General features: G+C 62.0%; 47 protein-coding genes and 2 pseudogenes (2 of these 49 running past the window's edge). 16 read left to right on the top strand and 33 right to left on the bottom strand.

Going from position 1 to position 57,671, the window contains the following annotated elements; genetic code table 11:
• Nucleotides 1-607 carry the 5' end (the start) of an MFS transporter gene (locus tag HHL14_RS11710; RefSeq protein ID WP_169497767.1) on the bottom strand. The gene continues 680 nt to the left of window position 1, outside the view, so the window shows 607 of its 1,287 coding nt (coding positions 1-607); the start codon lies at nucleotides 605-607; its stop codon lies beyond the left edge, outside the window.
• Nucleotides 608-633: 26 nt separating this feature from the next.
• Nucleotides 634-1,167: a 2,4'-dihydroxyacetophenone dioxygenase family protein gene (locus HHL14_RS11705; protein ID WP_169497766.1), complete on the bottom strand. Its 534-nt coding sequence runs from the start codon at nucleotides 1,165-1,167 to the stop codon at nucleotides 634-636.
• Nucleotides 1,168-1,298: 131 nt separating this feature from the next.
• On the opposite strand from HHL14_RS11705, the gene HHL14_RS11700 reads away from it, so the two are divergent.
• The gene (locus tag HHL14_RS11700; RefSeq protein ID WP_169497765.1) at nucleotides 1,299-2,309 is read left to right on the top strand and encodes a helix-turn-helix domain-containing protein; all 1,011 of its coding nucleotides are present in this window, start codon (nucleotides 1,299-1,301) and stop codon (nucleotides 2,307-2,309) included.
• Nucleotides 2,310-2,366: 57 nt separating this feature from the next.
• Here HHL14_RS11700 and HHL14_RS11695 read toward each other — a convergent pair whose 3' ends face one another.
• From HHL14_RS11695 to HHL14_RS11680, 4 genes are all read right to left on the bottom strand, one after another.
• A complete protein-coding gene (locus HHL14_RS11695) occupies nucleotides 2,367-3,968 on the bottom strand; it encodes a peptide chain release factor 3 (protein ID WP_169497764.1) in 1,602 nt (533 codons plus the stop codon).
• 904 nt (nucleotides 3,969-4,872) lie between these two features.
• Complete coding sequence (locus HHL14_RS11690; protein WP_169497763.1) at nucleotides 4,873-5,172, bottom strand: H-NS histone family protein; 300 nt, start codon at nucleotides 5,170-5,172, stop codon at nucleotides 4,873-4,875.
• A 118-nt stretch (nucleotides 5,173-5,290) separates the two neighbouring features.
• Nucleotides 5,291-6,490, bottom strand: a complete 1,200-nt coding sequence (locus HHL14_RS11685; RefSeq protein ID WP_169497762.1) for a serine hydrolase domain-containing protein — start codon at nucleotides 6,488-6,490, stop codon at nucleotides 5,291-5,293.
• 121 nt (nucleotides 6,491-6,611) lie between these two features.
• Nucleotides 6,612-6,815, bottom strand: coding sequence for a hypothetical protein (locus HHL14_RS11680; RefSeq protein ID WP_169497761.1), 204 nt, complete (start codon nucleotides 6,813-6,815; stop codon nucleotides 6,612-6,614).
• 27 nt (nucleotides 6,816-6,842) lie between these two features.
• On the opposite strand from HHL14_RS11680, the gene HHL14_RS33575 reads away from it, so the two are divergent.
• Nucleotides 6,843-6,977 (top strand): hypothetical protein, encoded by a 135-nt coding sequence (locus tag HHL14_RS33575; protein ID WP_268966608.1) that lies wholly within the window; start codon nucleotides 6,843-6,845, stop codon nucleotides 6,975-6,977.
• 450 nt (nucleotides 6,978-7,427) lie between these two features.
• Here the strand turns inward: HHL14_RS33575 and HHL14_RS11675 are convergent, their stop codons facing one another.
• Both HHL14_RS11675 and HHL14_RS11670 read right to left on the bottom strand, forming a co-directional pair.
• Complete coding sequence (locus HHL14_RS11675; protein WP_169497760.1) at nucleotides 7,428-7,694, bottom strand: hypothetical protein; 267 nt, start codon at nucleotides 7,692-7,694, stop codon at nucleotides 7,428-7,430.
• 110 nt (nucleotides 7,695-7,804) lie between these two features.
• Nucleotides 7,805-9,292, bottom strand: coding sequence for a sigma-54 interaction domain-containing protein (locus HHL14_RS11670; RefSeq protein ID WP_169497759.1), 1,488 nt, complete (start codon nucleotides 9,290-9,292; stop codon nucleotides 7,805-7,807).
• 336 nt (nucleotides 9,293-9,628) lie between these two features.
• On the opposite strand from HHL14_RS11670, the gene HHL14_RS11665 reads away from it, so the two are divergent.
• Nucleotides 9,629-11,029: a GntP family permease gene (locus HHL14_RS11665; RefSeq protein ID WP_169497758.1), complete on the top strand. Its 1,401-nt coding sequence runs from the start codon at nucleotides 9,629-9,631 to the stop codon at nucleotides 11,027-11,029.
• Nucleotides 11,030-11,202: 173 nt separating this feature from the next.
• Entirely contained in the window at nucleotides 11,203-12,147 is a 945-nt protein-coding gene (locus HHL14_RS11660) for a hypothetical protein (RefSeq protein ID WP_230412999.1), read from the top strand.
• 247 nt (nucleotides 12,148-12,394) lie between these two features.
• On the opposite strand, the gene HHL14_RS11655 is transcribed toward HHL14_RS11660, so the two are convergent.
• The 3 genes from HHL14_RS11655 to HHL14_RS11645 are packed head-to-tail and all read right to left on the bottom strand — an operon-like array spanning nucleotide 12,395 to nucleotide 16,223.
• A complete protein-coding gene (locus HHL14_RS11655) occupies nucleotides 12,395-13,105 on the bottom strand; it encodes a TIGR02594 family protein (RefSeq protein ID WP_169497757.1) in 711 nt (236 codons plus the stop codon).
• A 10-nt stretch (nucleotides 13,106-13,115) separates the two neighbouring features.
• Nucleotides 13,116-14,591, bottom strand: coding sequence for a S1 family peptidase (locus HHL14_RS11650; RefSeq protein WP_169497756.1), 1,476 nt, complete (start codon nucleotides 14,589-14,591; stop codon nucleotides 13,116-13,118).
• A gap of 39 nt (nucleotides 14,592-14,630) precedes the next feature.
• Complete coding sequence (locus HHL14_RS11645; protein WP_169497755.1) at nucleotides 14,631-16,223, bottom strand: hypothetical protein; 1,593 nt, start codon at nucleotides 16,221-16,223, stop codon at nucleotides 14,631-14,633.
• An 884-nt stretch (nucleotides 16,224-17,107) separates the two neighbouring features.
• Here HHL14_RS11645 and HHL14_RS11640 point away from each other — a divergent pair.
• The 5 genes from HHL14_RS11640 to HHL14_RS11620 all read left to right on the top strand — a co-directional run bounded on the left by HHL14_RS11640 (nucleotide 17,108) and on the right by HHL14_RS11620 (nucleotide 22,580).
• A complete protein-coding gene (locus tag HHL14_RS11640; protein WP_169497754.1) occupies nucleotides 17,108-17,671 on the top strand; it encodes a hypothetical protein in 564 nt (187 codons plus the stop codon).
• A 402-nt stretch (nucleotides 17,672-18,073) separates the two neighbouring features.
• Nucleotides 18,074-18,679, top strand: a complete 606-nt coding sequence (locus tag HHL14_RS11635; protein WP_169497753.1) for a DinB family protein — start codon at nucleotides 18,074-18,076, stop codon at nucleotides 18,677-18,679.
• A 254-nt stretch (nucleotides 18,680-18,933) separates the two neighbouring features.
• Nucleotides 18,934-19,185 carry a hypothetical protein gene (locus tag HHL14_RS11630; RefSeq protein WP_008921056.1) on the top strand — a complete coding sequence of 84 codons (252 nt, stop codon included), beginning with the start codon at nucleotides 18,934-18,936 and terminating at the stop codon, nucleotides 19,183-19,185.
• 490 nt (nucleotides 19,186-19,675) lie between these two features.
• Complete coding sequence (locus HHL14_RS11625) at nucleotides 19,676-20,668, top strand: DedA family protein/thiosulfate sulfurtransferase GlpE (RefSeq protein ID WP_169497752.1); 993 nt, start codon at nucleotides 19,676-19,678, stop codon at nucleotides 20,666-20,668.
• Nucleotides 20,669-20,849: 181 nt separating this feature from the next.
• Nucleotides 20,850-22,580: an FAD-dependent oxidoreductase gene (locus tag HHL14_RS11620; RefSeq protein ID WP_169497751.1), complete on the top strand. Its 1,731-nt coding sequence runs from the start codon at nucleotides 20,850-20,852 to the stop codon at nucleotides 22,578-22,580.
• Between the two features lie 52 nt (nucleotides 22,581-22,632).
• On the opposite strand, the gene HHL14_RS11615 is transcribed toward HHL14_RS11620, so the two are convergent.
• From HHL14_RS11615 to HHL14_RS11585, 7 genes are all read right to left on the bottom strand, one after another.
• Entirely contained in the window at nucleotides 22,633-23,232 is a 600-nt protein-coding gene (locus tag HHL14_RS11615; RefSeq protein WP_169497750.1) for a LysE family translocator, read from the bottom strand.
• Nucleotides 23,233-23,321: 89 nt separating this feature from the next.
• On the bottom strand, nucleotides 23,322-23,579 hold the full coding sequence (locus HHL14_RS11610; RefSeq protein ID WP_169497749.1) for a hypothetical protein: 258 nt from the start codon (nucleotides 23,577-23,579) through the stop codon (nucleotides 23,322-23,324).
• Nucleotides 23,580-23,685: 106 nt separating this feature from the next.
• Entirely contained in the window at nucleotides 23,686-25,881 is a 2,196-nt protein-coding gene (locus HHL14_RS11605; RefSeq protein WP_169497929.1) for an NHL repeat-containing protein, read from the bottom strand.
• A 439-nt stretch (nucleotides 25,882-26,320) separates the two neighbouring features.
• Complete coding sequence (locus HHL14_RS11600; RefSeq protein WP_169497748.1) at nucleotides 26,321-29,401, bottom strand: FAD-binding and (Fe-S)-binding domain-containing protein; 3,081 nt, start codon at nucleotides 29,399-29,401, stop codon at nucleotides 26,321-26,323.
• Between the two features lie 46 nt (nucleotides 29,402-29,447).
• Entirely contained in the window at nucleotides 29,448-30,209 is a 762-nt protein-coding gene (locus HHL14_RS11595) for a 2-keto-4-pentenoate hydratase (protein WP_169497747.1), read from the bottom strand.
• Nucleotides 30,210-30,211: 2 nt separating this feature from the next.
• On the bottom strand, nucleotides 30,212-31,498 hold the full coding sequence (locus HHL14_RS11590; RefSeq protein ID WP_169497746.1) for an MFS transporter: 1,287 nt from the start codon (nucleotides 31,496-31,498) through the stop codon (nucleotides 30,212-30,214).
• 233 nt (nucleotides 31,499-31,731) lie between these two features.
• Nucleotides 31,732-32,952, bottom strand: a complete 1,221-nt coding sequence (locus HHL14_RS11585; protein WP_169497745.1) for a pyridoxal-phosphate-dependent aminotransferase family protein — start codon at nucleotides 32,950-32,952, stop codon at nucleotides 31,732-31,734.
• A gap of 171 nt (nucleotides 32,953-33,123) precedes the next feature.
• Between HHL14_RS11585 and HHL14_RS11580 the strand changes: the two genes are divergently transcribed.
• A complete protein-coding gene (locus HHL14_RS11580) occupies nucleotides 33,124-33,855 on the top strand; it encodes a GntR family transcriptional regulator (RefSeq protein WP_169497744.1) in 732 nt (243 codons plus the stop codon).
• Nucleotides 33,856-34,099: 244 nt separating this feature from the next.
• On the opposite strand, the gene HHL14_RS11575 is transcribed toward HHL14_RS11580, so the two are convergent.
• The 7 genes and pseudogenes from HHL14_RS11575 to HHL14_RS11545 form a co-directional block, all read right to left on the bottom strand.
• Nucleotides 34,100-36,916 carry a hypothetical protein gene (locus HHL14_RS11575; RefSeq protein ID WP_169497743.1) on the bottom strand — a complete coding sequence of 939 codons (2,817 nt, stop codon included), beginning with the start codon at nucleotides 36,914-36,916 and terminating at the stop codon, nucleotides 34,100-34,102.
• A gap of 2 nt (nucleotides 36,917-36,918) precedes the next feature.
• Nucleotides 36,919-37,482: a hypothetical protein gene (locus HHL14_RS11570; protein ID WP_169497742.1), complete on the bottom strand. Its 564-nt coding sequence runs from the start codon at nucleotides 37,480-37,482 to the stop codon at nucleotides 36,919-36,921.
• Nucleotides 37,483-37,660: 178 nt separating this feature from the next.
• Nucleotides 37,661-38,224 carry a hypothetical protein gene (locus HHL14_RS11565; RefSeq protein WP_169497741.1) on the bottom strand — a complete coding sequence of 188 codons (564 nt, stop codon included), beginning with the start codon at nucleotides 38,222-38,224 and terminating at the stop codon, nucleotides 37,661-37,663.
• 10 nt (nucleotides 38,225-38,234) lie between these two features.
• Complete coding sequence (locus HHL14_RS11560) at nucleotides 38,235-39,611, bottom strand: HlyD family type I secretion periplasmic adaptor subunit (RefSeq protein WP_169497928.1); 1,377 nt, start codon at nucleotides 39,609-39,611, stop codon at nucleotides 38,235-38,237.
• A complete protein-coding gene (locus HHL14_RS33570) occupies nucleotides 39,608-40,180 on the bottom strand; it encodes an ATP-binding cassette domain-containing protein (RefSeq protein ID WP_268966611.1) in 573 nt (190 codons plus the stop codon). The genes HHL14_RS11560 and HHL14_RS33570 overlap by 4 nt, the downstream gene beginning before the upstream one ends.
• Nucleotides 40,161-41,330 (bottom strand): annotated as a pseudogene (locus tag HHL14_RS11550) (ABC transporter transmembrane domain-containing protein); the annotation flags it as partial. The pseudogene HHL14_RS11550 and the gene HHL14_RS33570, both read right to left, overlap by 20 nt.
• A complete protein-coding gene (locus tag HHL14_RS11545; RefSeq protein ID WP_169497739.1) occupies nucleotides 41,327-42,640 on the bottom strand; it encodes a TolC family outer membrane protein in 1,314 nt (437 codons plus the stop codon). The pseudogene HHL14_RS11550 and the gene HHL14_RS11545, both read right to left, overlap by 4 nt.
• A 775-nt stretch (nucleotides 42,641-43,415) precedes the next feature.
• On the opposite strand from HHL14_RS11545, the gene HHL14_RS11540 reads away from it, so the two are divergent.
• On the top strand, nucleotides 43,416-44,255 hold the full coding sequence (locus tag HHL14_RS11540; protein ID WP_169497738.1) for a hypothetical protein: 840 nt from the start codon (nucleotides 43,416-43,418) through the stop codon (nucleotides 44,253-44,255).
• Nucleotides 44,256-44,661: 406 nt separating this feature from the next.
• On the opposite strand, the gene HHL14_RS11535 is transcribed toward HHL14_RS11540, so the two are convergent.
• The 4 genes and pseudogenes from HHL14_RS11535 to HHL14_RS11520 form a co-directional block, all read right to left on the bottom strand.
• Nucleotides 44,662-45,993, bottom strand: coding sequence for an MFS transporter (locus HHL14_RS11535; RefSeq protein ID WP_169497737.1), 1,332 nt, complete (start codon nucleotides 45,991-45,993; stop codon nucleotides 44,662-44,664).
• A gap of 71 nt (nucleotides 45,994-46,064) precedes the next feature.
• The gene (locus HHL14_RS11530; RefSeq protein WP_169497736.1) at nucleotides 46,065-47,021 is read right to left on the bottom strand and encodes a hydroxymethylglutaryl-CoA lyase; all 957 of its coding nucleotides are present in this window, start codon (nucleotides 47,019-47,021) and stop codon (nucleotides 46,065-46,067) included.
• On the bottom strand, nucleotides 47,018-48,211 hold the full coding sequence (locus HHL14_RS11525; protein WP_169497735.1) for a CaiB/BaiF CoA transferase family protein: 1,194 nt from the start codon (nucleotides 48,209-48,211) through the stop codon (nucleotides 47,018-47,020). The genes HHL14_RS11530 and HHL14_RS11525 overlap by 4 nt, the downstream gene beginning before the upstream one ends.
• A 294-nt stretch (nucleotides 48,212-48,505) precedes the next feature.
• Nucleotides 48,506-49,441, bottom strand: a pseudogene (locus HHL14_RS11520) (LysR family transcriptional regulator); the annotation flags it as partial.
• Nucleotides 49,442-49,656: 215 nt separating this feature from the next.
• Here HHL14_RS11520 and HHL14_RS11515 point away from each other — a divergent pair.
• A complete protein-coding gene (locus tag HHL14_RS11515) occupies nucleotides 49,657-50,415 on the top strand; it encodes an SDR family oxidoreductase (protein WP_169497734.1) in 759 nt (252 codons plus the stop codon).
• A gap of 624 nt (nucleotides 50,416-51,039) precedes the next feature.
• On the opposite strand, the gene HHL14_RS11510 is transcribed toward HHL14_RS11515, so the two are convergent.
• Complete coding sequence (locus tag HHL14_RS11510) at nucleotides 51,040-51,537, bottom strand: MarR family winged helix-turn-helix transcriptional regulator (protein WP_169497733.1); 498 nt, start codon at nucleotides 51,535-51,537, stop codon at nucleotides 51,040-51,042.
• A gap of 429 nt (nucleotides 51,538-51,966) precedes the next feature.
• On the opposite strand from HHL14_RS11510, the gene HHL14_RS11505 reads away from it, so the two are divergent.
• The 3 genes from HHL14_RS11505 (at nucleotide 51,967) to HHL14_RS11495 (ending at nucleotide 54,993) form a co-directional block, all read left to right on the top strand.
• Nucleotides 51,967-52,350, top strand: a complete 384-nt coding sequence (locus tag HHL14_RS11505; protein WP_169497732.1) for a BON domain-containing protein — start codon at nucleotides 51,967-51,969, stop codon at nucleotides 52,348-52,350.
• Between the two features lie 775 nt (nucleotides 52,351-53,125).
• Nucleotides 53,126-53,263, top strand: a complete 138-nt coding sequence (locus HHL14_RS11500; protein WP_169497731.1) for a hypothetical protein — start codon at nucleotides 53,126-53,128, stop codon at nucleotides 53,261-53,263.
• 83 nt (nucleotides 53,264-53,346) lie between these two features.
• Complete coding sequence (locus HHL14_RS11495) at nucleotides 53,347-54,993, top strand: NRAMP family divalent metal transporter (protein ID WP_169497730.1); 1,647 nt, start codon at nucleotides 53,347-53,349, stop codon at nucleotides 54,991-54,993.
• A gap of 92 nt (nucleotides 54,994-55,085) precedes the next feature.
• Here the strand turns inward: HHL14_RS11495 and hpaC are convergent, their stop codons facing one another.
• Complete coding sequence (gene hpaC / locus HHL14_RS11490; RefSeq protein WP_169497729.1) at nucleotides 55,086-55,622, bottom strand: 4-hydroxyphenylacetate 3-monooxygenase, reductase component; 537 nt, start codon at nucleotides 55,620-55,622, stop codon at nucleotides 55,086-55,088.
• Between the two features lie 160 nt (nucleotides 55,623-55,782).
• Here hpaC and HHL14_RS11485 point away from each other — a divergent pair, with 160 nt between their 5' ends.
• Nucleotides 55,783-56,439 (top strand): response regulator transcription factor, encoded by a 657-nt coding sequence (locus HHL14_RS11485; protein ID WP_169497728.1) that lies wholly within the window; start codon nucleotides 55,783-55,785, stop codon nucleotides 56,437-56,439.
• A 53-nt stretch (nucleotides 56,440-56,492) separates the two neighbouring features.
• Here the strand turns inward: HHL14_RS11485 and HHL14_RS11480 are convergent, their stop codons facing one another.
• Together HHL14_RS11480 and HHL14_RS11475 are read right to left on the bottom strand one after the other, a co-directional pair.
• Entirely contained in the window at nucleotides 56,493-57,236 is a 744-nt protein-coding gene (locus HHL14_RS11480; protein ID WP_169497727.1) for an SDR family NAD(P)-dependent oxidoreductase, read from the bottom strand.
• Nucleotides 57,237-57,258: 22 nt separating this feature from the next.
• Nucleotides 57,259-57,671, bottom strand: partial view of an amidase gene (locus tag HHL14_RS11475; protein WP_169497726.1) — the 3' portion only. 730 nt of this gene lie beyond the right edge of the window; only the last 413 of its 1,143 coding nucleotides appear in the window; its start codon lies beyond the right edge, outside the window; its stop codon occupies nucleotides 57,259-57,261.

Here is a 57,671-nt window from a genome sequence, read left to right as displayed (position 1 = left end):
GCGTTCCACCGGGCGGCTTCTCGCGAACCCAACGCCAGATGCCCCACGCGATCAGAAAACCCGGAATACAGGACACGTAGAACGCTTCGCGCCAGCCGTACGTCGTCGCGATATGGATCACGACCGGCGGCCCGATCATCGCGCCGAGCAGGCCGGCGGCCGATCCCTGCAGAAGCCCCATGTTGAGTCCGCGCCGGCTCGGGGTCGAACTTTCGGCCATCAGCGATTGCGAGAGCGGCAGCACGGGACCTTCGGCGATGCCCATCAGCGCGCGGAACGCCAGCAGCCCAGCAAAGCCGGTGACCATGCCCGAGACCGCCGAGAACACGGAAAATCCCAACACGGCCGCGATCAGCAACGGCTTGCGCGTCCCACGCGCATCGGACCACGCGCCGGTCGCCGCGCCCGACAACGCCCACGTCAGCGCAAGCGCCGAAGACACCATGCCCAGTTGCGCATTCGTTAAATGCAACTCCGCCGACATGAATGGAAAAAGAAACGACAACGCAAGCCGGTCGAAAAAGACAAAGCCGAACGTCAGAAACAGAATCGCGAGGAGCTTGTTCTCGTACGACCACCAGCGTCCCGATGAAGATGTACTTTTCATGTTGGACCTCGACAGGGACGCGCTCGTTAGCGAAACAGTTTTTCGATCGCTTGCGCGCCGAGGCCGACCTTCTCGTAGTGCGCCTTGCACATCGCGATGTACGAATGCACGTCGAAGTAGCCATCCGGCTCGCCTTTTTCGTCGAGCCAGACTAACGGGCCAGTCACGATAAAGAACACGCGCATCGGCTCCGGGTGGTCGAATGCCACGAGCGTGTGGCCTTCGCCGGGCGTCTCGTAGACAAAGTCGCCCTTGGTGGCGGTCCACTCATGTTCCAGATAGCCCCATTTGCCCGAGATCGTGTACGCAAAGACCTCATGTGGGTGGTAATGCCTATTGACCAGGCCTGCACGCCTGGCCATTAATATGTCGCACCATTTATTCTGCGTCGGCGAGATCCACAGCGGACGCGACGAAACCGTCTCGGTAAATGGCACATAAAGTCGCTCATCGTCGCTCGGCGCGTTCTGGATATACGCCTCGGGCAATGCATCCGGTTTAAACGGGTTGGCGATGGGTGCGATGCTTTGCCAGAACTCGGAATTGGCCTTGTCTACCATGGTGTCTCCTCGTTGTTGAATGATCTGGAGGTGACTCTAGCCAGATTCAGCACACGAGGTTTGACCGGGCGGGACGGAAAGATTGACCAGACAGGACATCGGACTCAAACGCGCGCGTGTGAGGGGACAACTTGAGCACATCGACCATTTTTTCGCGCACTCAGGGATCGACAGCCAACGTTCCTGTCGCACAGCGCCTCGAGTACTGGGACGCGTATAACGCGACCGCACTGGTCGGGCTGCGTTGCTCATCGCTCTCGCAACGCGGTCTGCAAGCCACCACGACCAATATCGTGCTGAAGGATCTGTGCCTCGCCGACATCATGGGCAACGATCACATCATCGAGCGCAGTCCCGCGCTCGTTCGGCAATATCCGAAAGACTCCGTGTTCGCGTGCCAGATCGTGCACGGCTCGGCGTACTTCATTCAGAACGAACGCTGCACCCTGATCGACACCGGCGAGACGATCGTCTACGACACGCGCTATCCGTATCTGTTTGGCTTTCTCAGCGAGATGCGTCAGTTTCTGATCGATATACCGGTCAGCGCGTTCGCCGAACGCTTCGGTATCGATCTGTCAGGAGCGCCGCTCAAGCTCACGCGTCACGTCGGCACCGGCGCGATGCTCGGAGCGACACTGCGCTCCACGCTTGACGTTTTTTTTAAAGATCCGGTCAAGGCCGACCTGGGTGCGCTCGTCGATCACGCCGGCGCGTTGCTCGAGGCTATGATCGATTGCGAGATTCATGGCGAGCGCCATTCGCGTTCATCGATGTCATATCTGCTCACGGCACGCCAATATATCGCGCAGCGGCTAGGTGATCCGGAGTTGACGCCGCAGTCCGTGGCAGACGCTGCCGGCATTTCGCTGCGGCATCTGAACAGGATGTTCGCGGCCGAAGATCAATCTATCTCGGCCTATATCTGGTCGAAACGCGCGTCGCACGCTCACGCGGATCTCATGGACCCGATGCTCGCGAAGACTACCGTCAGCGAAATCGGCTTTCGCTGGGGTTTCTCGAGTCAGGCTCACTTCAGTCGTGCGATTCGGGATCGCTTCGGCGCGTCGCCCAACGCGTTGCGTGAAATAGCTGCGGGCTCCTGCAAAGCCCAGTTGCAAACAGGAACGGCGAATTGCTGACGACTGTTGTGACGCCGCCAATGACGTCACAACAGCGCGGTCGAGTCCGTCCCCGCGTTACATCGTCTTCCTGAACGGCGCCCCCGAGTGCTCGCGCAACTCGTTGAACACGATCTTCGGCCACGCCTTCTGCGCGACTTCGATTTCGGACACGTGCGAGGCCAGATAGGTCGGCGCATCGGACGCATCGAGCGCGATCCGTGCCGAGTACGAATCGGTGAAACGGCGCAGCTCGGCCGGGTCGTCGCAGGTCACCCAGCGCGACAGGCGATAACGCGCCGGCGCCATCCGCACGTCGACCTTGTACTCGGTCGACAGACGGTGCGACACCACTTCGAATTGCAGTTGCCCGACCGCGCCGAGAATCATCAGGCCGCCCGCTTCCGGACGGAACACCTGAATCGCGCCCTCTTCGCCCAGCTGCTTCAGCGCTTCGCCGAGCTGCTTCGCGCGCATCGGATCGACCACTTCGACGGTCTGGAAAATTTCCGGCGCGAAGAACGGCAGGCCGACGAATTGCAGCTGCTCGCCTTCGGTCAGCGTATCGCCGAGGCTCAGCGTGCCATGATTCGGAATCCCGATGATGTCGCCCGGATACGCCTCGCTCACCGTCTCGCGGCGCTGCGACAGGAACGTCACCACGTTGTTCGCGCGGAACGACTTGTTCGAGCGCGTGACTTTCACCGCCATGCCGCGCTCGAAACGTCCCGAGCACACGCGAATGAACGCGACGCGGTCGCGGTGCGCAAGGTCCATGTTCGCCTGCACCTTGAACACGACGCCGGTGAACTTCGACTCTTCCGGCAGCACCGGACGCTGCACCGTCATGCGCATCGATGGCGGCGGCGCGAGGTCGACCAGCGCGTCGAGAATTTCCTTCACGCCGAAGTTGTTGATCGCCGAGCCGAACAGCACCGGCGACTGCTGACCGGCGAGGAACTGCTCGCGGTCGAATGCGGGCGTCGCGCCGCTGATCAGATCGATCTCTTCCTTCGCGCGCACCCAGGCGTGGCCGAAGCGGCTCTCGCCGTCTTCGTTGCTCAGCGCCTGCAGCGTTTCCACCGCGCCGCCGGCTGTGTCCTGACCGGCGCGGAACACGCGCACCTGATCGTGCTGGACGTCGTAGACGCCCTGGAACTCCTTGCCCATGCCGATCGGCCACGTGAACGGCACGGCCGACACGCCGAGGTGCTGCTCGATCTCGTCGAGCAGTTCGAGCGGCTCGCGCACTTCGCGGTCGAGCTTGTTGATGAAGGTCACGATCGGCGTCTTGCGGCTGCGGCAGACTTCGAGCAGCTTCAGCGTCTGCGCTTCGACGCCGTTCGCGCCGTCGATCACCATCACGGCGGCGTCGACCGCGGTCAGCACGCGATAGGTGTCTTCGGAGAAGTCTTCGTGGCCCGGCGTGTCGAGCAGGTTGATCACGCAGTCGCCGTACTCGAACTGCATCACCGAGCTCGCGACCGAAATGCCGCGCTGCTTTTCGATCTCCATCCAGTCGGAGGTCGCGTAGCGATTGCTCTTGCGGCCCTTGACGGTACCGGCGATCTGGATCGCGCCCGAGAACAGCAGCAGTTTTTCGGTGAGCGTGGTCTTACCCGCGTCCGGGTGGGAAATGACCGCGAAGGTGCGGCGGCGTTTGAGTTCGGAGACTGACATCGGGTCTGGCGGTCACGGAAAGGGGTTCGGGCAATTCCCGGCGGCCTCGGGAGGCCGGGGTGCCGCGCGGGGCGCGGCGTCGGGCTGCGGAAGTCGGGCGCGGGGCGGATCGACCGACACGCTCGCCGCGTCGAACACGGCTTGCGGACGGGGTCACGACCCTCGGGTCGACAGCACGGGAATCGCCAGCGCAGAACAGCGCAAGGTGCGAATGATACACGTCCGGGCCGCCGACAGCCCGAGAAAGCGCGTTTGGTCCGGCTCCCCAGCGACGGTCCCGCCCAGCCGGCGGACGCTCGCGGCCAAAGGTGAGCGTTTTCGGGAGTTGCGGCGCTGAGCCGTGGTACGCGCCGAAAGGTGAGGCGCGCGAAGCGCGTGCGCGCACCGGCTCTCGCAAGCGGGGCTCAAAAGCGTGCGCGGGAAAGGAGCTGCCCAAACCCGGCGTAACGACCGGTCCCGGCGCCGCTCGACGCCTGGAAACACCCGCCGGCAAAGGCTGACGCGGGTTTCAGCCAACGCGCGCGCAACCGCGCGAACTCGCGGCATGCCACTCGCGCGGCGGTGCGTCGCAGGATAAAACCTGGCTCACCGAAGCAACCCGACGACATTCGCCTACGACCGCAAACGTTGCGTCGCGGGTCGGCGCGCGATCCAAAGGTGAGCGTTTTCGGGACTCGCGTAACGGTGCGGCAAAGGCCGGACGGCGCATCACGTCAGGGAATTCCGCCGTGAGAGACGGCTTGATGGCTTAACGGCCGGCGGGGAAACGCAACCGACATCGCGCGACGACGCGTCACGCCGGCGCGGGCCTCGGCGAGCCTGCCGGTCCAACGAGCTCTCGCGGTCCTCAAGGGCACTCGGGGCGCGCCCGGTCCGTGGCGGACGCTCACCGGCGCCGCCCCGCTCAGCCTTCGATCAGAAAACGCTCCCGATTCTTCCCCGCCAGCCACGTCGGCGAGCGGCCGCGCCCGCTCCACGTCTCGCCGGTCTTCGGATTGCGGTATTTCGCGACCGACGTCGACGCCGCCTTGCGACGCGGCTTCGGCGAGGCGCTCGTGAAGCCGAGTTCCTCGGCGGTCAGATCGTATTCGGCGATCTTTTCTTTGATATCGGCGATTGCCTGCGCGATTTCCTTCTCGCGGGCCACAGCGACTTCCTTGTGGAGTTTTTCGAGTTGCGCAGTCAACTGTTTATAAGAGGCCATGCCGGTTGCTCCCCCATCGGTTTGGACGAACTGCCATGAACTGCAGTGCGGACACTATCAGACGAATAATTCACAGGATAGTGAATCGCGCGACCAAGTGCATGCGCGGCGCATGCGCTCAGTCGTCGATCGCATCGTAGACGCGGCGTTCGAAGTCGATGGTCATCGGGAACGGGTCGATCGAGCGGCGCTGGATCAGCATCACGCCGATCAGGTTCTCGACCGGGTCGGCGAACCAGCTCGTGCCGTACGCGCCCGGCCAGCCGAACGAGCCGAGCGAGCGATAGCCGAGCGGCAGCTGCTGCGCCGGATCGTCGACGATCGACAATCCCAGGCCGAAGCCCTGACCGGCCCAGATCACGTGGCCGAAAGCGGGCAGGCGGCGCTGATCGCGGCTCAGGAAATTGCTGCGCATCAGGTCGACCGAGCGATGCGACAGCAGACGCGTCGCGCCGACCCGCCCGCGTCCGAGCAGCAGCTGCGCGAATTGCAGATAGTCCTCGGCGGTCGACACGAGGCCGCCGCCGCCGCTCTGGAAACGCCGCGGATTGGCCCAGCGGCTGGTCGCCGGATGATCCTCGACCACGCGCCGCCGCGTGCCGGGATCGACGTTGTAGGCGGCGGCCAGACGCGCGAGTTGCGTGTCGGGCACCCAGAACGCGGTGTCGCGCATGCCGAGCGGCTCGAAAATGCGCGTACGGAAAAACTCGCCGAGCGGCATGCCGCTCACGCGTTCGATCAGTACGCCAAGTACGTCGGTCGCGACGCCGTAGTGCCAGCGCGTGCCCGGCTGGAACATCAGCGGCAACGCGGCAATGCGCGCGAGCCACGCGCTGGTGTCGCCGGTCGCCTCGAAGCCGTTGAAGGCGGCCGCGTACGCTTCGGCAAGCGGCCCGGTCGCCGTGAAGTGATACGCGAAACCCGCGCGATGCGTGAGCAGGTCGAGCACGGTCAGCGGCGCGCGGATCGGGTCGGTGTCGTCGAGCGAGCCGGTCGGGTCGCGCAGCACGCGCGGCGCCGCGAATTCGGGTAGCCACAGCGAGATGGGGGTGTCGAGCGCGAGGCGGTCTTCCTCGATCAGCATCATGATCGCGGCGCTCGTGACCGGCTTGGTCATCGACGCGATGCGAAACAGCGTGTCGCGCTCCATCGGCAATTGGCTGGCCTCGTCGCGCAGGCCGAGCGGCTCGAAGTAGCCGATCTCGCCGCGCCGCCATATCAGCGACACCACGCCCGCGACGTCTCCCCGCTCCACGTAGCCCTGCATCACGTTGGTCAACGCGGCCAGCCGGCTCGCGGCAAATCCTGCTCTCTGCATGTTGGTCCTGTGTCGGTGAAGGCAAATCGCCGGAGCGCGGGATTCGGATACCGCCCAACCCGAATCCGACCGACGAAGCGTACGCGACAATTTTTCTTATTGCCGGGATTTAATACCGATATTAGGCTTTCTGCCGTTTTTCCAATGCGCACAGCGCGGCATCCAGCCGTTTGACGCGAGTCACCTGCGCCGGAACGATAACCGCGTCCGAAACCAGTTCGATGCGGCTACGCCAATAAGATAGCGGAATCCGGTCTTCAGCCGAAATATGGGAAATGACCTGCTCCAGGTGCTGAATATCTTTTTCGAGCTGCTGATGATTCATTGCTTTCCCCGGGATTCTATTGAATTAATGTCGAAGCAAAAAAATCGAAAGCACGGCAAGCACACCGGCCTGGGTAAGCCGATGCAACGCCTGCCGGGAGCGGAAAAACCTTTCTGGGACATCCCCCGCACCGGAAAAACCGGCAAGATCTGCTTGCCGTAGTCAAGTCTCCAACGTTTTGAAAAGAGTACCGCGTCCAAACTTCGCGTTCCGTTAGCTGGCGCACCGACTTCGCATAACGTAAAAATGGATACCGATTATTCATCTGTCGGGAAAAATGAATCGAACGTGCTTTCGGCTTACGAATAGATCCCGCCTTAACCAATCTGCATGCTAACCGATCTGGCGGACGCACATTACGCGCAGGCATTTATGACAGCCATGTGCTTATTGGAATGACACGAACGGCTAATTAGCCAGATTAGCGTGGGGCGGTCGATTGGGACGATTTGGACGATTGGAAGTCGCCGCGTCGGCACGTCATTGCGTCATTTGCGTTAGCGCAAATGGGAAGGGGCTCGAATGGCGAAAAGAGCGCGATGCCGGCAGGGCACGGCTTGAGTGCATGGGCGAACGCGTCCGGAACCTCTTCGGAACGCGCTCAGGACCGGCTTACTTCGCGGCTGCGCGGCACGCGTAGATCAGGCTCAGCGTGCCGCTTTCGCTGGACTGGCGCACGACGTCGTAGCCGCCATTGCAACTGGCGGTGGCCTGCTGCGAGCAGGAGTCGGAGCCGACCGGGCATTGCACGAGCGTGGTCGCGCGGCCGTCCGACAGGAACAACGGCGCGCTGCTGCTGCAGCCGCCGAGCGCGACGACCGCGCCGGTGGCAACGAGCAGGCTCGAGCGGCGCGCGAAGAAGGAAAGACTGCGTTTCATTGAAAGCCCCGGACACGTCTTGTTGTTCGATCCCGCGATTGTGCCACGCGACACCTGTACTGCGTCGATCGGGACGGCACGGCCGGACCGGGCCGGCGGCCGGGGGCGGCTCACACCTCGATACCGTGCGCGGCGATCTTCTTGTACAGCGTCGCGCGGCCCATGCCGATCTGTTTCGCAGTGTCAATCACGCGGCCGCCGTTGGCGCGCAACGCGTCGCTGAGGAAGCACTTTTCGTAGGCGGCCATCGCGTCGCTCCACGACGCGGGTTCGGCGGCGGCGACATCCACGCCCACGCTCGCCGGTGGCTGCCCGAGTGTCCGGGCTTGCGTCGCCGCCAGTCCGCCGCCCTGCCCCGAGCCGATAAACGGCGCGAGCGCCCGCGCGTCGATGCGCTCGCTGTCGGACAGCATCACCGCGCGCTCCAGCGTGTTGCGCAACTCGCGCACGTTGCCCGGCCAGTCGTACGCGCACAGCAGCTGCAACGCATCGTCGTGCAACTCGAAGTGAGCGCCGCCGCGTGTCTGCACGGCCAGCTCCTCCAGCATCGCGTAAGCGAGCGCCTCGATGTCGGACGCACGCTCGCGCAACGCGGGCGCGCGGATCGTCAGCACGTTGAGCCGATAAAACAGGTCCGCGCGAAATCGCCCGGCGGCCACTAGCGCCGGCAGATCGGCCGAGGTTGCGGCGATGATCCGCACATCCGCACGCACGATCCAGTTCGAGCCGAGCGGCTCGAACTCCGTGTCCTGCAGCACGCGCAGCAGCTTGCCCTGCAACGGCAGCGGCATATCGCCGATTTCGTCGAGAAACAGCGTGCCGCCGTTGGCGAGTTCGAACTTGCCGACGCGGCCTTTGCGATCCGCGCCGGAATGCACCTCAGGATGCGCGCCGGGCGCGGCGCCGAAGAATTCGACTTCGAGCTGCGCCTCGGGAATCGCCGCGACGTTGACGCTTACGAGGGGCTCCCGCGCGCGCGCCGAGCTTGCGTGGATCGCGTGCGCGAGCAGCTCCTTGCCGGTGCCGGATTCGCCGAGCAGCAGCACCGGCGCTTCGAGTTGCGCGGCGCGGCGCGCCTGACGCTTCACTTCGAGCGCCGCCGCGCTGGTGCCGACGAAACTGCCGAACGTGTAGCGCGCGCGGCGCGCCTGCGCGAGCGACTGGCGCGCAGCGATCAGCTCCTGCTGAAGCCGCGAGTACTGCGCAAACAGCGGCGTCAGCGCCTTCAGTTCGTCGTAAAGCGCGAAGCCGACCGCGCCGATCGTCGCGCCGGCATCGTCCTTTAACGGCAGACGCGTGACGACGAGCGGCTCGCGGTCGGTCTCCATGATGTCGAGCAGAATCGGCCTGCCGGTGGTCACGACCTCGCGCATCAGGCTGTTCGGAATCACCGCCTCGCAGTCGCGGCCGATTGCCTGCTGCGGATCCGCGAAACCGAAGCGTGCCGCGTAGCGCTTGTTGATCCACACGACGCGCGCGTCCGCATCGACGATGAACGTGCCTTCGCTGAAGTTTTCGAAGGTGCGAAACAGCGAATCCATCGCGCGACGCAGCACGTCGCCATAGATGGCGGGCAAGCCCGCCCAGTCGGTCATCATTCTGTCGCTGTCTCCGCTTATCGTTGTGATTATCGCAGTCTCCATCAATGGACGAATTTATCTCTAAATTGAGACCACCGACAAGCCTTCCGCCGCGCTTTATTTCTCGATACTTACCCTGGTTTTAGCCCGACTTCCACGCAAGAAAGTCCCGTTCTGGAGACGTTTGGGTACAATCGGCCGCGCTGCTTTTCAGCACCACGGGCGGCCGAGGCCCAGGCCGCCGCGCTTTGCCGACCGCGCCGTCGACGTGGCATGGAATCTGCATTTTGTCCGCGCCGCGTCGTCGCATGCCTGGACGGCAAATAGGTAGAACAACCAGGTTTTGGAGACTCAATGTCCTTTCTCATCGTCCTCGCCGCGCTGGCGTTTCTGATGTTTGCCGCGTATCGCGGCTACAGCGTCATCCTGTTCGCGCCGATCGCGGCGCTCGCCGCCGTCCTGCTCACGGAACCCGCCGCGGTCGCGCCGGTTTTCACGAGCATCTTCATGGACAAGATGGTCGGCTTCGTGAAGCTGTACTTCCCGGTGTTCCTGCTCGGCGCCGTATTCGGTAAGGTCATCGAACTATCGGGCTTCTCCGAGTCGATCGTCGCGGCCGCGATCCGTTATATCGGCCGCTCGCGCGCGAATGCGGTGATCGTCGCGGTGTGCGCGCTGCTCACGTACGGCGGCGTGTCGCTGTTCGTGGTGGTGTTCGCGGTCTATCCGTTCGCGGCCGAGCTGTATCGCCAGAGCAATATTCCGAAGCGGCTGATGCCCGGCGCGATCGCGCTCGGCGCGTTCTCGTTCACGATGGACTCGCTGCCCGGCACGCCGCAGATCCAGAACATCATCCCGACCACGTTCTTCAAGACCACGTCATGGGCCGCACCGACGCTGGGCGTGATCGGCTCGGTGTTCATCATCGTGGTCGGCCTGAGCTATCTGGAATGGCGCCGGCGCGCCGCGATGGCAAGCGGCGAGGGCTACGGCACCGAGCTCGTCAACGAACCGGAGCGCGTCGAGTCGCAGCAACTGCCGCATCCGCTGCTGGCGGTCGCGCCGCTGATCGTGGTCGGCGTCGCGAACTTTCTGCTGACGCGCTGGATTCCGAACTGGTACGGCCCGACCTTCACGATCACGCCCGACATCCTGCCGGGCCTGCACGCGCCGGTCGAAACGACCGTCAAGACCGTGGTCGCAATCTGGGCCGTGCAGGGCGCGCTGCTGCTCGGCATCGTGATGGTCGTGGCGACCGCGTTCCGCCGTGTCAGCACGCGCTTCGCGGTCGGCACCAAGGCGGCGGTGGCGGGCGCGCTGCTGGCGTCGCTGAATACCGCGTCGGAATACGGCTTCGGCGGCGTGATCGCCGCGCTGCCGGGCTTTCTCGTGGTCAGCAACGCGCTGAAGAGCATTCCGAATCCGCTCGTCAACGCGGCGGTCTCGGTCAGCACGCTCGCGGGCATCACGGGTTCGGCGTCGGGCGGCATGAGCATCGCGCTCGCGGCGATGTCGGATCTGTTCATCAAGGGCGCGGAAGCCGCGCACATTCCGCTCGAAGTGCTGCATCGCGTGGTCGCGATGGCGAGCGGCGGGATGGACACGCTGCCGCACAACGGCGCGGTGATTACACTGCTGGCGGTGACGGGCCTCACGCATCGGCAGTCGTATCGCGACATCTTCGCGGTGACGGTCATCAAGACGATGGCGGTGTTTTTCGTGATCGCGGTGTATTACGTGACGGGCGTGGTTTGAGGACTTGAGTTGCGAAATACCCATGCATAGGGGCCTCCGTGCCCCTATGCGTGAAAGATCGCAAAGGACCCTCTTTGAGAAAAATAAACGATGCCGGCAACTCCGAAAAGTTGACGCAACGTTTTTTCAGTCATGCATACTTGTCCGGCCAATAACAAAGACCGGAGGCACGCATGTCCAATTCCCGACAACCGCATGCCCACAACGCGGCGCATTTACCCCAGTTAATCCGGCGTTTTACCCTGGTAGCCCTGACGACCGCCGCCGTCCCCACCCTCGCAACGGGGGCGACCGGATGCGGTTTCGATAGCTCGACACTCCAATTCTCGGGCACGCGCCTCGAACAGGCGAAATGCCTTCTGCAACCGGACGAAAACGATCACCAGGCCCCTGCCAGAGGCGCATCGTTACCCGCGCCACTCGAGTCGCTCATGACTCGGGAATTCACCCTGGACACGGAAAAGTTTCGATCTTATCTCCACGCTCACGGAATAAGCGAAAACGACATCGGTGGCCCGCTCGATCAACCTGTTTCCCACTCCTTGGCGAACGGTCATCCTGCGGCTAGATACTTCGTTATTCACGACACGAGTCTTAACGTGTGCACGCAGACCGGGAAATTTTCCGGATCCGACTCTCCGTCTGCGTCCTCGAATCTCAAGCAACGATGGCAAGACAGCGAAGAGGCGCATCTATTTATCACGCGCGACGGTAAATCGATCCGCCCACAAGGGCGTGATTTTTCGGTGCCATGGAGAGCGACAAAGTTGGAGCACGTTGTCGGCCAACGCGCGCGCGGCATTTTCCTGCATGTAGAGAATGTCCAGCTGCGAGCGGTCGATCTGCGTCCCGGAGAATCGCCATTAAACGGGAAAGGCGATTGTCGAAATGACCGGATCGCACAAACGCCCGGCTTCACCGATGCGCAATATGACCGGCTTGCTCTGGCTTACCTGGACGCCAGCTCACGCGCGCGGCAGTGGCTTGTGCCCGCATACCACGTCGCCATCGACCGCGGTATAGCCGATGGTCACGACGATCCGCGTAATTTCGATCTTGCCCGCTGGGGACGCGCTGTTTGCGAGAAGCTCGTCGCACTCGGAGAAAAGTGCGAATAGTCGTCGCTTCTACTGCTGATTTTTTGCTGCAGCCGGTTTAGTAGGTACTGACGTACAACCAGCGATCAAAAGGCAGAGAAAAGCGAGAACGCCACGCAATTTCGGAATCAAGAGAATATTCTCCGGCTTGGCAGGCACCGTCACACCCGCATATCGCCCAGTAAATATCTCGTCGCGACGGTGGAGCACATATCGACTTTACGAGTAGACCGACTGGCCCACATGGCAGGCATTCCACGCGAACCACTCACTTCTTCACCGGCCTCCGGTAGCTGTCTATCGGCATGTAGCCAACCAGTGGAAAGTGAGAAACGTTGACGGACGTAAAGTGTTTTCCGGCGTGCTGGTTTCCGCCGAGCACGAACAACCGGTCATGGTCCCGATATAGAAACAGAGCGACGTGTCCATGTCCCTGTTTGGCCGCATCGGGATCTTTGTCCTGAAACACGACGAAGTCACCAGGCTGGGGATCGGTTACCTTGATTCCGTATTTTCTGAACGATCCCGACGACGCACTGTTGGTCCCTTTATATCCCAGTCTGTCGAGGCACCAGTTCTGAAATGCTGCGCACCATGGAACGAGGTCGTTATGTGCGGTGCTGGCGGTCGAGCTAAAAAACTGCACGATGACCGGATTCCATCGATCCTTCCACTGCGAGCTGTAGAGCTCGCCATCCTTATTCCGCACGGTAAGATTCATGAAATAGTATTCGATGTCCTGAAGCGATCCCGTTCTCGGTGCTGCCTCGAGAATCTGCTGGGCAAGTTTCCGTTCTTCATCGAGCGCGGGATTCGTACCGAAGGGAATGTCATGAGGTAACGAGTCGCCCGTATCGTAGTAGTCAATATCCCCCTGTAAAACAGGATCGGGCTGAACTGCCGCAATGGCGCGTGGTGCCGTCATCGCGAGTGAGACGGAGATCGCTGCGGAGTGTCCGAAAAAATCACGCCGGTTCATGATTCCCCCTTTATTCAGCCGGTTTTTGGATGGTGATCAGCGTCCCGAAAAACGCTCGAGGATTTCCTTTGACTGCGGGCAAATCGACTTTATATGTCTGGGTGATTGATTTGGCGTCCTCGCCCAGGATTGGAGCATTCGCCACGATTCCATTCGCTGCGCTGGTGACGATCTGGAAGCTCGTGATCTTGTATCCGGGTTCGGCGGCAAAAGCTTTGACAGGCAATGTCGTGTTACCAACATGACCAAGCGAAATGGAATAACCAATCTCCACCTGGCTCAGATGGCGAGGCGTCATAGCGGACTTCATCCAGTTGACACTCGGCACGGGAGCCGCAAGTGCCTTCGCACCTGGAATCACCGAATTCCAGTCGAAATTTTCGTTCCAGACAGGCGCGGCGATTTTCGAGTGGGATTCAGGTTCATTCCAGTATTTGGTTTGTTTGTAACTGTCAGAATTCATCCAACCGGCGTATCCATCGATCAGTTTTCGATCTTCAACGCCCGTGGATTTTTGTTCCTCCGGCCATCGCATTTTCGAAGAATCGAACCATGTCTTGTAGAGCACGCCCGCGCCGTTCTTTGCATTAGCGCCACTCGACTTGCCCTCCGCATCGAAGCGAACATCTTGCGAGACAAGCGCTTTCGCGGTCGCATCGGTGATATCGCTGAAATCCAGCGTCTGCATCGTGGTTGACCCGGCCTCGATAGATCCGTTTGTCATGGAAAGCAGGGTCAGCCTCAAATTGGTCTCGGACGGAGAGAAGCGACGTTTCTCGTTCTCCGCAATGATGCTATTTATTTTCGCCGCGACGGATTTGAACATGATGACCCGGGCGTGGCCCATTTCCTCGCCCGCGAGCCCGTTCTTTTCCTTGAATTCCGAATTGGGAATACCCGAGTGCACAAAGCCTATGATTTGCCGGGTCGCCTTGAGATAGACGGGCCCCCCGCTAAACCCCGGCCATATATCGACGTCGGTGTCGACAACCTTGTTCAACTGTGGCGCCGTTGCAATCGTTCCGTGATAGTAAGCGACCTGAGAGTCGCGCCTGCTACCGGCAACAATAATGTCCGCCTGGGTCTCGACAGGAGATTTTGAATCGAGACCTATCTTCTTCAGGCCCGTCGGATTTTCGGCCTGCAAATACCCGATGTCGACGGTTGCACCACGGTCGACATTCGATGTTCGAACGAGCTTGAATGCGGAGTCGCTAAAGCCGCCAGGGTAGCCATAGCAAAGCAGGGGTTCGGTTGCGGCGATATCGGGAATGACATGCGCGGCCGTCAGCACGAGTCCCGAATCGCTCACGACGATTCCCGTTCCCATACTCACTTTTTCACCTTGATCCCATGAACACGTTATGCGGAGAATCGAAGCTTTGTCGCGCACGGCAATGTCTGTCTGCGCGAATGCAGACGGAGTCGGTATCCCGGTGCCGAGAAAAATGACAAGCGAGATCGATATAGATCCACGAGCTGGCATTTTTTCCCTCGTTTTCGAATAATGCTCTATGCAGGCCTACTAATCCCGAATGTCTGTCGCCAGAAAGCTCTTTCTCGAACACGCGCCGCCGGGTTGATCCGCAGCCGAGCGACTCCATTCGACTTTTTCGACGGTTTTTCGCATCGTGACACCAGCGAGGGCCGCGATCGAATCGGCAAGCGCTTCGTTGTTCAATGCGGCGATATTGGCGCCTCTGATGGCAGATGCAGTCAGAGAGGTGGCAAACGCGTCCGCCGTTGCAGCGTGGGTATCGATTCGACCTATTGTCCATGCGACCGACCCCGGCTTGGCGAGATCAGCCGCCGTTACGGCAGCAAGGCACTGAGATGCGGGATAGAGGTGGTTAGTACAGGCCGTGGATGTCGCGACTGCCGGAACAAGCGGCGCAGACGCGTCAAATAACGCTTCGACAAAAACTCTCACTATCTGTGGCGCGAAGCTCGCCACCTTCGGATACTCGAAATTCGGTCGCAATTCACCTTTCTCACCGACGGAAACGCTGACACCCGAAAACTGGATGGATTGCCCCGATCTGGAAACAAAGCTCGTTGCGCCCAGCGATCCCGTCAGCAGACAGACGGATTTTGAATCTCCCGTTTTCTGCTGGCAAAGGCTCTGCAGTTTCGAGTCAATCGTGCTGATCAGCGCATTTTTCTCTGCCGTGTTCTGGTCAAGCACGCTCTGAATATCTTTGGGCAGATCTTTTACAAGCTGCGTGGCCATAGCCTGCGTATCCACCGATGCGGAGACCACATGCCCGTTCCGAAAATATGCCGACTCGTAAACAACCAGAAATGTGGCCGCGTCCAAAGCGGATCGCGCCGCCTTGACCTGGGCACCGAAGGCGGATAGCTCCGCATCGCTCTGCACGTTGTTCTGCACGTTGATTTGGTGAGTAAAAACTCGGGCCATCTTGCCCACGCGATCCTGCGCCATCGCGCAAAACGCCGCGGTTGAATGTAATCGCAGCGCTTCGTGCACTACATTCCTGTCAGCTCGCGAAAATTTGCCCAGTTCAATCTGTTGTTGTCCATTCGACATCGCGGCCGGCTCCAGACCCAATTGCCGCTGCCCGATACTCGCAACAAAGGCACTTGCCTCATCGGCCCGCACCTGCGCGGTTTCTGGCGAGACGAGTTCCGTATTCGCACAGATATCGGCAGTCGGCTCAGATGCGCTTTCCAGTGCCTCGAAAGTTGAAACAGGGATATTCAAACCGAATTCCGCGAGCGCCTTCTTCGCGTCGTCCTCACTCTGTATAGACGTCTGTCTAGACCTCTGTTCAGACATCAGCTTGCGGCCAAGCTGAATATCCGCGGCAGATGCGGATTGGATACCTTCGCCGTATCCGGCGCCAAGTGACATAGAACCGCCATGGCTGCTGATATACGCGAGCGCGTCCGACTTCGATTGGGCGTCCATAGGTCGGACAGAATCGTCGTCGAACAACAGCAGGCTCAGGTCCGTTTCGCTGTGCGCCTGAGAACGGACATCGACCGCGTTCAACTGCGGCTGCGAACAACCGGTATCCGTGTAGCCGATGAACGTCGATGATGCACAACCGGCCAGCAGCCCACACGACACGACGATGCAAAATGCACGCTTATTCATATAGGTCCCCTCAGCGTCTGGCGCTATTCTTTATTAGTACCTCTTCTTCTTTATTCTCCGGAAAAACGAAAAATCAGTATTCCATGACAATGGAAAATATTTCTGTCATGACATCCAAAAACGAATATTTTCAGACCATTCACCTAAAACATTTATCCACTCAATGACCATCCCCGCCCGGCATTTCCACTTAATGCATAACGAATAAAACAGCAGATCCTTAAAACCGATGATTGGCCGATATTTCGCATCTCGCGATGTTTACCCCATAGAAACTCACGAGAAAAATGGACTCAACATCATGCCGAGCAGAGCACTCTGAAACTGAAAACTGGAATGACTGGAATTCTCCGCGCCCCCTGCCCGTGGCAGCCTCCCCGTCCGGAGCGTGAGCATGCCTGTACATTAGCATGCATTTTCCGGCAAACAAGAAGTTTTAACATTTCACCACTGCTCACTATCGACCAGGGCTTTTACCTGGGAATAGAGGAACAACTAGTCAAGCGCATCCGGATATGAGAGAGTTTCCCATGGAAGTTATATTAATCTGCCACCCATACTTTCAGATCCGTAAACGCTCCGATAGACAGATAGCGCAATAAACCAGCTTGCTGTAATCTCGCAATCAATATGTTATCGCTCAGCGGAATATTTTCACTTCGATTGAAGAACACTACGGCTCAGCTTATTCACCCGCGCATAGCATGAGAACCGTCCGATCGCTCTAATGTGAATATTTTTTATGATTGTTATCGACCGGTTTTTACCGATACATAACATCGTTTGATGTCTTACGCTCCATGCCGCATCCCCGAATGCATGGTCGCAGCTCCCTGTTGAACATTCTTTTCAACCCGCGGTTCTCTTACTCGAGGAGATGCCCAATGTCGCAGTTCCAGGCGTACAAGAAGCCGGTGTACAACCGTGGAGTCGCACCAACAGATTTTTTGAATGCACTGGTCAGTTGGGGAAAAACTGCCGCGGACGAAATATTCCAGCCGCGCCCAACCAACGAAATTTACTCCTGGGTTGCCGACCAGCTCGGCCCCTATCCGGCGGACAACCTCATCTATCGCAAAGCGGTCATGCTGGAAGTGCTGCGTGTATTAGCGGGCTTCGAAAGCTCCTGGAACTGGAACGAGGGCGTGGATATCACCAATCCCGCCTCTGACAAGCCGTGCACGATGGAAGCGGGAGCCTTCCAGGTCTCCGGCGACTCGATGAATTTCGATGCGTCGCTCCGAAACTTGACCATCGAAGTCGCAGGAGCCGACGACTGCACGAGGTTTCGAGAGGTCACCAAAAGCAATCATCCGTTCGCCATCGAATACTGCGCCCGACTGCTGCGATTTACGACGCAGCATCATGGGCCGATCAAGAGCGGAGAACTGAACAAATGGATTACCCGCGCGGCGGCAAACGAATTCTCGGCTGCCTTGCAAGAGTGAGGGCTCACCGTCATGACGGCGATATCGCCCCCACTGAAATTGGGGACCCAATATAAAAGCTCGTGCTTTACCGGCGCAGCCAAATCCGCCCTCTTTGTTCTGACAGATCCGCATTAGTCCCACCTCGACAACGCGCTCGCCGCGCATGACGATAGAAACCGTCAGCACCCAATCGTTGCGAGGGCGGCTGACCCGAGTAACAACGGCGTTTAAAGGCCCGTCCCATTCCGGACGGGCTTTTTTTTGGATCGCAGGACGCCGTACGTCGCCCTCACCAGCCCAGCAAACAGTCCGCACGAAAGGTGAGGAATACGGGAGCCATCGACCGCGACTTGCCGCGCCCGGCGCACCCGCTCACACTGAGACCCGCCCATCCCCCACGCCCGCCTACCGGAGGCCGCCATGCGCCTGGTCACCCCACCTCACGCCGATCCGCTCGCCGCGCACTTCACCGCGATGGCACGCAATAACGCGTGGTCGAACCTGCGGCTGTACCGCGCCTGCCTGACCCTCACCGACGACGCCTTCGCCGCGCGCCGGGTGAGTTTTTTCCCATCGCTGCAGCTCACGTTGAACCACCTCCTGCTGATCGACCGTTACTACTTCGACGCGCTGATCGACGGCGGCGCCGGCCTCACCATTTTCGATAACGAATTGCCCTATCCGCGCGCAGCCGACCTGTGGGATGCGCAGGCGCGGAGCGACCGTCAGCTGCTCGCCTTCTGCGCGGCGCTCGACGGCGACGATCTGCGGCGCGGCGTGCGGATCGATCGCGGGCCGGCTGTGGGCATCCACCATGAAAGCGTCGGCGCGGTGCTCGCGCATCTGTTCGTCCACCAGATCCATCATCGCGGGCAGGCCCACGCCATGCTCAGCGACACCACGGCCGCGCCGCCGCAACTGGACGAATTTTTCCTCGACGGCGACGCTCCGTTGCGCGCCGCCGAGCTGCATGAACTGGAGCGCCTACAGACGCACACAGGCGCCGCCGAGCCACCGCGGCCCTAACCCGGCCGTGCGTCAGCAGCATGACAACGGGAAGCGGGCGACGCGGCGCGAAGGGGCACGAAAAATGCATCCGTAGCGGCGGGCAGTCGCGTTAAACTGAGCATCCCGCCCGGCGAAGCGCGTCACTCGAGCTTCACCCGACGGCACGCGGGGCAACGTACAGGCAAGGCCACAGGTAGAAATGGCATACGCCAGACGGCATGCCGTCCTACCCGTACAATGGTTCGATCAACAACGTAACAAGGACTACTTCGATGCGCATTACCGGGTCTTCCGGGTCAATGGCCCTGCTCACCGAATACGACGACGCAACGGCGCGCGAACTCCGCTCGCTGCGCCTCGAATCGACCGAAGACGGCAAAGGCATCCTGCTGATCGAAGTCGATGAGCGCAAGCCGGGCATTCATCGCGAAGTGCGCTACGAAATCACGCCTGCCGAACTGATTGCCGCGATCCGCGCGCACGGCGCCGAATTGCCGGGCGAGCAGCACAATCATCGTCAGTAATTGTCAGTAGCGGCCGCCACGCGGCGCAACGCGAAAGCGTGCGCGCCGCGCGTCGTGCCGGTTTCTCTCCCTCCTCCGTCCCGCGTCGCCGCGGATGCGCGGCAAGGTTCGCATTGGCCTCGTCGGCGCACGCCGTTGCGCTTTTCGTTCTTTCTTCGCTTTACCTGCGGCGCCGATCCGCGTTTTCCTACGAGTTTTAGCACACGCCGCACCACGCCCAGCCGCGATCGAGTTCGCGCCCAGCGCGGCGCGCCGCCGCGCGCGGTTGGTGCATCGGCCTTCTCAGCCCACACTCAAGCCACATCGCGAACCCAAGCCACCTCCAGCCCGATCCCGCCCGAACGACCCGCCGATAACACCCCAACCCCCGCCACATAGCGGGCCGATTTTCGAGCCGTTTTGCACGTCTTGAAAATACTGTCCATAATCCTTGCATTCCCCTTTGCACTCCTTACCGCGCTGCGCCCGCAAGGGCCGCGGATGTAAACCGATGCTACATGACCTCGTCGAGCAATATGGGCCAGCGCTCGTCTTCGTGAACGTGCTGGCCGCTTCGCTCGGCTTGCCGGTGCCGGCCATGCCGTCGCTCGTACTGTTCGGCGCCATGGCCGCGATGCACCCCGGTTCGGTCGGCACGCAACTGCTGCCGGTCCTCGTGCTGTCGATCTTCGCGACGCTGCTCGGCGACAGCGCGTGGTATCTCGCCGGCCGCATCTACGGCGGCAATACGCTGAAGACGATCTGCCGGCTGTCGCTGTCGCGTGACACCTGTGTAAAAAAGACCGAGCGCTTTTTCGGCCGCTGGGGCGTGCGCGTGCTGGCGGTCGCGAAGTTCGTCCCGGGCCTGTCGATCGTGTCGATCCCGATGGCCGGCGCGATGGGCACCCGCTACCGCACCTTCCTCACCTACGACGGCGTCGGCGCCGCGCTGTGGTCCGGCACCGGGCTCATCATCGGTGCGCTGTTCGCGCGGCAGATCGACATGCTGTTCGCGATCGCCGGCCGGCTCGGCCGCACCGCCGCGCTCGTCGTCGGCGCGTTGCTGGTGCTGTATGCGGCGTACCGGTGGGTCCGGCGTCGTCAGTTGATCGCGAAGCTCGCGTCGGCGCGCATCGAGGTCGACGAACTCTCGAAGCTGTACGCGACCGGCCGCGCGCCGGTCGTGTTCGACATCCGTTCGGAGGAGAAGCGCAAGCTCGATCCGTTCGTGATTCCCGGCGCGCAATTCGCCGACGAACGGCAGCTCGACGGCATCGTCGCCGCCTATCCGCACGATCAGAAACTGGTGATCTACTGTTCGTGTCCGAACGAGATTTCCGCGGCATGGATGGCCAAGCAGTTGAGCGAGGCCGGTTTCTCCGACGTGCTGCCGTTGCGCGGCGGCATGGAAGCCTGGCGCGACTCGGGCAAGCCGGTCGACACGCTGCCCGACCATCCGCCGCCCGAAGTCAGGGTCGACGACGTCGCGCCCAAGGCCGTCTAACGCGAGCTCGGCGAGAAGATCGCCGACGGCCAATGGCCAATAGCCAGTGCTCGGCAACCGGCAACCAGCGGCGGGCCGCGGCCCCGCCAGAAGCACCACCTGAAACACGCGGCGCGGGCAGTTCCGCTGCCCGGCTGCGCCTCCCGTTCAATCGTGCAATGAACATCGAAGGAGCGGTTCAATGCTTTCGACTCAGGACGTTTCGACTCAAGAGGTGGAAGGACAGCAGGGAGTCGTCGCCGACGCGCCGTTTTCGTCGCTGTCGACGCGCATGCATCAGATGTTTCCCACGCTCACCTGCGCGGAGATCGACCGGCTGCGCCGCTTCGGCGAGATCGGTCACTGGAAGTCCGGCGATCTGCTGTTCGAGACCGGCCACACCGGTCCCGGCATGTTCGTGCTGCTCGAAGGACGCGTGAAGGTCTATCAGCGCGACGGCATCGGCCGCGAAGTCGTGATCGGCGAGCATGGCGCCGGGCATTTTCTGGCCGAGGTCGGGCAACTGTCGGGACGCCCAGCGCTGGTCAACGGTCTGGCGATCGGCGCGGTCGAAGCGCTGCTGATTCCGCCCGAGCGGCTGCGCGCACTGATCGTCGCCGAAGCGGAACTCGGCGAACGCATCATGCGCGCACTGATCCTGCGGCGCGTGTCGCTGATCGAAAAGGGCGCGGGCGGCCCGATCCTGATCGGCAACAGCTTCGACGCGCGGCTCGTGATGCTGCAAGGCTTCCTGTCGCGCAACGGCCATCCGCATTCGGTGATCGACGAACGCGACGAAGACGCGCTGCGCCTGATCGAGCAATTCGGCGCGCAGCGCGAGGACATGCCGCTCGTGATCTGCCCGGACGGCTCGGTGCTGCGTCATCCGAGCATGCCCGAACTCGCGACCTGCCTCGGCCTGCTGCCCGATCTCGACGCCGCGTACGTGTACGACGTCGCGATCGTCGGCGCGGGGCCGGCGGGTCTGGCCGCCGCCGTGTACGCGGCGTCCGAGGGGCTGTCGGTGATCGTGCTCGACAGCCGCGCGCCGGGCGGCCAGGCGGGCGCGAGCTCGCGGATCGAAAACTACCTCGGCTTTCCGACCGGCATCTCCGGCCAGGCGCTCGCCGGCCGCGCGTTCGTGCAGGCGCAGAAATTCGGCGCGCACGTCGCGATTCCGGTCAACGTGAAGTCGCTGCAATGCGCGCAGTCGCCGTACCGGCTGGAGCTGAAATGCGGCGGCCATATCAGCGCGCGGGCGATCGTGATCGCGAGCGGCGCCGTGTATCGACGGCCCGCGCTCGACGGGCTCGAGCGCTTCGACGGCCGCGGCGTCTACTACTGGGCGTCGCCGGTCGAAGCGAAGCTGTGCAAGCGCCAGGAGGTCGTGCTGGTGGGCGGCGGCAATTCGGCCGGCCAGGCGATCGTTTATCTGGCGACGCACGCGGCGAGGGTTCACGTGCTGATCCGCCGTAGCGGCTTCGAAGCGACGATGTCGCGCTATCTGATCGACCGGATCCGCTCGCTGCCGAACGTGTTCGTGCATCCGCATTCGGAAATCGGCCGGCTCGACGCCGACGAAGACGGGCTGGCTTCGGTCGCGCTGAAACAGCCGCTGCCCGATGGCGTCGATCGACTCGCGACCCGGCATCTGTTCCTGTTCACCGGCGCCGATCCGAACACCGAATGGCTGCGCACCTGCGGCGTGCAACTCGACCCGAAGGGCTTCGTGCTGACCGGCATCGCCGCCGACGGCTCGGCCGCGGCCTGCGATCTCGCGACCACCGTCGAAGGCGTGTATGCGATCGGCGATGCGCGCGCCGGATCGATCAAGCGGGTGGCCGCGGCGGTCGGCGAAGGCGCGGCCGTGGTCGCGCAGATTCATCAGTTGCTGGCGGCGTCGAGCGGGGAGGCCGTGGCGCTGGGCGCGTGAGTTCGAGTAGAGCGCTTGCGCGGCGGCGCTTTCCGCGCGGCCTGTTGCCGGATCAATGCAACGCCGCCCACACGAGCGACAGCGAAAACACGCCGAGCACGATCGACGCGCCGCGCTGCACCTTCGCCGGTTCGAGCCAGCCGAGCCGGCCGCTGCCGAGCGCCGCGCCGAACGCGATCCACGCGAACGCGATCGGCGCCGCGAGGCACGCGAAGATCAGCATCGCGAACAGATAAGCGGGCCAGTGCATGAACGCGGCGGCCGGAAAAATCGTGCCGCCGAACAGCAGCCCTTTCGGATTGAGCAGCGTCGCGACGAACAGCGTGCGCGGATTGCCGGCGCGCTGCGTCGAGCCGGGCAGCACGACGGCCGCGCGCCACATGCCGACCGCCAGCCACGCGATATACAGCGCCGCCACCGCGCGCAGCAGCGACGGCAACCACGGCCACGCGTTCGCCGCATGCGCGAAAAAGCGTCCCCATACGGAGATCGCTATCAGGTAGCCGGACAGTTCGGCGGCGATCAGCGGCAACGCGCGGTGCAAACCGTCGCGCAAGCCGGCCGCCGCCAATAGCGTGTTGGTCGGACCCGGCGTCACCAGCACCACGACGATGCCCGCGGCCAGCAACGCGATCTCGGTCGCAGAGAGCATGAAAAAAGCGCACAGTGAATGACACAGTGCGCTTTGTATCACAGACGGCGCCAGCCTCGCGCCGTTGCAGACTCGCGGCAGAGGCTGCGTTAGTGGTCCAGTTTCGCGCGCAACTCGCGCGCGGCCTCCAGCAGTCCTTCGTAACCCGAACGCGCATGTTCCGGCAGATCGGGATCGCCGACCAGCGCGCCGAGCGTTTCGATCAGGCTATACACAATGCCCTTCGCCGCGCCCGACGCAATGCCGCCCGACGACACCTGCTGATCGACATGCATGAGCGCCGCGTCGAGCTGCTCGATCTCCGGACGATCGTCGGCGGGCGGCTTGGGGGAAACGTCTTGCGTCATATCGAACATCGCTCCTGTGAATGCATCGGTAAAACGACCCTGTCACGTTGTTATATACCGATCGCGCGCCGTCGTCCATTCGGGGCCGGCGCGAGGGCGATCCACATCAATCGGGCGTCCAGCGATACATCAGGATCTTCGCGCGCGCGTCGTCCTCGACCAGCACCACGTACTCGCCGTTGTCGCGCTGCACCGCGCTGATGCCGAGATACACGTCGACCCAGCCGCTCGTCTTGCCGACGCTCGCGCCCGGCGTCATGTAGCCGACCGCGCTGCCGTTGCGCGCGTCGTACACGTCGATCCGGTCGGTGTACAGCTCGGCGACGAAGAGGTAGTTGCCCGCCACCGCGACGCCGACCGTGGTCGTCTGCGGATCGCTTTGCGTGTTCCATGGCAGCGCGATCGTGTAGATCTGGTTCGGCGTGCCCGAGCTCCAGTTGTCGTAGCGCGCCAGCACCGGGCCCGCCTCCTTCCAGTGCGTCGCGTCCCACGGAATCGCGCTGGTGAAGCCGGACAGGTACATCGTGTCGGTCGCCTCGCTATAGACGAGCCGCGCGAGCCGCGTGAACGGTGCGGGCATCGCGAACATCTTCGAACTCGCGTACGTGTAGACCGGATTGCCGGCCGCGTCGAGCCCCTGCCGCGGCATCTCGCGGATGCCGCTCAACGGCGTGGCGAGCCACACGTTGCCCGCTTCGTCGACCCACCAGAAGCCGTTGCCGACCGTGCTGCCGGTCGACGGATTGCTGCTGATCTCGCTCGCGTCGACCGTGCCGTTGCCATTGCTGTCGCGCCACAACCATTCGCCGTAGCTGGGCTGCGCGGCAGGCCACGTGCCCGGCAGCGGATTCTGCGCGAGCAGCCCGGACGGAATCGCGATCTCGCCGTGCGCGCTGTCGAAGCGATAGACGTTCAGGTAGTGCGCGCCGGGATCGAGCGTGTACAGAAAGCGCTGGCCGTCGAAGCGGCGCACCATCGGCTCGCCGCGCACGCCGCGCGGCTGGTGAAAGGCGGGGTCGTCGGGATAGTCGAAGCGATCGAGCGTGAATGCCGCGTAGGTCCACTCGTGGCCGACCGGCTGGTTGTAGTCGAGCGTGAAGCGCTTCGAGCCCGTGTAGACGGACACGGGCGAGGCCGGATCGAACGCCGCGCTATCGACGAACGTGAGGCCGTAGAGCCGCCAGTTGAACACGCGCGTGCCGTACACGTAGCTCTCGAGCACCGCGCCCTGCCCGACCGACGCCGATCCCAGCGCGCGCGGTCCCTCGCCGTTCTGCGCGACGTACAGATTGCCGGCCGCGTCGACGCCGATTCCGGTGATGCCGTTAAAGCGCACGTCGTCGGGCACGCCACGCACCGTGTGGAAAATGCCGTTGCGCGTGCCGATCGATGTCCCGGCCTGCCACTGGCCGCCCGTGCCCCGGTTGAACACCAGAATCTGCTGCGACGCGCCGTTGTCGGCGACCAGCAACTGGCCCGACGGCGTCACGGCGATGTCACCTGGCATGGTGTCGGCAGGCAGCGCGGGCGAACCGGCGAGCGCGGTTCCGTCGGCGGCGTAGTGCAGGATGCTCGGGCTGGCCGTGCCGAAGCCGCCGATAATCCACAACGTCGAGTCGGTATCGATCGCGATGCGGCTCGGCGCGTTCATGGTCCACGAACGCAGCGGCTGCATCGACTGTGCGTCATACACGACGATGCGGTTGCCGTAAGTGTCGGCCACGTAGAGTTCGGTGTCGGTCGCGGCGAGGCCGCGAATGCTCGCGTCGGTGCCGGTCGTCACGGTCTCTACCGCGACGAAGCTGTTCTTCGTCGCATTCGCGCTGTTGCCGATGCCGCCGGAAAACGGCGCGCCGGTCGCGAGATTCGCCAGCGTGCGGCGCGTGATGCCGTACCAGGTCTGGTTGGCCGGCGGATAGTCGGTGCCGACCAGCGCGTTGCTCTGGTTGCCGATCGACATCGCCGCATACAGGTAGGTGTGATTGACCGCGACCGCGTCGCCGCCGGTCGCGCCCCAGCCGTGCGTCGAGCCGGCCACTGCGAGTTTGTCGCCCGCGCGATAGGCGGCAATTTCGCTGCCGCTTTCGTCCCATGGCGCATTCGTATAAACGGTGCCGTCGGCGCCGACGCTAATGGCCTGGATATCCTGCTGCATCCATTTGCCGTCGCCAAATCCGAAACTATTGCCGATCCACGACGTCGTGTAATTCAGTTGGGATTGCGCAATGGCATTCGGCGAGATCAGGCTGTGGGTGAGAACCACGGCCACGCCAAGGCGAGATAAAAGCTTCACGTCGGTCATTCCTTGCAAGGCGCGAGGCATGTCCAGTCGTACTGACCGGCATGCTTTCGCATGTGCGCGAATCGGCGGCATGAATGCCGCGGGCTCACGCACATCAAATTTGGCGCTTTATCCTTGCATATAAAAATTCCAGATTAATTCTAGAAAAATTCGTATTTCTTTCTCCCTATTTAATTAATTCTAATAGCATAGGTTTTCGCTTCCAACGAAAACGTTTCGAACGCGGATCCCGTAAAAAAATGGCTCCCGGAAAGACTCACCTATTGGGAATTCAGTCGCTTTTTCGGCTCCCGTAAATACTCACCACTGGGAGATGGAAAGGAAGCGGAGGCGGTGTTTAGAGTTTCAGCGGGCGTGTGGTCGGAGGTTACGCGAAAGAGCGCGCACGCTGTTGTGCGTGAGTGCACGAGCGTACTGCCGCCCGTGCTAAATCACCGCATCACCGCAACGCCATCGCCAACACCCGCGCGACGTGAATCGCCTCCACGCGCGCGCCGTCGCGAATCTGATGCCGGCAACTGGTGCCGTCGGCGACCATCAGCGTCGCGGGGTCGAGCTTGCGCACCGCGGGCAGCAGCGACAGCTCCGCCATCGCCTGCGAGGTCGCGTAGTGCTCGGCCTCGTAGCCGAAGCTACCCGCCATCCCACAGCACGACGACTCGACCGTCGAGACCTTCAATTGCGGAATCCACTTCAGCACGGTCTGCACCGGCGTGAACGCATCGAACGCTTTCTGATGGCAATGGCCGTGCACGAGCGCCTGCTGCACCGGCAGCGGCTTGAGCGCCAGCTGCAGACGGCCGGCCTGTTCCTCGCGCAGCAGGAATTCCTCGAACAGAAACGCGTGCTGCGCGAGTCGCTGCGCTTCGTCGCCGAAGCCGTATTGCAGGAATTCGTCGCGTAACGACAGCAGGCACGACGGTTCGAGCCCTACGACCGGTACCCCACGTTCGACAAACGGCCTGAACAGATCGAGCATGCGCCGCGCTTCCTGCTTCGCTTCATCGACGAGACCGGCCGCGAGAAACGTGCGCCCGCAGCACACCGGACGCTCGTTGCCGCGCACGTTGAAATGCACCGTATAGCCTGCCGCTTCAAGCACCTGCTGCGCGGCGCGCGCGTTGTCCGGTTCGAAGTGGTTGTTGAAGGTATCGACGAACAGCAGGACTTCCTTGAGCGCGGCGGCTTGCGCGGGCTGTTGCTGCGCATCGGCGCTTGCGCTGAGGCTCGCATTGACGCCTGAATTGACGCTCCCCCTCGCGGCAACCGCATCGGCCAGAAACGACCGCCTGAAGCGCGGCAAACTCCGCTGCGCCGCGAAGCCGACCGATCGCTTGAACCACGCCGACAGCACCGGCACGTTATCCGCCAGCGCGAACAGCCCCGGCATGCGGCTCGCCGCGCCCGCATAGCGCGGCATGAACGCGATCAGCCGATCGCGCAAGCGCACGCCGTGCGTCTTGACGCGCGCCGCCCGCGCCTCGATCTTGAACTTCGCCATGTCGACGCCGGTCGGGCAATCGCGCTTGCAGCCCTTGCACGACACGCACAGATCGAGCGTGTCCTTCACGTCGTCGCTCGCGAGCCCGCTTGCGCCGAGTTGTCCTGAGATCGCGAGCCGCAACGTATTCGCGCGGCCGCGCGTCAGATGCTGCTCGTCCTTCGTCACGCGATAACTCGGGCACATCGTGCCCGCGTCGAACTTGCGACAGTGGCCGTTGTTGTTGCACATCTCGACCGCTTTCGCGAGGCCGCCGGTCAGATCGCCGCCGCTGCCCGGCGCGCTTTCGACGCCGCTCAACGGATCGCGCTCGACGTTCCACGCCGACCAGTCGAGCGCCGTGTCGATACGCATCTCGCGATAGCCCGGCGCAAAGCGGAAATTGCGCGCGTCGTCCATCTTCGGTGGCCGCACAATCTTGTCCGGATTGAAGCGGTTGTCCGGATCGAACAGCGCCTTGATTTCGCCGAACGCTTCGTTCAGGCGCGGCCCGTATTGCCACGCAACCCATTCGCCGCGACACAGACCGTCGCCATGCTCGCCCGAATACGCGCCCTTGTATTCGCGCACGAGCACGGCCGCTTCCTCGGCGATCGCGCGCATTTTCGCGGCGCCGTCGCGACGCATGTCGAGAATCGGCCGCACGTGCAGCGTGCCGACGCTCGCGTGCGCATACCACGTGCCCTCGGTGCCGTGACGATGAAACACCTCGGTCAGGCGGCTCGTGTAGTCGGCCAGATGTTCGAGCGGCACCGCGCAATCCTCGATGAACGACACCGGCTTGCCGTCGCCCTTCATGCTCATCATGATGTTGAGCCCGGCCTTGCGCACTTCCCACAGCGCCTTCTGCGCGTTCGCGTCGGGCATCTCGACGACCGAGTCGGGCAGGCCGAGCTCGCTCATCAGTTCGGTCAGTTGCTGCAACGACGCGAGTTGCGCGTCGCGCTCGTCGCCCGCGAATTCGACCAGCAGAATCGCCTGCGGCTCGCCGACCAGCGCTTTCCCGATCACCGGACGAAACGCCGGATTGCTCAGCGCGAGATCGATCATCGTGCGATCGACGAGTTCGACCGCGACCGGCTTCAGCCTGACGATGTGCTGCGTGAGCGCCATCGCCTGCCGGAAGGTCGGAAAGTTGACCACGCCGAGCGTCTTGTGCGCGGGCAGCGGCGCGAGCTTCAGCGTGATCTGCCGGCTGAACGCGAGCGTGCCCTCGGAACCGACCAGCAGATGCGCGAGGTTCGCGCTGCCGTCATCGGTGTAGGCGCGCGGGTTCTGGCAGTCGAACAGATCAAGGTTATAGCCGGCGACGCGGCGCAGCACCTTCGGTACGCGCTCGACGATTTCGTCGCGCTCGCGCTGCGCGATCCGCGTGACGCCCGCGACGATCTCCCGCAAACGCTCGCCTTGCGGCGCCTCGCGCAGCGACGCGAAGCGCGCCTCGCTGCCGTCGGCGAGAATCGCGTCGATCGCCTCGACGTTGTGCACCATGTTGCCGTATTCGATCGAGCGCGAGCCGCATGAGTTGTTGCCGGCCATCCCGCCGATCGTGCATTGCGCGGCCGTCGATACGTCGACCGGAAACCACAATCCGTGCGGCTTCAGCCACGCGTTCAGATGATCGAGCACGACGCCGGGCTCGACCGTGACGGTGCGCGCGTCGGCATCGAACGCGACGATGTTGTTCAGCCACTTGCTGGTGTCGATCACCAGCGCTTCGCCGACTGTCTGCCCGCACTGGCTCGTGCCCGCGCCGCGCGCGAGCAGCGGCACTTTCTCGCTGCGGGCAATCTCCAGCGCGATACGCAGATCGTCCTGATCGCGCGGCACTACCACGCCAACTGGCGTGATCTGATAGATCGACGCATCGGTCGCGTAACGGCCGCGGCTCGCGAAATCGAACAGCACGTCGCCGCGCAGCGCCTTGCGCAGTTGCTGCGCGAGCGGGCTCGTCGCGCGCGCGGCGGACGGCACCAGATGGATCGGCTTGACCAGCAAACTGGAAGTGGGATTCGTCATATCGTCGGCCTATGGCGATCTGCCGCGATAGCGCGGCGTGATTTTCTTAGTACAACGTCACACTGACCGGCGCGAGCCCTTCGATATGCCCGCTGGCCGTGCCCGCGTCGCGCGGAAAAAACATGCCGGTGTACGAACCGGCGGTGACGACCATCTCCGGCGTCACCGCGATGCCGCGCGCGCTCGCGTGATTGACGAGCCACGTCAGCAGCCTGCGCGGATCGCCGGCCGGATTCGCGGGCGGCGCTTCGACGACGCTGCGGCCGTCGAACTCGAAACGCAACGACGGCGCGACGAACGCAAAGTCCTCGCGATACGGCGTGAATTCTCCGACCACCAACGCGCCGTGATTCTGCAGGTCCGCGAGTTGCGCGAGCTTGTCGACGTCGGGCCACGCGGCGTAGCGACTCGCGACGATCTCGATGGTCGCGCCGATCGAGCCGATGCCAGCCAGTACTTCATCGTCGCGGTAGGGCGTCGCCGCCGGCTCGAAGCGTCGGCCGAAACGGAACGCGACTTCGAGTTCGAGGCCGAGCGGCGCCAAGCCTTCGCGCGACAGCTTCGCACCGCTCGCATGCAGATCGCCGGCGGGTAACGGCGCGCCCTGGATCGGTCCGCTCGCGGATTTCGCGCCGATCTTCCAGCCGCCGATGCGCGCGCCGCACGCGCTCAGGATCTCGTGCTGGATCGCATAGGCGGCATCGGCATCGGTTGGCATTAGCGCGGGCGGCAAGGTATCGAGCGTGGCGCGGCGCTGACGCGCATCGGCGAGACGCCGGCTCAGCGACGAAATATTGGAGTCAGTCATGCTCATACGCCCATGCGGGTGGACACGTGCGCCTTTTCCGACGCGCTGAGTTCGAAGCGGCTTTCCGGCTGCATGCGAAACGCGAGCACCACGCCGATGCCCATCAGCAGCATGCTGCCGAGGAACGGCAAATCCCAGTTGCCGAAGCGGTCGATCAGAAAGCCGCCCATCACCGGCGAGATGATCGCGGCGAGTGCCGAGCCGGTGTTCATCATGCCGCTCGCGGTGCCGGAGAATTCCGGCGCGATGTCCATCGGAATCGCCCACATCGGGCCGATCGTCATCTCGGCGAAGAAGAAGCCCGACGCGAGACAGGCGATCGACAGATACAGGTTGTGCGTGAACATCAGCGGAATCAGCGACAGCAGGCAGAACAGCATGCACACCGAGACCATCCAGCTACGCGCGCGTTTGAGGCTGCCGGTGCGCTTGAAAATCGCGTCGGTGACGAGGCCGCCGAGCGTATCGCCGATCACGCCGGCGAAGAACACGACCGACGCGAAGATCGCCGACTTCTGCAATTGCAGATGATGGTTGTGCAGGAAGTACAGCGGAATCCAGCTGAGAAACAGCCACAGCGTCCAGCCATAGCAGAAGTAGACGATCGTGACCGGCGTCATCCGGCGAAACAGCTTGCCCCACGGCAGACCGCTCAGTTTCGGCTTCGGCGTGGGCAACACCGCGAGTTCTTCAGGCGTGATGCGCGGATGGTCTTTCGGATGCTCGGTGAACGTGAGCGCCCATCCGATGACCCACAACAGACTCAGCGCGCCGCAGATATAGAACGATTCGCGCCAGCCCCACGTCGCCATCACGATCACGATCAGCGCGGGCGCAATCGCATTGCCGACCCGCGACGCCGCGTGCGTGATGCCCTGCGCGAAGCCGCGCCGCTCTTTCGCGACCCAGCGCGACATCGCCGAAGTCGCGGCGGGGAAGGTCGCGCCTTCGCCGAAACCGAGCACGAGACGCGCGGCGAGCAGCGACGCGAGACCGCCCGCGAGCCCCGTGAACACCGTCGCGAGACCCCAGATCGCGCCGCAGAACAGCAGCGTGCGCTTCGCGCCGAAGCGGTCGCTGACCCAGCCGCCGATCACCTGAAACAGCAGGTACGGATACGCGAAGGCCGAGAACACGAGGCCGACCTGCGTATGCGTGAGATTGAATTCCTTGCCGAAACCCGCGGCCGCGGTGCTGACGTTCACGCGGTCGAGGTAGGTGATGAAGTACATGATGCAGAGCATCACTAGAACGATACTGGTCGCACTGGTCAAACGAAACCGCTTCATCGTCTCTCTCCATGGCATGTGTCGACGGCGCGACCGAGGAGGTGCGCTGCGTCGTCGTCCGTCGACGGCGAGGGCCGTCGTGGACGCATTGCATGTTGTTCAGGCCCGCGTTCTATGCGCGGTTCGATGAGGGCAGCGCTCGCTGATGCTGCGGATTGCCGGCTGCGAGTCGGTCGGCGGCGGGGCGCTTCCTGTGTTCGGTGTTCGGTACTCGGTGTTCGATATGCGTGGGCTCAGGCCGCCGCCTTCAACCCCGCCGTCGTCGGCGCGTGACTCAACCATTCCATCGCGGCCGGCATGCCGCTGTCCTTCAACGCCACGCCAGCAAGCCGCAGGCCCATTTCGCAGCCGGCGAGCGTCGCGAGCAGCATCAGATCGTTGCAATCGCCGAGATGGCCGATGCGGAACATGCGGCCCTTCATCTTGCCGAGGCCGGTGCCGAGCGACATGTCGAAGCGTTCGTAGATCAGCTTGCGCACCGCGTCGGCATCGACGCCGTCGGGCATCATCACACCGGTCAGCACCGGGCTATAGACAGCGGGATCGGCGCACTGGATCTCGAGCCCCCACGCCCGCACCGCGCGACGCGTCGCTTCGGCGAGCCGCTCGTGACGCGCGAACACGTTGTCGAGCCCTTCGCCGAGAATCATCTCGATCGCTTCGTGCAGCCCGTACAGCAGGTTCGTGTTCGGCGTGTACGGCCAGTAGCCGGTCTTGTTCATCTCGACGATTTCCGCCCAGTCCCAGAAGCTGCGCGGCAGCTTCGCGTGCTGGTTCGCGGCTAGCGCCTTCGGCGAGAGTGCGTTGAAGCTGATGCCGGGCGGCAGCATCAAGCCCTTTTGCGAGCCCGACACGGTCACATCGACGCCCCATTCGTCATGGCGATAATCGGCGCACGCGAGACCCGAAATCGTGTCGACGAGCAGCAGCGCCGGATGACCGGCGGCGTCGATCGCGCGACGCACGGCGGCGATGTCGGAGGTGACGCCGGTCGAGGTTTCGTTGTGCACGACGCAGACCGCCTTGATCGCGTGCTGCGTGTCGGCGCGCAGACGCTCCTCGATCATCTGCGGCTGCACCCCGCGCCGCCAGCCCTCGACACCGGGCAGACCGAGAAACTCCGGCTTCAGACCGAGCTTCTCGGCCATCTTTTTCCACAGCGTCGCGAAGTGGCCGGTCTCGAACATCAGCACCTGGTCGCCCGGGCTCAGCGTGTTCGACAGCGCCGCTTCCCACGCGCCGGTCCCCGAGGCCGGATAGATCACAACCGGCTGCTGCGTCTTGAAGATCTTCTTGATGCCGTCGAGCACCGCGAGGCCGAGTTCGCCGAACTCGGGGCCACGGTGATCGATGGTCGGATAGCTCATCGCGCGGAGGATCCGGTCGGGCACCGGACTCGGACCGGGGATCTGCAGGAAGTGACGGCCGGCGGGATGGAAATCGAGCTTCAGCATGGAACGCCTCCAATTGAATTTTGCATTCAAAAAACTATATCAGACGAAGTTTGACAATCCCAAGGTCAAATTCGGTCGCTCGGGCCCGTGTTTACCCGTGTTTGTCGGGCGATTAACTAATGCCGGGTGTTCCGATAAAATCCCACATCATGTAACGCCGAGGGTTTTTGTATGCAAAATTCGGATTTCGATGCGGCTGCGGCTGCGGCCGCAGCCCCGCTGATGCCGAAGGTCGAGCGTCAGCGCCTTCACGACACGGTGGTGGAGCACATCCGCCGCTTCATCGTCGAAGGGGTGCTGGAGCCAGGCAAGAAACTGAACGAGCGCGAGCTGTGCGAGACGCTCGGCATTTCGCGCACGCCGCTGCGCGAGGCGCTGAAGGTGCTGGCCGCCGAAGGGCTGATCGAGATTTCGCCGAACCGCGGCGCGTCGGTATCGAAGATGACGGAAGCCGAATTGCGCGAGACGTTCGAACTGATGAGCGGCCTCGAAGCGTTTTCCGGCGAGCTGGCCGCCGAGCGGATGACGGCCGCCGAACTCGCCGAGATCAAGGCGCTGCATTACGCGATGCTCGCGTGCCGTGCGCAGAACGATCTGCCCGGCTACTACAGCCGCAACCAGGCGATCCACGACAAGATCAACGAAGCCGCGCGAAATTCGGCGCTGCGGCAGACCTATGTGTCGGTGAACCGGCGTCTGCAGGCGCTGCGTTTTCGCTCGAACTACCAGACGCCGAAGTGGGACCGCGCGATTCACGACCACGACGAAATGCTGAAGGCGCTCGAAGCGCGCGACGGCAAAAAGCTCAGCGCGATCCTGCGCCAGCATCTGCTCGACAAGCGCGATGCGGTGTTGCAGGTGCAATCGCAGGAGTCCGTCGTAACGACGGAATTGAAGACTTAAGCCGGAAACTTGTCCACGTAAAATGTTGGCAAGGCTGTGGACAACCTTCTCACAGGCCAGCTAAGTCATTGATGTGGGTGCGATTTCGATGCGCGGTTCAGGCGTAGGCAGTGGGTGCCAACATCAGGGACGATGGTGCTATGGCATCCAGACTAATACATGTCAAGAACGCCGCGCTCTTTAGCGCGGCGTATGTTGATCAGCTACAGCGGCGGTGCCATAACTGTCGTTTTATTTGCGACGGCTAGAAGCTGAAAGCACCTGATCCCATATAGTCATCAAATGCCGACTCAAATGCCGACTGATACGTCAGATCGCTTCCGCTCTCATAGTCATCACTTAGCGTGAAACCGTAATCATTACCGCCTGACGAAACGAGTCCGCCGGAGTCGCTGAAATCCGACCAGCCCGTCTCATAGCCAGTCGGACCGTATGCCACTGCGTTATAGCCTCCCCCTGCACCATAGGTGAACTGGGTAAAGCCTGTCAGCTGACCATTGGCGTTATACGAGTCATACTCCAGTTCCTGACCGTTGCCATTGAAGATAATGGCGTCCTGCGAATTGTCGGCATTGAACTGGTAAGACGTCATGCTGCCATCGCTGTTGTACTGGTTGTATTGCGTTTCACGACCGGTCGCGCCGTCAAAGAAATAGTCGTCAGTTTTCTGACCCCCACCATTGAAAATCGCGTATTCCGTCTCCTGACCGGCGGCGTTATAGACCGTAGCGGTCTGCGAGCCGTCGGGGTTGAAGACGTGCGCAACGGCACTGCCATCCGCGTTGAAGTCGTTCTCCTGCAGTTCCCGGCCAGTACCTGGATCATAGAAGATGTCCTGCGTCTTCTGGCCATTGGCGCCGAAGGTTGCATACTCGGAAACGTGACCACTCGGATCGAACACCGCAGCGGTCTGAGTACCATTCGGGTTGAAGATGTGCGCAACACCACTGCCATCTGTGTTGTAGTCATCCTGTTCGGTCATTCGACCGCTGCCCGCGTCATAGAAGGTGTTCTGCGTCAGGTGACCGTCGCCGCTAAACGTCGCGGTCTCCGTCTCCCGACCCGTGGCTGCGTCATAGAAGGTGTCCTGCGTCTTCTGGCCGTCACTGCCAAACGACACATTTTCCGTTTCCTGACCCGCAGCGTTAAACACAACAGAGTTCTGTGTGCCGTCCGAATTCAACACGTGAGCAACGGCGCTACCATCCGCGTTGTAGTCGTCCTGTTCGGTCATTCGACCGCTGCCCGCGTCATAGAAAGTGTTCTGCGTCATCTGGCCGTTAGCGCCAAACGTCGCATTTTCCGTCTCCTGACCCGCTGCGTTAAACACGACAGAGTTCTGCGTGCCGTCCTCGTTCAACAAATGGGCAACGGCGCTACCGTCCGCGTTGTAGTCGTCCTGCTCGGTCATTCGACCGCTGCCCGCGTCATAGAAAGAGTCCTGCGTCTTCTGACCGTCAATGCCAAATGTCGCATTTTCGGTTTCCTGACCCGTGGCTGGATCGTAGAAGGTGTCCTGCATCTTCTGGCCGTCGGTACCAAACGACACATTTTCCGTTTCCTGGCCCGCTGCGTTAAACACAACGGAGTTCTGTGTGCCGTCCTCGTTCAACACGTGAGCAACGGCGCTACCATCTGCGTTGTAGTCGTCCTGTTCGGTCATTCGACCACTGCCCGCGTCATAGAAAGTGTTCTGCGTCAGCTGGCCGTTGGAGTCAAACGTTGCATTTTGGGTTTCTTGACCCGTGGCTGCATCGTAGAAGGTGTCTTGCGTCTTCTGGCCGTTAGTGTCAAACGTCACATTCTCGGTTTCCTGACCTGCCGCGTTAAACGCAACGGAGTTCTGCGTGCCGTCTGCGTTTAACACGTGAGCAACGGCGCTACCATCTGCGTTGTAGTCGTCCTGTTCGGTCATTCGACCGCTGTCCGCGTCATAGAAAGTGTTCTGCGTCAGTTGGCCGTCATTGCCGAACGTCGCATGTTGAGTCTCCTGACCGGTGGTTGCATCGTAGAAGGTGTCCTGCGTCTTCTGGCCGTCAATGCCAAATGTTGCGTTTTCCGTCTGCTGGCCAGCGGTGTTATAGACCGTCGCATCCTGCGTGCCGTCTGCCAGAAGCTGGTAGGCGACTTCGGAACCGTCAGAATAAAACTGATCCTGCCCGGTCAGATTTCCATTACCGTCATAGATATTCGCAATATAGCTACCATCAGCGCTATGGGAGTAGACGGTTTGCGAAATGACATTACCGAATTGATCGTTAAGAATCGAAGAACTGACTACCCCATCGTCGAAGTTCAGCGTCTGCGCATCCCCCGAGGTAAACACTTCCTTTTCCGTCGAAAAATCGCCGGTGGCAGCAGGATCGGTGAAAGTCACGCCGGCCAACTCTGGAGCCTGAGCGGGCGCTTTTGCTCCGTTCACCCCACCGTAGTAATCGTAATAAGGCAAACCGTTGGCGCTTCCAGGCAAAAGCGCATAAACGCCCATAGCCTGTTCAACCATCAGGTTCATGTCCTGGGCCGAGGTATACCCCTGGGCTTGGTCGTAGTTATGCTGGGAATCGAGCAGTTGTTGAAGGCCCGTGCTGGTTCCATCGACATTGAGGGCCCCAGCGAGATAGATTTTCACCTGTCCGCCGGTTGCTGCTGCTATTTCCTGCTGCACGGTATAGTTATTATAAACGGCCTCGCCTTCCTTATGCAGCCCAAGCATCGCATCAATGGAATATGCATTTTGATCATTAGGCGAAACATCGTATTTGTTTGTAAAAGCAGCATCGTTCGCCTGATTGACAAAATGACCGATCTCGTGAGCAAGTTCTCCCACGAGCATTTCGGGCGTCCATGTGGCGTAGTTAGACGCGAGCTGAACCCCAGACGGTACGAATTCGGTTCCACCTCCGTCGCTTATCTTGAACTCCTCAATGAGGTGATTGTCGTAATCGCTCTGATATTGCAGGAGCTGCTTTACCAGTGTCGGACTGTCATTGATGTACTGGACTACCGTCGCCGACAGGCTAACGTTACCCCAAAATGCTTCTTTTCCTGTGATTACAGCCATTGTCACTTCCATCTATTCTGAAAAATTGAAACCTCTTCCGCGCACTGCTCATTTTTATTAACAAATATAAAATACAGATCGATTGTGTTATCCCCTCTGAAGTGATAGTCAGCACTGTGAAAATCAGAATGCGGATACGTTGTTTGTCGAACGTAACCAAATTCTTTGTAGATATCCGACGTGGTAATGCACCCCCCTAGGCCAATATTTCTCACCGTGAGCATTGCACGCTTGTAGGGGCGATTTTTGGGAACAAGAATGCCGTAGCGAAACCTTATTTTTCCGTTATCGGACGAATTAGCAGGAGGCATCGTTTCAACATCAATACTTTCGCCAATTATGTTTCCGTCGACATCCTTAGCCGGAACCGGCTCCTTTGCGTCAAGAATCAGATTCAATCGCGCCGCCACGTTCTGATAATCCGCCAGATCTCCCGACCGGATGATTGCCTTAATTGCCGGAAGCCATTGAACATGTGCGAGTTCGCGTTGATCTGCAGGCGAATGTGCGCAGGCAGAGATCACGATTGAAAGAATCACAATCGCTGCAAATTTAGATTTCCACATAGTGGCTCCGTTAATCGTTCATTGATTTCTTAATACCGTCTCACACTAGATCAACCATTATTTTTATAGATCTATTTTTATACGTTTTTAGTGAGATAGGCCTCAACAGCGCACTGCCGCGGTGACGATGTGAACTGGGTTTATTTTTCCAACGTACCCAGCGTAAATTTTTTAATATTTATTTCCATCTATTCTGAAAAATAGCAACTTCTTCCGCGCACTTCGTGTGTTCATCAGCAAATGTAAAATACAGATCGATGGTGTTAGCCGCCTTGAAATGATAGCCAGCAGTGCGATTAGCCGAATGTGCATACGTTGTTTGGCGAACGTAACCAAATGTCTCATAGATATCGGGCACAGTAATGCACTCACTCAAACCAATATTTCGCACAATCAAGATCGCCCTTCTGTAGGAGTGGTCATTTGGAATGTAGACGCCATAGCGAAACCTGATTTTCCCGTTGTCGAATGACTTTGCGGGAGGAACAGTCTCAACATCAATACTTTCGCCAGTTATCTTTCCGTCCAGATCCGTGACCGGAACCGGCTCCTTCGCGACAAGGATCAGATTTAATTGCGTCGCAACACTTCGATGATCGGCCAGATCACCCGACTGGATGATTGCCTTAATCGCAGGAAGCCACTGAACGTGCGCAAACTCGCGTTGATCTGAAGGCGGTTGTGCGCAAGCTGCCATCGCAACCGAAACGATCATTGCACCTGAAAATTTGAGTATCCGCATCGCTGATCCCTTAATCCCGCATCGATTTCTGAATACCATCCCACACCGGCTCGAACAGGTACTCGAACGCAGTGCGAGAACGCGTCTTAATGAACACTTCCGCGCGCAGACCTGGTCCCAGGACAATAGGCTCACGCGCAAGACGATTTGCCCGCACGATTACATCGGAAGGAATCTCAATCCGCGCCAGATAGAACTGCTGATGCGTGTCCCGGTCACTCAGGGAGTCGGCGGAGAGGTATGCCACTTTCCCTTCCAGCACCGGGGACGTACGAGGGTTATATGCAGTGAGGCGCACATCGGCCTTGCCTCCCGGCACGATCTCCCGAACGTTGTCCGGCTTGATCTTCGCCTCCACCACCAGCGGTGTGCCAGCCGGAACCAGATCGAGAATCGGGTCGCGTGGACCGATTGCCGCGCCAACCGTATGTACTCGAAGGCCAACTACTTCACCTGCAACCGGTGCAACAATGCGGGTTCGTGCCTCCACATCCTGTGCAGGGCGTAACTGCTCAGTAATCTGCTGGATGCGGGCGGAGGTGTCCTTGAGTTGACCGTCTGCCGTCTTGACGAAATCGTTTTTTAGCGACGTGATCTTCAGGTCCAGGTCAATCTGCTTCTGACGCGAGCGGATCAGTTCAGCCGTATCGGACTGCTGGCGCGACTGATAGTCGGCAGCGGCACGGCGCAGTTCCATCATCTTCGTTTCCGTTACGTAACCCTCAGCACGCAACTGTTCATTGATCTGCAACTCCTGCCTGGAAATTCCAAGACTCTGTCCGCTGGTTCGCACCAGTTCCGTTTCAGTCGCAATTTCCTGTTTCGTCTGCGCCAGTTGCTCCTGCAATAGCGACAATTGACTGGTCAGAGCCAGTCGTTCGGAATCGAAAAGCGTGCGCTCGCGTTGTAGCAGCGCCGCAGTACGTGCATCCAGCGCCCGCTGCATCAATTGCGGCGGAAACGTGAGGGCGTCCTTCATGTCACGCTCTGCCTCAAGCCGTGCAGCTTTCGCCTGCTCATCATCCAGTTGCGACTGCAATGCCAGAAGTTCCGCATCCGGGCGCACGTTGTCCAGCGTGAGTAGCAGTTGACCTGCCTTCACGTGATCACCGTCCTTCACGAGAATCGCCCTGACGATCCCTCCCTCCTGATGCTGGACAGTCTTGCGTTCTCCCTCGTCACGCACGACACCTTCAGCCATCACCGCGCCCGAGAGCGGCGCGAGCGCCGCCCACGTGCCTAGCGCGGCAATACCCACCACCAGCGACATGCAACCGAACACGATGATCCTGCGAGGCACCGTCAGCGACTCACCGCCAGTAGGGGCGTCCATCAGCATGTTGCGAATCCGCGCTCGCAGCAGCTTCACGCATCGAATTATTTTCATGATGCAGCGACCTCCTGCTGCACCCGGCCCGCTTCGGGTTTCGTGCGTCTCGCGCGTGAGTTCACCCATGCTTCGACTTCCTCGCGGCTACCGAAGCGCTCGATCTCACCATGACGCATCAGCATCACCCGGTCCGCAATCGCCAGCACAGCCTGCCGGTGCGTCACGACGACAACCGTGACGCCATCCCGTTTGAGTTGCGCGAGCGCTGCGTTCAGCGCCCGCTCGCCTTCGGCGTCGAGGTTGGCGTTCGGCTCATCCAGCAGCACCAGTCGTGGATCACCATACAGCGCGCGTGCAAGGGCGATAGCCTGGCGCTGCCCACCCGACAACGTTTCGCCCGACTCGCCGATCTGCGTTTCATAGCCATTGGGCAAACCAAGGATCAGTTCGTGAACGCGCGCGCGCTGTGCGGCACGTACGATAGATTCCGAATCGTGCGCAGCGGGATTGGGATTGCGCGCGATGTTCCCGGCTACCGTGCCCGCAAACAGTTCGACATCCTGAGGAAAATAGCCGAGATAACGCCCCCAGCCGCTCACGCGGCCACTGCGCAATGCTGGAACCATCCAGACGGACTTCGCCAACCTGTGGTGCCCACAGACCCGTGAGCACTCTCAGCAGCGTCGATTTGCCTGACGCGCTCGCCCCGACAATCACGAGCAGATGCCCAGGCTGCAGTCCGAACTGGACATTCCTGAGCAGCAAACGTCCGCGCGAATTTCCCGACGAGCCGCTGCTGAAAGACAGCGCCTCGACGGTCAATCTTCCAGCAGGCCGAGGCAGTTCGACACGGTTGACCGCAGATGGCCGACGCCACAACGCGTCGAGCCGCCCCCATGCCTGCCTGACTTCCACCAGCTGTTTCCAGCTTCCCAACAACTGCTCTACCGGTGCGAGCGCCTTGCCAAGCAGGATCGTCGTCGCGAGCATCACCCCTCCGGTAGCGATCTGGTTGATGACCAGCCACGCTCCGGCACCCATCATGACGACCTGAATCCACTGCCGCAGTACCCGGCTGATACTCCGATTCGACGAGGACGTGCCGGTCACGGCAGCTTCTGCGTCCATGTCGATCCGACGCCGCGCCGACCAGGCGTCGGTCATCGCAGACTCCATTCCCAGCGCAACCACGATTTCGGCGTTACGGTTGATCTGCGCCAGAAACTGCTCCGTTTCGCGCTGATGCCCCGTATAGAGCCGCACACGTTCCCGCGTCAGGCGATCATTGAGTAGTGTCAGTCCGCCAAGCAATACTGCGCTGAACACAGCAATCAGACCGAGCGTCCAGTGAAACGCGAACATCAGGGCAAGATAGAAAAGCAACCAGGGCAGATCCAGCAGGGCAATCAACCCCGTGCCCGAAAGAAAGTGGCGCAGCGACGACACGTCCTGCAATGTCGCGAGGCCCGGCTGCGCGATACGTCTAGCCTGCCCATCAATCTTCGCCGCCAGCGCAAGCCGATCCAGCCGGTCAGCCAGTTGCCTGCCCAGATCGGCAAGCAGACGTGTGCGCACCATATCGACGGCCATCATCATCGCGAGAGCAATGACCATGAACACGATGAGCATCGCCAGCGTTTCAAGGCTGCGGCTTGGCAGCACGCGGTCATAGACCTGCAACAGGTAGAGCGTAGGCGTGAGCACGAGAAGATTGCTGGCAATACCGAATAGCACGGCGAGCCACAGATGCCGTCTGATTGCATGAAACAGGGTCATTTTTTGTCGTTAGTTGGATCGGGCTGTGCTACCTCGCCGGCGAACAGTGTCGCCAGCGTCTGCTCATCAAGCTGCGCGGCGCTCGCCTTAAGCTGAAGAAACTGACCGAGCGTTTCATAGCGTGCCTTGTCGAGAGCACGTCGGGCGCCAAGCAGCTTGTCTTCGGCGTTGAGAACATCTGCGTTGATTCGCACGCCCACCCGGAACCCCTTCTGGTTGGACCTGAGCGATGTTTCAGCGGACTGCATCGCGGTCTGGAGTGCAACCGTCTGTGCGAGTCCATCCCGTACGCCAAGAAATGCATCTTCGGCATCGAGCGCAGCTGATCGCCGCGCATCCTCAAGGTCATCTTCTGCCTTGTCGCGAAGTGCGAGTGCTTCACGCTTAGCGCTACGGGTCGAGAAGCCATCGAACAGGGGAATGCTGATCTGTACGCCGATTTCCCCCGATGTCGCCCGGTTCGCGCCCGTGTAGAAATTCGTCTGCCCACTGATGAATGCCGAATTCCCGTGACTCACGCTGCCGATCAGTGACACCGAGGGCAGATAGCCCGCATTCACCTTGCCGACCTCACGGCGCGCTATCTCCAGCGCAATCTGCCGCCGCATCACTGCATAGCCGGACGCCTGCGCGTCCAGGACTCTCTGGTCGAGCGTGCCGGGCTGGACGAGAGGCAACAAGACTTTCATATCGACGGGATCGATCCTGTCAACCGGATGACCCACCATCTTTTGCAGGGCCGCGTAGCGCCGCGCAAGCGTGTTCTGCGTCTGCACCAGGTCCGAACGCGCCGCATCGACTGCCGCCTGCGCTTCATCCACATCGACCACCGTTGCCGCACCAAGCGCGAAACTATGCGTTGCCAGAGCACACTGCTCATCAACCGCGCGCTGATGCTCCTGCGCCAGACTGAAGGCATCGTGGGCAGCGAGGGCGTCCAGATATGCCTGTGCCACCTTCAGCAAGGTGTCCTGCCGCGCGCTGGCAAATGCCAATCCGGCATCGGCAACGGAAAGTCGGCTTTCCTGCCAGGCTTCCCAGTCGTCCCACTTGAACACCGTCTGGCTCAGGGAAAGCGAACCGCCCACGGTCGAGTAGCTATCGACGCGCGCCCCCGGTACTCGGATGCTGTTCCGGAAACTGGACTGAGTGAGCGCAAGATGAGGTAGCAATGCGGCGCGTGCTTCGGGCTCCTTTTCCAACCCCGCACGATATGTCGCCTCGGCGCTCGCGAAGCTCGCATCATGGACGAGCGCATCACTGGCAAGCTCCGCCAGGCTCGCCGCATGTACCCACTGCGCGCCCTGCAACAGAATCGATGCAACGAAGAGTCGTCGCCCTCGATGTCATTCACGCTGAAGCCACCCCGCACGTGTCTGTTGCTTCGTCACACGATCCTTTTGGTATTAAATATTTACTTTAAAAATTATCTTTTTCTTCCTCGCATCAAAATCGGACTCTTATGAAAATACCTAACAAAACACTAACAGTCGTTGGATTTGAGACCAGTCGGACAAGAAGCCATGCCCTGTGATTTATGGCTACGCGTCGTCAGATGGCGACAAGCCGACCTCTCACAGGCTGTCTAGAAAGTACGCGCTCGACGATCCGGCGTCCCGACCGCCAGTTGTCCACATAATTTGGGAACAAGTTTGTGGACAACCTGCACATAGAAGTGCCAAGTGATTGATGCGGCACATCTATCTTGTGCCGGTGCAGTCGCGGGCAGTTGCATCGCATTGACGAAATGAAGACCTGGCTCAAGTCTTCTGCAACCAGCAATGTTCCCGCAGCAGCATTGCTCGCGCGCAATCGAAGTCGGCGCGGCATCTTCTCCACCTCCGCGTCGCCGCTCTCGCCACCGAGAAGCGCGTCAGCTTCTCGCCTATACCTCAACACAAGCGCGCATCCCACGCCCAGTAAGGAAAAGAAATCGTACGGATAGCGAAATAACGTCGATGCGTAGAATCCGCCGCCTCGATCGCAGAAGCAGAAAGCAAGACTCGCTTTTTATTAGCGTATGGGTCGGAGCAACGCTACGCTACGATTTGCCGGAAATTTTTCTGGGCCCAACAGCGGATCACAATGAATAAACGAGTCGGCCTTTCTCTGGCATTGGCATCCATTCTGGCGGGATGCGGCGGCGGCAGTAGCGACGGTTCCACTGCATCGACGCCGGATAGTTTCGTCGGCATCTTCAAGGGCACGACGGGCGACTCCCGCACGTTCGTCTCGATGGTGCTCAACGACGGCGCGTTCTATGACTTCTATAGCGGCGTGCCCACCACGACCACGGCCGCATCGACAACGGCTGCAACGACGGCCGCGACGACCACCACCACGACGAACGCCGTCGGCGGCGTGGTGATCGGCACAGGCAGCGGTTCGCGCGGTAGTTTCGCGACCGCAAACGCCTACGACTATCAGGTGACGACGACGGGACTGAGCACCGGCGTCGCCGCGAGCACGCTGTCGGCAAGCTATTCGACGTATGCGTCGATGTCGGGGACCATCACGCACAACACCAACAGCGCATCGAACACGTTTTCATCGACCTATAACAGCACGCTGTCGACGGCGACGCCGTCGCTTGGCACCGTCGCCGGCATTTACTCCGGCACCGTAGGCACCACCGCCGGCGGCACCGAAGCTCTCTCGCTGATCGTTCTGCCGGCCGGCACCGTGACCGGCGAAAGCGCGAGCGGTTGCTTCTTCTCGGGCACGGTCGCGACGCATGCGACGAACAACGCCTACGATCTGAGCATCACGTTCGCGGCGACCACCTGCGCGTACAACGGCATCGTCATGACCGGCATGGGGCTCTACGATTCCACCGAGTCGACGTTCTACGGCGCGACTTCGAAAGCGGATAAAACGGCCGGCATCATTTTCGTGGTCAGGAAAACGTCGAGTTCGACCTCCTGATCTCCTTGATCGTTAGGGACGCCGAACGCAAAGTTGAACGCAAAACTTGTCCACCTAAAATGTTGGCAAGCCTGTGGAAAACTTTCTCACAGGCCGCCTAAGTGCTTGATGCGCTAGCAATATCGCCGCGCGGTGCGGACATAGGCAGGCGCTGTCGCTACGGAGTCCATGATGCTGGCGGCGTCGATTGACAAGGACGCCGTATCACGCGCGACGTCCGGACCCACAGTACGACCCGCAGTTGTCCACATAATTTGGGAACAAGCTTGTGGACAACCTGCGCATAGGCCTGCCAAGTGATTGATGCGGCACGTCTATCGTGCGCGGGCGCGGTAGCGGGCAGCGGCGCGGCAGGCAGAGCGAAACCGTCGAGCGCCCGCGCCGCCCGCATCGCTTCACGCCGATCTCAATGCGCGGTCTCCCGGCGCCGCAACGATTCCGGCAATCCGTACAGCACGAGTAGCGCGCACACCACGCTCATCGCGCCGATCACATACAGCGCCGGCGTGGTGCTGCCGGTCAGATCCTTCACGCGCCCCACCATGATCGGGCTGACGATCCCGCCCAACTGGCCGAGCGTGTTGATCAACGCGATCCCGCCGGCCGCGCCGGCACCGGTCAACAGCTTCGGCGGCAACGCCCAGAACGCCGGGATCGACGCGACCACACCCGCGCCCATCACCGCGAGCGCCACCACCAGCAGAGTGGTCTGCTTGTCGAAGAAGCCCGCCGCGAAGAAGCCGAGCGCCGACATCAACAGCAAGCCGAACACGAACTTGCGCCGTTCTCCACTCGCGTCCGACAGCCGCCCAACCACCACCATCGCAATCGCGCCGCACACGTAGGGCACTGCCGTCAGCAGACCGACCACGGTCGGATTCTTCGTGCCCGCGACGTGAATCAGATGCGGCGCCCAGAAATTCAGTCCATACGACGCGACCTGAATCAGGAAGTACACGAGACACAGCATCAGAAAGCCCGGCGTTTTCAGTGCGCCCAGCAGCGAATGACCGGTCTCGGCGGGGCGGCTCTGCTGCGCGATCTGCGCGGACAGCAACGTCTTCTCGGCCGGCGACAACCAGCCCGCATCTTCGATCCGGTCTTTCAGCAGCTTCAGCACCAGCAGACCGAGCACGACGCACGGCAAACCGCCGAGCAGGAACAGCCAGTGCCAGCCCGGCATGCCGAGCACGCCATCCATATGACCGATCACGAGTCCCGCGAGCGGTGCGCCGACCAGCCCCGAAAACGCCGACGCGAGAAACAGCATCGACGTGATGCGGCCGCGAAAGGCGGTCGGAAACCACAGCGTCAGGTAGTACAGCACGCCGGGCGCGAAGCCCGCTTCCATCGCGCCAATCACGAAGCGCAATCCATAGAACTGCCATTCGTTGTTGACGAACACCATCGCCGCGGTCGCGAGGCCCCACGAAATCATGATCCGCGCGATCCAGCGGCGCGCGCCGACCTTGTAGAGAAACAGATTGCTCGGCACTTCGAACAGCACGTAGCCGATCACGAACAGACTCGCGCCGAGACCATACGCGGTGTCGGACAGCCCGAGATCGCTTTGCAGCTGAAACTTCGCGAAGCTGATATTGATGCGGTCGAAGAACGCGAACAGATAGCAGATCATGATCAGCGGCATCAGCCGCCACGCCACTTTGCGGATCACGGCGATCACATCGTCCGCGCCAAGTTCACGACGGCCGCCCGCCACTACGCCCAGGTCACTCATGCTTGTCTCCAGTGCCGGATTCGGCAATGCCGTCCGGTCGTTTGATGGTTGAAGGTCGAAGGGTGTGTCGCTCAGATTTGCAGCACGTAGTCGGGAACTGGATGCAGATCGCCGTTGCGGCCCGCCTTGGCAAGTTGTCCCGGCACGTCGTGGCCGAGCAGCGCCGGCAAGCCACGCGACAGCGCGAGCAGCTTCGGCAGATCGATGCCGGTCGGGATGCCCATCTCATCGCACAGATTGACGAGGTCTTCCGTGCAGATGTTGCCCGACGCGCCCGGCGCGAACGGGCAACCGCCGAGGCCGCCGAGCGCCGCGTCGAAGCGGCGCGCGCCGGCTTCGTAAGCGGCGAGCACGTTGGCGAGGCCGAGGCCGCGCGTGTTGTGAAAGTGCAGCGTGAGGTCCGCCGCCGGCACGCGTTCGAGCACGCGCGCGACGAGCCGCGCGACCTGGCGCGGGTTCGCCATGCCGGTCGTGTCGGCGAGCGTGATGCCTGCGATGCCCATCTCGCGATACGTGTCGACGATGCCGAGCACGCGGTCTTCATCGATACGGCCTTCGAACGGACAGCCGAACGCGGTCGCGACCGTCGCGTTGAGCCGCACCTGCGCGCCCTTCACGTGACGCACGATGCCGTCGAACGCGGCGAGCGACGACTCGCAGCTCATCCGCATGTTCGCGCGATTGTGGGTCTGGCTCGCGGACATCACGAGGTTCAGTTCATCGGCGCGCGCGGCCAACGCGCGCTCGGCGCCCTTGAGGTTCGGCACCAGCGCGACGTAGATCACGCCCGCAGGCCGCGCGATCTGCTGGAACACGGCCTCGCCGTCGCGCAACGCCGGAATCGCTTTCGGCGACACGAACGATCCCGCTTCGATGCGCGTGAAGCCGCACGTGGATAGCGCATCGATCAGCGCGATCTTGTCGGGCGTGTCGACCCATGTGGGCTCGATCTGCAGACCGTCGCGCGGTGCGACTTCCTGCACGATCAGCGGGTCGTAATGGGTTCGATCGAACACGGTGGCGCTCATTGCACGGCTCCTTCGCGGCGCAGCCGCTCGATGTCTTCGCTCGCGAAGCCAAGCTCGCTGAGCACGCTGCCGGTGTGTTCGCCGAGCGCCGGTCCCTGCCAGCGCACTTCGCCCGGCGTGTCCGACAGCTTCGGCACAATGCCCGGCATCTTCACCGACGCGCCGCCCGGCAGTTGCGCGGGCAGCAACATCTCCCGCGCCTGGTAGTGCGGATCGGCGACGATGTCGGCGACCGAATAGATACGCCCCGCCGGCACTTCGGCGCGCTCCAGCGCGGCGAGCACGTCGTCGGTGGCGTGATGCGCGGTCCACTCGGTGATCGCCTGATCGAGCATCGCCACCTGCTTCACGCGGCCGTCGTTGTGCGCGAGCGCCGGATCGTCGGCGAGATCGGGACGACCGATCAGATGCATCAGGCGCCTGAAGATCGGATCGCTGTTACCCGCGATCACGACATAGCCGTCGTCTTCGGTGCGATACGTGTTCGACGGCGCGATGCCCGGCAGCGCGCCGCCGCTGCGCTCGCGCACGTGGCCGAGCAGGTCGTACTCGGGCACGAGGCTCTCCATCAGATTGAACACACTTTCGACCAGCGACACGTCGACCACCTGGCCGTCGCCCTGCCCGGTCTTCACGCGCAGCAGCGACATCAGCGCGCCGATCACGCCATGCAGCGACGCGAGCGAATCGCCGAGACTCACGCCGACGCGTGCGGGCGCGCCGTCCACTTCGCCGGTCGTGTAGCGGATGCCGCCCATCGCCTCGCCGATCGCGCCGAAGCCCGGCCGGTCGCGATACGGACCGGACTGGCCGTAGCCGGAGATGCGCACCATCGTCAGTTTCGGGTTGAGCGCGTGCAGCACGTCCCAGCCGAGGCCGAGTTTTTCGAGCGCGCCGGGACGCAGATTCTCGATCACCACGTCGGCATCGGCGACAAGACGCTTGACCACGTCGACGCCATCGGGCGATTTCAGATTCACGCAGACCGACTTCTTGTTGCGCGATTGCAGATACCACCACAGCGACGTGCCTTCGTGCAGCTTGCGCCATTTACGCAGCGGGTCGCCAGTTTCGGGCGCCTCGATCTTGATCACGTCGGCGCCGAACTCGGCCATGAGGCGCGCGGCGAACGGCGCGGCGATGAGGGTTCCGATCTCGACGACGCGGATACCCTGGAGAGGACCACCCATGTTGCTGTCTCCGAAAGTTGTTTCGTGTTGGGAGACAGCTTAGGAGCGGCACGGCGGCGGCGTCCAACCGCAATTCGCCAACGACCGTTCGCGAACGACGAACGCTCAGCGGCGAGGGGCGCGGGAGCGGGAGCGGGGTTTGCGGGTGGTGGGAGTGGCTGCGCTTGCGGCGCGCGAGGCGGTGGTTGCGGCGCCGGCTTTTGCGTTTGTCTTCGAGCCTGGCTTTGCGGCTGGCTTTGCGTTTGTCTTTGCGCTCGCGCTTGCCGTCTCGGCAACAGCAGCACCAGTAGCCGTAGACGCAGAAGCCTCCGCCATTTCCTGCGCCTCGACCGTACGCAGATGATCGAACAGCAGCCGACTCACCGGCGACAACGCATCGACGTCGCGCGCCACCAGCACAAGGCTGCGCTCGGCCCAGTCGTCCTCGAGCGGCATGCCGACGAGGCCAAGCGGCCGGCCCATCAGCTCGCACACCTTGCGCGGCAGCACCCCGACGCCCATGCCGGCCTGCACCATCCGGCACACCGCGTCGAAGCCCGGCACGTGAATGCGCAACCGCAGCGGCTTGCCGGCCTGGCGCGCGGCGAGATGCGTGCGCGCGTTGATCGAACTCGCCGAATGCAGACCGACGTGATCGCCGTCGAGCGTCTCGGCGAAACCGATGCTCGTGCGCGCCGCGAGCGGATGATCGTCGCGCATCACGATCACCAGCGAATCGCGTCGATAGTGCTCGACGTGCAGCTCGCGCGTGTCGGCATCGCCGGAACAGATGCCGAGATCGGCGAGGCTTTCGTCGATCGCCTTGACGACGCCGCCGCTCGGCCGCTCTTCCAGATCGACCTTCACGCGTTCGTGCTGCGCCTGAAATGCGCGCAGATCCTCCGGCAGGAATTCGACGATCGCCGACAGGTTCGCCATCATCCGCACATAGCCGAGCACACCGCTCGCATGGCCGGCCAGCTCGACGCCGATGTTCTCGATGTCGCGCAACACGCGCCGCGCGTGATGCAACAGCGTTTCGCCGGCCGGCGTCAGCGTCATGCCGCGCGCGTTGCGCTGGAACAGCGACGCGCCGACCGCCTGTTCGAGTTCGAGCAGCCGCTTGCTCGCGGCGGACACCGCGATCGCCTCGCGTTCGGCGGCCCGCGTGAGCGTGCCCTCTTCGAACACGGCGAGAAAGAGTTGCAGCGTGGTGAGATCGAGCTTGCGGAGAAGATTTTTGATGACCATGGCGCGGCGCCGCGTTATCTGCGATTTGTCTGCGATGCGCGTATTGTGACGCGAGTTGCGCAAACGGGCGATGCGGCCTCACGTGACGCGCCGCCGACGTGAACGCCGATGCCGTGATTCCGGCGTCACCCCGGCATCCCCAGAGTTTGCACGCGGCCCGCATACGCCGTGCGAAAATCGCCAGTTCTGCAAGCCAACGATCCCAAAGGAACGCCATGACCTCCTCTTCCCCGCTTCGCGCGATCGTCACCGGCCATACGCGTGGCCTCGGCGCGGCGCTCGCCGAACAGCTGCTCGCGCGCAACTTCACGGTGCTGGGTCTGTCGCGCTCGCGGCATCCCGAGTTGAAGACGCGCTACCCGGCGCAACTGGAAGAAATCGAACTGCAACTGTCCGAGCCCGCACGCGTCGCGCAATGGATCGCCACCGACGCGCTGCGCAACTTCGTACGCGGCGCGCAAACCGTGCTGCTGATCAACAACGCGGGCATGGTGCAGCCGATCGGCCCGATCGAAGGACAGGACGCGGCGAACGTCGCGGACGCGGTGAGCCTGAACGTCGCGACGCCGCTGATGCTCGCGAGCGCGCTCGCCGCCGCGGCCGTCGACGCGACCGACCGGCGCATCGTCCATATCTCGAGCGGCGCGGCGCGCAATGCGTATCCGGGCTGGAGCATCTACTGCGCAACGAAGGCCGCGCTCGATCATCATGCGCGCGCGGTCGCCCTCGACGCGAATCGTGCGCTGCGTATCTGCAGTCTCGCGCCGGGTGTGATCGATACGGACATGCAGGCGCAGATTCGCGGCAGCGGCGAAGCGCAGTTCCCGATGCGCCAGCGTTTCGAAGACCTGAAGCGCAACGGCCAACTGACGACGCCCGAGCAATGCGCGGCCTCGCTGATCGACTACGCGCTCAGCGACGCGTTCGGACAGACGCCGGTCGCGGACATTCGCGAGGTCGCGAAATCGGCTTGAGCCAGCGATTCGCCGGGAGCGCGGCGGCCGTTTCCACGGATTCCGACGCTCCCGAAAAGCCTCACCTTTCGTACATGGCGGCGGCGGATCGGCGTAAATCGTCGCCGCCATGACTCCCGAAAAGCCTCACCTTTGGGGCGATCGGCGGGAATCGGAGCGGGTTCGGCGGCACGATCGAGCCTCACGCGCGTTGCTCCCGAAAAACCTCACCTTTGGATGAACCCCGGCCGATTCGTACATCGGATACGGGCCATTCACGAGGCACTTCGCCTGGACATTCAACGACTTACGTCATGCGGCCAAGGCGGCGGATGCCACGATTCGCCCTTGGATTAAGCACTTTTTTGTGTGTTGGTTGTGCGCTTATCGTGCGTTTACGTGAGCGACTGCTGGCCGGTGCGCTAAATCCAGCCCCCGAATATCCTCACCTTTGAGCGCTCACGGCAGAAATACGTGCCCCCTGGCGGCCCGTTGCCGCACGGTATTCCGCGAATATTGCGCGCTCGTTGCGTAGGTCTCGAGCATCAGGCGCGGGTAGTTAGTTGCGAAATAGCGCCCTGCGCGCTACTCCCGAAAAACCTCACCTTTCGCGCAATCCACCCGCTTCGGCGCTTCTTTTACGGCTCATTCAGCCGCGACGTTCTTCAACCCATGCACCGCGACGACGTTCTTCATCACGTCGACGAGCGCCGTTCTGACCTGCGCGGGCAGATGGCCGAAGAAAGCCTCGTCGTTCTGATCGGCCAGTTGCGCCAGCTCGGGAACGAGCGCCTGTCCCGCCGCGCTGAGCGCGAGCGCGTGATGACGGCGATCCGCGTCGAGCGTCTCGCGTTCGAGCAGCGCCTTGGCCTCGATACGCGCGAGCAGCTTCGACACCGCGCCCTTGCTCATGCCAGTACGCGCGGCCAGCGCGGTCGCCGACGTGGGCCCCGTCGCGTAGATTTCGCGCAATAGCACCCATTCGGACACCGTCACGCCGTGCGCTTCCATCGTCATCTGGAACGCGTGCGAAACGTGAGTCGACACGAAGCGCAGCCAGTAACCGAGGTGCGCATCGACCTCGCTGACGGGCTTTCTGCGCGACGACCTGGCCGGCTTGCGCTTCTGACGGGAACCTTGCATCGACGTGACGGACGGAGAGCGGAAGGAAAGAAATCCTGGAGCATGCGATATTAGTTTCCTAGGAAACCAACTGCAAGCGCACCCCTTCCGCGCCTCTTTCGAGCCACTCCCGAATTCCCTCACCTTTAGAGTTAACGTGCGTGCACAGGTGCGCATATTCTCACCTCGCCGGCTCCCGAATTTCCTCACCTATCGGTTTCGACCCAGCCGCCGGACCACGTTTCGGACCGAGTCTGAATCGATTGATAAGACAACGACCCAATCCTCGCAGCATTGCCGCGACTGACGCATTCCTGCCGTCGACGCGGCATATAATCAGACCCGACGGTCAAGCACTCGTCCCGAGGCGGCAGCGCGTGGCGCCGCCTTTTCCCACCAGCATCAAACGGCTTGAGCGGCCATTCCCGACAAACCGGCACAGGAGGAAGAATGAAAACAAACGGCGCGAGCAGAATCATCGGCGCGATGTTCGCAGTGGCCATCGCGACCAGCGCGACCTATGCGAACGCACAGACAGGCGGCATGCCGAACGACCCATCGATGCAAAGCCAGCAGGTCGCCGCAGCGCCCCCGCGCAACAACCGCTCCGACAGCCAGGTGGTCCGCGATGTCCGCCAGGCATTCACGCGCACGCCGGGCCTCAACTCGGCCAGCATCCACGTCGAAGCACACCGTGGTGTCGTCACGCTGACCGGCCACGTCCCGCAGCATTCGCAGATCGAGCGGGCCGGCAACGCCGCGCGTTCGGTGCGCGGCGTTCACACCGTGCGCAACAAGCTGACCGTGCGACCGCGGCGCGGTACCGGCCATTGAGCCGTTCGTGAGTCGTTCATGAGCATCGCGTGGAGGCATCGGTCGGATCGATCGATGCCTCCACGCTGCCCGCTTCGCCCCACACGGGCACCCTCGCTTCCCACCGAAACCCCACCTCTCCAACCTCGCCAGCCTTGGGCTCGCGCAGCGTGGCGCGTCGCACATTTTTTCTGCTCTGCTTAAGAAACAGGTTGACCCCGTCAGAAGACGCCACCTAGAATTCAAAAATCTTCATCAATGGGGCTCGCGCCTTGGACACCTGTAGTAGCCGACTTTCGAACAGATTCGCTGCCTGACAGGCAGGACGTCCGCGCTCCCTTCTCCAGCCGCCGTCCTGCTCGCAGGCAGACGGTGCGCACCGCAGTTTTTCCCCGTGCACCTTGAGTAACGCCCTGTCCGCGTCATAGGAACGCCGTGTGCTTCACGTTCCGACACTGACGAGGCGTCGTATTGCGAGCTTCGCGCCCGCAGTCGCGCTCGCGCGCGTTTCGTCAGTTCAACGGAACGTGGCGGACGCGTGGTTAAACACGCGCATAGCAGCCGTGTGCAACAAACGTATAAAACGCCCTACGCAATACCGGCAATAGCGCCGATAACACAACCAACACAGCAACAAGGAGCCGCCATGCCAGGCAGTGACAGTTATCCCTTATGCCGCTTCACCGTTCCTTTAACTGAGGAAAGCGAGTAGACCTCCGCCGCCGCGCCCACCACGCGCGACCTCCGTGTCTGCTGGCTTTTCACCAGCGCGTCGCCACCGACGCACGGAGACATCATGCAATTCCTTCTTCTTTCGCGGTTCCCGCGCGTGCAGGAAGCGCGCGCCCATTACGACACGATGCTCGTGCTGCACCCTCGCGAAGCGCATCCGCTCGGCGCGCTGTGGCGTCGACTGAAGACGCTCGTGTCATGACGTTTCGCGCTCCCGGCGCATGTCCTTGAGTACGCCGGCGCAGCGCACGTTCGCAGCGATAAATCCAGCCAGGAGAGAACGGCATGTCTACTCCGACGAATATGTCCACCGCCAGCGACGCCGTGCTCGATGCAGCGCACGTCGGCGACATCAAGGGCGCGCTCGGCACCATCGCTCATCACGACACCGCGCCGCGCACCGGTTGGTGGGCGCGGCTGCGCACGCTGCTCGCGATCCTCGGCCCTGGCCTGATCGTGATGGTCGGCGACAACGATGCGGGCGCGTTCGGCACCTATACGCAGGCGGGCCAGAACTACGGCACCACACTGCTGTGGACCATGCTGTTGCTGGTGCCGGTGCTGTTCGTCAATCAGGAGATGGTGCTGCGGCTCGGCGCGGTCACGGGAGTCGGCCACGCGCGGCTGATCTTCGAGCGCTTCGGCAAGTTCTGGGGCGCGTTCAGCGTCGTCGATCTGTTCATTCTCAATGCGCTGACTATCGTTACCGAGTTCATCGGCATTACGTTCGTGCTCGACTTCTTCGGCGTCTCGAAGATCGCCGGCGTCTGCATCGCCGCCGCGCTGACGATGGCCGCCGTCAGCACCGGCGACTTTCGCCGCTTCGAACGCTTCGCGGTCGTGCTGTGTCTGCTGAGCCTGCTGCTCGTGCCGGTGCTTGTGTCGATCCATCCGCCGGTCAGCCAGATTGCGCGCGACTTCTTCATCCCGAACTGGCCCGCCCATTCGAAGCTCTCCGACGTGATGCTGCTCGTGATCGGCATCGTCGGCACGACGGTGGCGCCGTGGCAACTGTTCTTCCAGCAAAGCTATGTGATCGACAAACGCATCACGCCGCGCTTCATGAATTACGAAAAAGCCGACCTGTGGATCGGCATCGTGTTCGTGCTGATCGGCGCGGTCGCGATGATCTCGTTCAGCGCGGCACTGTTCGACGGCCGACCGGAATTCGGCAACTTCACGGATGCGGGTGGCGTCATCGCGGGTCTGGAGAAATACGCGGGACGCACCTCTGCGGTGCTGTTCGCGATCGCGCTGTTCGACGCGTGCGTGATCGGCGCGGCGGCCGTGTCGCTGTCCACCGCCTACGCGATCGGCGACGTGTTCAAGATCCGCCACTCGCTGCATCGCAGCGTGTCGGATGCGAAGGGCTTCTACCTCGTGTACTTCGCGATCGTCGCGGCAGCCGCGGCGCTCGTGCTGATTCCGGGCAGCCCGCTCGGTCTGCTGACCGAAGCCGTGCAAACGCTCGCCGGCGTGCTGCTGCCGAGCGCGACCGTGTTCCTGCTACTGCTCTGCAACGACCGCGCGGTGCTCGGCCCGTGGGCCAATTCGAAGCGGCTGAATCTGTTTACCGGCGCGGTGGTCTGGGTGCTGGTGATGTTGTCGATCATCCTGACCGCGTCGGTGATCTATCCGGACATCGCGGGCAGCACGATCATCGAAGTGCTTGCGGGCGGCACGCTGCTCGCGGTCGTCGGTTATGCCGCGAGCCTCGCGATCCGCAAGCGGCGCGGCGACGTGCCGGCCGAACCGCCGCCGCGCTACTCGAAGGACGCGCGCAACACGTGGCGCATGCCGCCGCTCGACGAACTGCCGCCGCCGCAACTGACGCTCGCCAAGCGCATCTGGATGGGCGTGCTGCGCGGCTATCTGCTACTCGCGATCGGGCTCGTGATCGTCAAGGTCGTGCAGATGGCGTTGCTGAAGTAGTGCGAACGGTGAGGAGTTCCAGGAGGTGCCGCAATGGTGAGGAATTCCAGGAGATGGCCAATGGTGAGGATTTACGGGAGCCGCGCGAAACCTCACTGCCCCTTCCACGCACGCGGAACGCGGTGAAAATTGCGGTCGAAGTAAATCAGGCTGTCACCGTCGGCGCGCACGCGAATTCCGGTGGTCTCGACGAACATGACCGAATGCGAGCCGACGTCCTTCGCTTCCACGATCGTCCCTTGCAGACTCGCGAGCGCACCGCGCAGCACCGGCACGCCGTGTTCGCCTTCGTCCCACACCGGCAACTGGAAACGCTCTTCCATCGAAAGACCGGTCATCCCCGCAAAATGACGCGCGATACTTTCGAGGCTCGCCGGCAGCACATTCACGCACACGTTGCGATTACCGCCGAACACCGCATGCATCGCGCTCGATCGATTCAGGCAGATCAGCAGCGTCGGCGGCGCATCGGTGACGGAGCAGACCGCGCTCGCGGTGATGCCGCAACAGCCGTGCGGCCCCGCGGTCGTGATGACGTTGACCGCCGCGCCCAGATGCGCCATCGCCTGTCTGAACTGCTGGCGTTGATCGTCAAGCGGCGGTTGAGCTTCTATCGGCTTGCTGGACATGTCGATGTCTCCTTGTATCCGGTTGCCGGTTCGCGCGAATTACAGAAGCCGAACCGGTAGTATTAGCGAGGCTTTGCGGCCGCATTTCGGCCGGCTATCATTGAAAGCCCCAACGACGATATTTCCTCGCGCGCTTTTTCCCACGCGCTGTCCCCATCAGATGCCACCCACCGCCCGACCGTCCGTCACCGATGCCGCCCCTGTCGTCTATATCGTCGACGACGACAACGGCATGCGCACGTCGCTCGCGTGGCTGCTCGAATCGGTCGGCATCCGCTCGCAGGGCTTCGTCAGCGCGACGGATTTTCTGCGCGACTTCGACCTCAACGTACCCGGTTGTCTCGTGCTCGACGTGCGCATGCCGGAAGTGAGCGGCTTCGACGTCCAGCAAGAACTGAATCGCCGGGGCGCGACGTTGCCGATCATTTTCGTCAGCGGTCACGGCGATATTCCGATGTCCGTGCGCGCGTTGCAGCACGGTGCGATCGATTTCGTCGAGAAGCCGTACAACTCGCAACAGATGCTCGAACGCATCCAGCGCGCGATGAAACTCGCGTCGCAACGCCACGCGAAGCACATGCGTCAGCTCGAATTGCGCGAGCGTCTCAACTCGCTCACGTCGCGCGAGAAGGAAGTGCTGCATGCGTTGATCGAAGGCAAGGCGAGCAAGGTGATCGCGGCAGACCTCTCCATCAGCGTGAAAACGGTCGACGTCTATCGCGCGAGCATCAAGGAGAAACTCGGCGCGTCGTCGATTCCAACGCTCGTGCGCGGCGTGCTCGAAGTGTGGAACACGTCGGACGAACGGTCGGAATAACGCAAGCGCCGCGCGAGCCTTTCGCGCGTCAGCGCATCGGTTAGCTCGATGAGTCAGCGCATATAGAGGCCTCCGTTGACGTCCCAGCATGCGCCGTTGGCAAAGTAGGCATCGCCGGATGCCAGCATCACCGCCACGTCGGCGATATAGGAAGCCGCGCCGAGCCTGCCCACCGGAATGCCTTCGATCACTTTCTCCAGCTTGTCAGCCGGCACGCTCTCGTGAACGATCGGCAGATCGAGCGGCCCCGGCGAAATCGCGTTGACCGTCACGCCGCGCGCGGCGAGATCGCGTGCGAAGACCTTGGTCAGCGTCAGCACGCCGCCCTTCGCGGCCGCGTAATGCGCGCCCGTCGCCGAGCCGCCGTTCTGTCCCGCCAGCGAAGCAATATTGACGATACGGCCCATGCCACGCTGCGCAAAGTACTGGCCGAACACCTGGCAGCCGAACAACACGCTGCGCAGGTTCACGTTGATGACCTGATCGAACTGCTCGGCGGTGATGTCCATCACCGACACGACTTTCGATGCCCCCGCATTGTTGATCAGCGCATCGAGCGCGCCCCAGCGTTCGAGCACGGTATCGCGCGCGGCTTCGAAATCCTCTTTGCGCGTCACGTCGAGCCGGATGGCGCAGGCGCTCGACCCATCCGCGCTGAGTTCGCGCGCGAGCGCGTGCGCCGGTTCGAGCGCGATATCGGCCAATGCGACCTTGTAGCCCGCTTCGTGAAAGGTACGCGCGACGACTGCGCCGAGTCCGCGCGCGGCGCCCGTGACGAGCGAGATTCTGTTCGACATGTTGCTCACTCCTCGATTGCGTTCAGACTGGATGCGCGAGCCGCGCTTCGATATGCGCGGCCACCGCGCACACCGTTTCGTCGTCGTTCTTGCGGCCGACGATCTGCAGCCCCGCCTTCAGCGTCGAATGTTCGAGCGGTACGGGCAGCGTAAGCGCTGGATGTCCGCTCAGATTGAACGGCCGGATCAGCGACGACATCGCGATCACCGACGTACCCGCGCGCGCCGCTTCGAGCGTGATCGGCAACGCGGGCAGCGTCGGCAGCACCAGCACGTCGACCCGATCGAGCGCGCGATCCACCTCGTCGGTGAACGCGCGGCGCACGCGCTCGGCCGCGTCGAGATCGGCGGCGCTGGTGTTCGCGGCCGCGCGCAGACGCGCTTCGATATCGGCGCCGAGCTTGCCGCTGTCCACCAGATGACCGAATGCGCGCG

Origin of the sequence: Paraburkholderia antibiotica (assembly GCF_012927125.1) — a bacterium.
In the GTDB taxonomy this organism is placed as follows: domain Bacteria; phylum Pseudomonadota; class Gammaproteobacteria; order Burkholderiales; family Burkholderiaceae; genus Paraburkholderia; species Paraburkholderia antibiotica.
This window is presented reverse-complemented; position numbering and strand designations above follow the sequence as displayed.

Coding starts and splice junctions, on each gene's coding strand:
- HHL14_RS11705 (WP_169497766.1), bottom strand. CDS start 1,167: ATGGTAGACAAGGCCAATTCCGAGTTCTGGCAAAGCATCGCACCCATC.
- HHL14_RS11695 (WP_169497764.1), bottom strand. CDS start 3,968: ATGTCAGTCTCCGAACTCAAACGCCGCCGCACCTTCGCGGTCATTTCC.
- HHL14_RS11690 (WP_169497763.1), bottom strand. CDS start 5,172: ATGGCCTCTTATAAACAGTTGACTGCGCAACTCGAAAAACTCCACAAG.
- HHL14_RS11685 (WP_169497762.1), bottom strand. CDS start 6,490: ATGCAGAGAGCAGGATTTGCCGCGAGCCGGCTGGCCGCGTTGACCAAC.
- HHL14_RS11680 (WP_169497761.1), bottom strand. CDS start 6,815: ATGAATCATCAGCAGCTCGAAAAAGATATTCAGCACCTGGAGCAGGTC.
- HHL14_RS33575 (WP_268966608.1), top strand. CDS start 6,843: ATGTCGAAGCAAAAAAATCGAAAGCACGGCAAGCACACCGGCCTGGGT.
- HHL14_RS11675 (WP_169497760.1), bottom strand. CDS start 7,694: ATGAAACGCAGTCTTTCCTTCTTCGCGCGCCGCTCGAGCCTGCTCGTT.
- HHL14_RS11670 (WP_169497759.1), bottom strand. CDS start 9,292: ATGATGACCGACTGGGCGGGCTTGCCCGCCATCTATGGCGACGTGCTG.
- HHL14_RS11665 (WP_169497758.1), top strand. CDS start 9,629: ATGTCCTTTCTCATCGTCCTCGCCGCGCTGGCGTTTCTGATGTTTGCC.
- HHL14_RS11660 (WP_230412999.1), top strand. CDS start 11,203: ATGTCCAATTCCCGACAACCGCATGCCCACAACGCGGCGCATTTACCC.
- HHL14_RS11655 (WP_169497757.1), bottom strand. CDS start 13,105: ATGAACCGGCGTGATTTTTTCGGACACTCCGCAGCGATCTCCGTCTCA.
- HHL14_RS11650 (WP_169497756.1), bottom strand. CDS start 14,591: ATGCCAGCTCGTGGATCTATATCGATCTCGCTTGTCATTTTTCTCGGC.
- HHL14_RS11645 (WP_169497755.1), bottom strand. CDS start 16,223: ATGAATAAGCGTGCATTTTGCATCGTCGTGTCGTGTGGGCTGCTGGCC.
- HHL14_RS11640 (WP_169497754.1), top strand. CDS start 17,108: ATGTCGCAGTTCCAGGCGTACAAGAAGCCGGTGTACAACCGTGGAGTC.
- HHL14_RS11635 (WP_169497753.1), top strand. CDS start 18,074: ATGCGCCTGGTCACCCCACCTCACGCCGATCCGCTCGCCGCGCACTTC.
- HHL14_RS11630 (WP_008921056.1), top strand. CDS start 18,934: ATGCGCATTACCGGGTCTTCCGGGTCAATGGCCCTGCTCACCGAATAC.
- HHL14_RS11625 (WP_169497752.1), top strand. CDS start 19,676: ATGCTACATGACCTCGTCGAGCAATATGGGCCAGCGCTCGTCTTCGTG.
- HHL14_RS11620 (WP_169497751.1), top strand. CDS start 20,850: ATGCTTTCGACTCAGGACGTTTCGACTCAAGAGGTGGAAGGACAGCAG.
- HHL14_RS11615 (WP_169497750.1), bottom strand. CDS start 23,232: ATGCTCTCTGCGACCGAGATCGCGTTGCTGGCCGCGGGCATCGTCGTG.
- HHL14_RS11610 (WP_169497749.1), bottom strand. CDS start 23,579: ATGACGCAAGACGTTTCCCCCAAGCCGCCCGCCGACGATCGTCCGGAG.
- HHL14_RS11605 (WP_169497929.1), bottom strand. CDS start 25,881: ATGACCGACGTGAAGCTTTTATCTCGCCTTGGCGTGGCCGTGGTTCTC.
- HHL14_RS11600 (WP_169497748.1), bottom strand. CDS start 29,401: ATGACGAATCCCACTTCCAGTTTGCTGGTCAAGCCGATCCATCTGGTG.
- HHL14_RS11595 (WP_169497747.1), bottom strand. CDS start 30,209: ATGACTGACTCCAATATTTCGTCGCTGAGCCGGCGTCTCGCCGATGCG.
- HHL14_RS11590 (WP_169497746.1), bottom strand. CDS start 31,498: ATGAAGCGGTTTCGTTTGACCAGTGCGACCAGTATCGTTCTAGTGATG.
- HHL14_RS11585 (WP_169497745.1), bottom strand. CDS start 32,952: ATGCTGAAGCTCGATTTCCATCCCGCCGGCCGTCACTTCCTGCAGATC.
- HHL14_RS11580 (WP_169497744.1), top strand. CDS start 33,124: ATGCAAAATTCGGATTTCGATGCGGCTGCGGCTGCGGCCGCAGCCCCG.
- HHL14_RS11575 (WP_169497743.1), bottom strand. CDS start 36,916: ATGGCTGTAATCACAGGAAAAGAAGCATTTTGGGGTAACGTTAGCCTG.
- HHL14_RS11570 (WP_169497742.1), bottom strand. CDS start 37,482: ATGTGGAAATCTAAATTTGCAGCGATTGTGATTCTTTCAATCGTGATC.
- HHL14_RS11565 (WP_169497741.1), bottom strand. CDS start 38,224: ATGCGGATACTCAAATTTTCAGGTGCAATGATCGTTTCGGTTGCGATG.
- HHL14_RS11560 (WP_169497928.1), bottom strand. CDS start 39,611: ATGAAAATAATTCGATGCGTGAAGCTGCTGCGAGCGCGGATTCGCAAC.
- HHL14_RS33570 (WP_268966611.1), bottom strand. CDS start 40,180: ATGGTTCCAGCATTGCGCAGTGGCCGCGTGAGCGGCTGGGGGCGTTAT.
- HHL14_RS11540 (WP_169497738.1), top strand. CDS start 43,416: ATGAATAAACGAGTCGGCCTTTCTCTGGCATTGGCATCCATTCTGGCG.
- HHL14_RS11535 (WP_169497737.1), bottom strand. CDS start 45,993: ATGAGTGACCTGGGCGTAGTGGCGGGCGGCCGTCGTGAACTTGGCGCG.
- HHL14_RS11530 (WP_169497736.1), bottom strand. CDS start 47,021: ATGAGCGCCACCGTGTTCGATCGAACCCATTACGACCCGCTGATCGTG.
- HHL14_RS11525 (WP_169497735.1), bottom strand. CDS start 48,211: ATGGGTGGTCCTCTCCAGGGTATCCGCGTCGTCGAGATCGGAACCCTC.
- HHL14_RS11515 (WP_169497734.1), top strand. CDS start 49,657: ATGACCTCCTCTTCCCCGCTTCGCGCGATCGTCACCGGCCATACGCGT.
- HHL14_RS11510 (WP_169497733.1), bottom strand. CDS start 51,537: ATGCAAGGTTCCCGTCAGAAGCGCAAGCCGGCCAGGTCGTCGCGCAGA.
- HHL14_RS11505 (WP_169497732.1), top strand. CDS start 51,967: ATGAAAACAAACGGCGCGAGCAGAATCATCGGCGCGATGTTCGCAGTG.
- HHL14_RS11500 (WP_169497731.1), top strand. CDS start 53,126: ATGCAATTCCTTCTTCTTTCGCGGTTCCCGCGCGTGCAGGAAGCGCGC.
- HHL14_RS11495 (WP_169497730.1), top strand. CDS start 53,347: ATGTCTACTCCGACGAATATGTCCACCGCCAGCGACGCCGTGCTCGAT.
- hpaC (WP_169497729.1), bottom strand. CDS start 55,622: ATGTCCAGCAAGCCGATAGAAGCTCAACCGCCGCTTGACGATCAACGC.
- HHL14_RS11485 (WP_169497728.1), top strand. CDS start 55,783: ATGCCACCCACCGCCCGACCGTCCGTCACCGATGCCGCCCCTGTCGTC.
- HHL14_RS11480 (WP_169497727.1), bottom strand. CDS start 57,236: ATGTCGAACAGAATCTCGCTCGTCACGGGCGCCGCGCGCGGACTCGGC.